Origin of the sequence: Pseudomonas sp. UFMG81 (assembly GCF_015354575.1) — a bacterium.
In the GTDB taxonomy this organism is placed as follows: Bacteria; Pseudomonadota; Gammaproteobacteria; order Pseudomonadales; family Pseudomonadaceae; genus Aquipseudomonas.
In genome coordinates, this window is sequence record NZ_JACAFQ010000034.1 from 57,672 (window position 1) to 115,342 (window position 57,671).

The 57,671-nt window shown below is 61.4% G+C and carries 46 protein-coding genes (2 of these 46 cut by a window edge); 22 read left to right on the forward strand and 24 right to left on the reverse strand.

What is annotated here, in order from left to right:
- Window positions 1-197, reverse strand: the 5' portion of a protein-coding gene (locus IX761_RS21210; protein WP_194791471.1) for a DUF1302 domain-containing protein. It extends 1,717 nt beyond the left edge of the window; only the first 197 of its 1,914 coding nucleotides appear in the window; its start codon is at window positions 195-197; the stop codon falls past the left edge of the window.
- A 268-nt stretch (window positions 198-465) separates the two neighbouring features.
- On the opposite strand from IX761_RS21210, the gene IX761_RS21215 reads away from it, so the two are divergent.
- Together IX761_RS21215 and IX761_RS21220 are read left to right on the forward strand one after the other, a co-directional pair.
- Window positions 466-2,445, forward strand: a complete 1,980-nt coding sequence (locus IX761_RS21215) for an alkyl/aryl-sulfatase (protein WP_194791472.1) — start codon at window positions 466-468, stop codon at window positions 2,443-2,445.
- A gap of 204 nt (window positions 2,446-2,649) precedes the next feature.
- Window positions 2,650-3,993, forward strand: a complete 1,344-nt coding sequence (locus tag IX761_RS21220; RefSeq protein ID WP_194791473.1) for a UDP-glucose dehydrogenase family protein — start codon at window positions 2,650-2,652, stop codon at window positions 3,991-3,993.
- Window positions 3,994-4,025: 32 nt separating this feature from the next.
- Here the strand turns inward: IX761_RS21220 and IX761_RS21225 are convergent, their stop codons facing one another.
- The 3 genes from IX761_RS21225 to IX761_RS21235 form a co-directional block, all read right to left on the reverse strand.
- Window positions 4,026-6,212, reverse strand: a complete 2,187-nt coding sequence (locus tag IX761_RS21225; RefSeq protein WP_194791474.1) for a TonB-dependent receptor — start codon at window positions 6,210-6,212, stop codon at window positions 4,026-4,028.
- A gap of 226 nt (window positions 6,213-6,438) precedes the next feature.
- Complete coding sequence (locus IX761_RS21230; protein ID WP_194791475.1) at window positions 6,439-7,812, reverse strand: hypothetical protein; 1,374 nt, start codon at window positions 7,810-7,812, stop codon at window positions 6,439-6,441.
- A 500-nt stretch (window positions 7,813-8,312) separates the two neighbouring features.
- Entirely contained in the window at window positions 8,313-9,335 is a 1,023-nt protein-coding gene (locus IX761_RS21235; protein ID WP_194791476.1) for a zinc-dependent alcohol dehydrogenase family protein, read from the reverse strand.
- Between the two features lie 207 nt (window positions 9,336-9,542).
- Here IX761_RS21235 and IX761_RS21240 point away from each other — a divergent pair, with 207 nt between their 5' ends.
- Complete coding sequence (locus IX761_RS21240) at window positions 9,543-10,457, forward strand: LysR family transcriptional regulator (RefSeq protein WP_228533810.1); 915 nt, start codon at window positions 9,543-9,545, stop codon at window positions 10,455-10,457.
- Window positions 10,458-10,655: 198 nt separating this feature from the next.
- Here the strand turns inward: IX761_RS21240 and IX761_RS21245 are convergent, their stop codons facing one another.
- The 5 genes from IX761_RS21245 to IX761_RS21265 form a co-directional block, all read right to left on the reverse strand.
- Entirely contained in the window at window positions 10,656-13,820 is a 3,165-nt protein-coding gene (locus tag IX761_RS21245) for a hypothetical protein (protein WP_194791477.1), read from the reverse strand.
- A gap of 944 nt (window positions 13,821-14,764) precedes the next feature.
- A complete protein-coding gene (gene hutH, locus IX761_RS21250; protein ID WP_194791478.1) occupies window positions 14,765-16,288 on the reverse strand; it encodes a histidine ammonia-lyase in 1,524 nt (507 codons plus the stop codon).
- 12 nt (window positions 16,289-16,300) lie between these two features.
- Window positions 16,301-17,134 carry a quaternary amine ABC transporter ATP-binding protein gene (locus IX761_RS21255; protein ID WP_194791479.1) on the reverse strand — a complete coding sequence of 278 codons (834 nt, stop codon included), beginning with the start codon at window positions 17,132-17,134 and terminating at the stop codon, window positions 16,301-16,303.
- Window positions 17,131-17,982: an ABC transporter permease gene (locus tag IX761_RS21260; RefSeq protein WP_194791480.1), complete on the reverse strand. Its 852-nt coding sequence runs from the start codon at window positions 17,980-17,982 to the stop codon at window positions 17,131-17,133. Before IX761_RS21260 ends, IX761_RS21255 begins: the two co-directional genes overlap by 4 nt.
- Window positions 17,983-18,058: 76 nt before the next feature.
- The gene (locus tag IX761_RS21265; protein ID WP_194791481.1) at window positions 18,059-19,027 is read right to left on the reverse strand and encodes an ABC transporter substrate-binding protein; all 969 of its coding nucleotides are present in this window, start codon (window positions 19,025-19,027) and stop codon (window positions 18,059-18,061) included.
- 102 nt (window positions 19,028-19,129) lie between these two features.
- Between IX761_RS21265 and IX761_RS21270 the strand changes: the two genes are divergently transcribed.
- Window positions 19,130-20,044 carry a LysR family transcriptional regulator gene (locus tag IX761_RS21270; protein WP_194791482.1) on the forward strand — a complete coding sequence of 305 codons (915 nt, stop codon included), beginning with the start codon at window positions 19,130-19,132 and terminating at the stop codon, window positions 20,042-20,044.
- A gap of 517 nt (window positions 20,045-20,561) precedes the next feature.
- On the opposite strand, the gene IX761_RS21275 is transcribed toward IX761_RS21270, so the two are convergent.
- Window positions 20,562-21,632 (reverse strand): LacI family DNA-binding transcriptional regulator, encoded by a 1,071-nt coding sequence (locus tag IX761_RS21275; RefSeq protein ID WP_194791483.1) that lies wholly within the window; start codon window positions 21,630-21,632, stop codon window positions 20,562-20,564.
- 106 nt (window positions 21,633-21,738) lie between these two features.
- On the opposite strand from IX761_RS21275, the gene IX761_RS21280 reads away from it, so the two are divergent.
- The 4 genes from IX761_RS21280 (at window position 21,739) to IX761_RS21295 (ending at window position 25,825) form a co-directional block, all read left to right on the forward strand.
- Entirely contained in the window at window positions 21,739-23,136 is a 1,398-nt protein-coding gene (locus IX761_RS21280; RefSeq protein WP_194791484.1) for an APC family permease, read from the forward strand.
- Between the two features lie 65 nt (window positions 23,137-23,201).
- Complete coding sequence (locus IX761_RS21285) at window positions 23,202-24,284, forward strand: arginase family protein (protein WP_194791485.1); 1,083 nt, start codon at window positions 23,202-23,204, stop codon at window positions 24,282-24,284.
- Window positions 24,285-24,876: 592 nt separating this feature from the next.
- Complete coding sequence (locus IX761_RS21290) at window positions 24,877-25,476, forward strand: GNAT family N-acetyltransferase (protein ID WP_228533812.1); 600 nt, start codon at window positions 24,877-24,879, stop codon at window positions 25,474-25,476.
- Window positions 25,466-25,825 (forward strand): cupin domain-containing protein, encoded by a 360-nt coding sequence (locus IX761_RS21295; protein WP_194791487.1) that lies wholly within the window; start codon window positions 25,466-25,468, stop codon window positions 25,823-25,825. Before IX761_RS21290 ends, IX761_RS21295 begins: the two co-directional genes overlap by 11 nt.
- On the opposite strand, the gene cynR is transcribed toward IX761_RS21295, so the two are convergent.
- Complete coding sequence (cynR, locus tag IX761_RS21300) at window positions 25,822-26,718, reverse strand: transcriptional regulator CynR (protein WP_194791488.1); 897 nt, start codon at window positions 26,716-26,718, stop codon at window positions 25,822-25,824. The two genes, IX761_RS21295 and cynR, sit on opposite strands and share 4 nt — an antisense overlap.
- A gap of 112 nt (window positions 26,719-26,830) precedes the next feature.
- On the opposite strand from cynR, the gene IX761_RS21305 reads away from it, so the two are divergent.
- The 4 genes from IX761_RS21305 (at window position 26,831) to IX761_RS21320 (ending at window position 29,482) form a co-directional block, all read left to right on the forward strand.
- Window positions 26,831-27,490, forward strand: a complete 660-nt coding sequence (locus IX761_RS21305; RefSeq protein ID WP_125463601.1) for a carbonic anhydrase — start codon at window positions 26,831-26,833, stop codon at window positions 27,488-27,490.
- 25 nt (window positions 27,491-27,515) lie between these two features.
- Window positions 27,516-27,986, forward strand: coding sequence for a cyanase (gene cynS, locus IX761_RS21310; protein WP_110993677.1), 471 nt, complete (start codon window positions 27,516-27,518; stop codon window positions 27,984-27,986).
- A gap of 66 nt (window positions 27,987-28,052) precedes the next feature.
- Window positions 28,053-28,310 (forward strand): DUF2790 domain-containing protein, encoded by a 258-nt coding sequence (locus IX761_RS21315; RefSeq protein WP_194791489.1) that lies wholly within the window; start codon window positions 28,053-28,055, stop codon window positions 28,308-28,310.
- Window positions 28,311-28,357: 47 nt separating this feature from the next.
- Window positions 28,358-29,482 carry an amidohydrolase family protein gene (locus IX761_RS21320; protein ID WP_228533814.1) on the forward strand — a complete coding sequence of 375 codons (1,125 nt, stop codon included), beginning with the start codon at window positions 28,358-28,360 and terminating at the stop codon, window positions 29,480-29,482.
- 624 nt (window positions 29,483-30,106) lie between these two features.
- Here IX761_RS21320 and IX761_RS27355 read toward each other — a convergent pair.
- From IX761_RS27355 to IX761_RS21375, 11 genes are all read right to left on the reverse strand, one after another.
- Window positions 30,107-30,241, reverse strand: coding sequence for a hypothetical protein (locus IX761_RS27355; protein WP_267241137.1), 135 nt, complete (start codon window positions 30,239-30,241; stop codon window positions 30,107-30,109).
- Between the two features lie 164 nt (window positions 30,242-30,405).
- A complete protein-coding gene (locus tag IX761_RS21330) occupies window positions 30,406-30,540 on the reverse strand; it encodes a hypothetical protein (protein ID WP_267241137.1) in 135 nt (44 codons plus the stop codon).
- A 172-nt stretch (window positions 30,541-30,712) separates the two neighbouring features.
- Entirely contained in the window at window positions 30,713-31,846 is a 1,134-nt protein-coding gene (locus IX761_RS21335) for an aminotransferase class V-fold PLP-dependent enzyme (RefSeq protein ID WP_194791490.1), read from the reverse strand.
- A 162-nt stretch (window positions 31,847-32,008) separates the two neighbouring features.
- Window positions 32,009-33,211 (reverse strand): PucR family transcriptional regulator, encoded by a 1,203-nt coding sequence (locus IX761_RS21340; RefSeq protein WP_228533816.1) that lies wholly within the window; start codon window positions 33,209-33,211, stop codon window positions 32,009-32,011.
- A gap of 170 nt (window positions 33,212-33,381) precedes the next feature.
- A complete protein-coding gene (locus IX761_RS21345) occupies window positions 33,382-34,344 on the reverse strand; it encodes a WD40/YVTN/BNR-like repeat-containing protein (protein WP_194791492.1) in 963 nt (320 codons plus the stop codon).
- Between the two features lie 10 nt (window positions 34,345-34,354).
- Window positions 34,355-36,766, reverse strand: a complete 2,412-nt coding sequence (locus tag IX761_RS21350; protein WP_194791493.1) for an efflux RND transporter permease subunit — start codon at window positions 36,764-36,766, stop codon at window positions 34,355-34,357.
- Window positions 36,767-36,774: 8 nt separating this feature from the next.
- Window positions 36,775-38,421 carry a DUF1302 domain-containing protein gene (locus IX761_RS21355; RefSeq protein WP_323744594.1) on the reverse strand — a complete coding sequence of 549 codons (1,647 nt, stop codon included), beginning with the start codon at window positions 38,419-38,421 and terminating at the stop codon, window positions 36,775-36,777.
- Window positions 38,422-38,445: 24 nt separating this feature from the next.
- A complete protein-coding gene (locus tag IX761_RS21360) occupies window positions 38,446-39,867 on the reverse strand; it encodes a DUF1329 domain-containing protein (protein WP_194791494.1) in 1,422 nt (473 codons plus the stop codon).
- A 465-nt stretch (window positions 39,868-40,332) separates the two neighbouring features.
- Window positions 40,333-40,995: a hypothetical protein gene (locus tag IX761_RS21365; protein ID WP_194791495.1), complete on the reverse strand. Its 663-nt coding sequence runs from the start codon at window positions 40,993-40,995 to the stop codon at window positions 40,333-40,335.
- A gap of 75 nt (window positions 40,996-41,070) precedes the next feature.
- Entirely contained in the window at window positions 41,071-42,438 is a 1,368-nt protein-coding gene (locus tag IX761_RS21370) for an NAD(P)/FAD-dependent oxidoreductase (protein WP_194791496.1), read from the reverse strand.
- A 61-nt stretch (window positions 42,439-42,499) separates the two neighbouring features.
- A complete protein-coding gene (locus tag IX761_RS21375) occupies window positions 42,500-43,387 on the reverse strand; it encodes a phytanoyl-CoA dioxygenase family protein (RefSeq protein ID WP_194791497.1) in 888 nt (295 codons plus the stop codon).
- A 304-nt stretch (window positions 43,388-43,691) separates the two neighbouring features.
- Here IX761_RS21375 and IX761_RS21380 point away from each other — a divergent pair, with 304 nt between their 5' ends.
- From IX761_RS21380 to IX761_RS21425, 10 genes are all read left to right on the forward strand, one after another.
- On the forward strand, window positions 43,692-44,273 hold the full coding sequence (locus IX761_RS21380; protein WP_194791498.1) for a TetR/AcrR family transcriptional regulator: 582 nt from the start codon (window positions 43,692-43,694) through the stop codon (window positions 44,271-44,273).
- Window positions 44,274-44,620: 347 nt separating this feature from the next.
- Window positions 44,621-46,147 (forward strand): flavin-containing monooxygenase, encoded by a 1,527-nt coding sequence (locus IX761_RS21385; RefSeq protein WP_194791499.1) that lies wholly within the window; start codon window positions 44,621-44,623, stop codon window positions 46,145-46,147.
- Entirely contained in the window at window positions 46,144-47,019 is an 876-nt protein-coding gene (locus IX761_RS21390) for an alpha/beta fold hydrolase (RefSeq protein ID WP_194791500.1), read from the forward strand. Before IX761_RS21385 ends, IX761_RS21390 begins: the two co-directional genes overlap by 4 nt.
- Window positions 47,020-47,238: 219 nt before the next feature.
- Entirely contained in the window at window positions 47,239-48,396 is a 1,158-nt protein-coding gene (locus IX761_RS21395) for an iron-containing alcohol dehydrogenase (RefSeq protein ID WP_194791501.1), read from the forward strand.
- A 12-nt stretch (window positions 48,397-48,408) separates the two neighbouring features.
- Window positions 48,409-49,740: an APC family permease gene (locus tag IX761_RS21400; RefSeq protein WP_194791502.1), complete on the forward strand. Its 1,332-nt coding sequence runs from the start codon at window positions 48,409-48,411 to the stop codon at window positions 49,738-49,740.
- 80 nt (window positions 49,741-49,820) lie between these two features.
- Window positions 49,821-51,245, forward strand: coding sequence for a gamma-aminobutyraldehyde dehydrogenase (locus IX761_RS21405; protein ID WP_194791503.1), 1,425 nt, complete (start codon window positions 49,821-49,823; stop codon window positions 51,243-51,245).
- Window positions 51,246-51,282: 37 nt separating this feature from the next.
- A complete protein-coding gene (locus IX761_RS21410; protein WP_194791504.1) occupies window positions 51,283-52,536 on the forward strand; it encodes a diaminobutyrate--2-oxoglutarate transaminase in 1,254 nt (417 codons plus the stop codon).
- A gap of 84 nt (window positions 52,537-52,620) precedes the next feature.
- Window positions 52,621-54,000 (forward strand): aspartate aminotransferase family protein, encoded by a 1,380-nt coding sequence (locus IX761_RS21415; protein WP_194791505.1) that lies wholly within the window; start codon window positions 52,621-52,623, stop codon window positions 53,998-54,000.
- 29 nt (window positions 54,001-54,029) lie between these two features.
- Complete coding sequence (locus IX761_RS21420; RefSeq protein ID WP_194791506.1) at window positions 54,030-54,929, forward strand: NAD(P)-dependent oxidoreductase; 900 nt, start codon at window positions 54,030-54,032, stop codon at window positions 54,927-54,929.
- Between the two features lie 345 nt (window positions 54,930-55,274).
- Window positions 55,275-55,553, forward strand: coding sequence for a hypothetical protein (locus tag IX761_RS21425; protein ID WP_194791507.1), 279 nt, complete (start codon window positions 55,275-55,277; stop codon window positions 55,551-55,553).
- A gap of 10 nt (window positions 55,554-55,563) precedes the next feature.
- Here IX761_RS21425 and IX761_RS21430 read toward each other — a convergent pair whose 3' ends face one another.
- Window positions 55,564-56,613: an AraC family transcriptional regulator gene (locus IX761_RS21430; protein WP_194791508.1), complete on the reverse strand. Its 1,050-nt coding sequence runs from the start codon at window positions 56,611-56,613 to the stop codon at window positions 55,564-55,566.
- Window positions 56,610-57,671: the 3' portion of an AraC family transcriptional regulator gene (locus IX761_RS21435; protein WP_323744595.1), read on the reverse strand. The gene runs 132 nt beyond the window's last position; 1,062 of the gene's 1,194 nt are visible here — the last part of the coding sequence; the start codon falls outside the window, past its right edge — the gene reads right to left on this strand; the stop codon is at window positions 56,610-56,612. Before IX761_RS21435 ends, IX761_RS21430 begins: the two co-directional genes overlap by 4 nt.

A 57,671-nucleotide genomic window follows, 5' to 3' on the forward strand; every position in this document is an offset into this window, starting at 1 on the left:
CCGTTGTGGCCGCCGATGTAGCCCTGGTGCGGGCTTTGCGTCGACCAACTGGCCCCGACGGACAACGAAGAGTCGAACTGCCCTTCGATTTCGCCGATGGAGAAATCCACGGCCTGGGCCTGGCCCACCACGCACAGGGCGATGGTGCTGGCCAGGGCGTTGCGTTGGAAGCGTGCACGTTTTGTTGTTGTAGTCATGCGACCATTCCCTGCTGTTATCAATCGGCATTGCGTTGGCATTGGCGGCCAAAACTAATGACTCGACCTGGCCGAGGTAACAGGCGAAGGAGTGATATTGGAAGTCATCCCAAAGAGTGAAGATTTTCAGGTGGGGCCCGGCAGGCCTGCGACCCTGAGGTGAGGGCAGGAATCATCCCTGCAGTCACTCTTTGTCGGTATTGGATGGCGCGGCACCTGTGCCTAAGGTGCAGGGCAGACCCATCGCGCCCCCATTGACAGGTGACCCATGCTTTCGATTCCTTCGTCCAGAGCCCTTGCCCTGGCTGCCGCCCTTCCCTGGCTCGCCACCGCCGCCGCTGCCGAACCGGTCGCCGCCAAGCCCGCCACCGAGGCCACCCGCCAGGCCAATGCCGCCGTGCTCAAGGCCCTGCCCTTCGCCGACCGCCAGGACTTCGAGGACGCCCAGCGCGGCCTGATCGCACGGCCGGACACCCTCAGCATCCGCGATGCCCAGGGCAACGTGGTGTGGGATCTGGAGTCCTACAAGCGCTACATCGGCCTGGACAAGGAGGCGCCCGACACGGTCAACCCGAGCCTCTGGCGCATGGCCCAGCTGAACGTGCAGTACGGCCTGTTCAAGGTCACCGAGCGGATCTACCAGGTGCGCGGCTATGACCTCTCCAACGTCACCTTCGTCGAGGGCGACAGTGGCTGGATCGTCATCGACCCGTTGCTCTCGGTCGAAACCGCCAAGGCCGCCTTCGACCTGGTGACCGAGCACCTGGGCAAGAAGCCCGTGGTCGCGGTGATCTTCAGCCATTCCCATGCCGACCACTTCGGCGGTGTGCGCGGTATCGTCGACGAAGCCGACGTGAAAGCCGGCAAGGTGCGCGTCATCGCACCGCCGCATTTTGCCGAGCATGCAGTGCGGGAGAACATCATCGCCGGCAACGCCATGTCGCGCCGGGCCGTGTACATGTATGGCGCCATGCTGCCGCGCTCGCCCCAGGGCGGTGTGACCGCAGGCCTGGGGCAGACGGTCTCGCTGGGCCGCATCTCGCTGATCAATGCCACCGAGGAAGTCACCCACACCGGCCAGGAACTGACCGTGGACGGTGTGAAGATGGTGTTCCAGATGACCCCGGGCTCCGAAGCGCCGACCGAGATGAACACCTATTTCCCGCAGTTCAAGGCCCTGTGGATGGCCGAGAACGTCACCCACAACATGCACAACATCTATACCCTGCGCGGCGCCGAGGTGCGTGATGCCCTGCAGTGGTCGAAGTTCATCGACCAGAGCCTGGCACTGTATGGCGGCGAGGCGCAGGTGGAGTTCCAGAGCCATCACTGGCCGACCTGGGGCAACGAGCGCGTCGGCCGCTTCCTGAGCAAGCAGCGCGACCTGTACAAGTACATCCACGACCAGACCGTGCGCCTGATGAACGAAGGCTACACCGCCGCTGAAATCGCCGACACGATCAAGCTGCCGCCGGAGCTGGACCAGGAATGGTTCAACCGTGGCTACTACGGCACCCTCAAGCACAATGCCCGTGCGGTATACCAGCGCTACATGGGCTGGTACGACGCCAACCCGTCCAACCTCGACAACCTGCCACCGGTGGAAGCGGCGCAGAAATACATCGCCTACATGGGGGGCGGTGCCGAAGTGCTGCGCAAGGCCCGCGTCGACTTCGCCAAAGGCGAATACCGCTGGGTGGCCGAGGTGCTCAAGCATGCCGTGTTCGCCGACCCGCAGGACAAGGCGGCCAAGGACCTGCTGGCCGACACCTACGAGCAGCTGGGCTACCAGGCCGAAGCCGGCCCGTGGCGTTCGGTGTACCTGCAAGGTGCCTTCGAACTGCGCAATGGCGTGCCGCAATCGGGCGGCGCCAAGACCGCCAGTGCCGACATGATCCGCGCCATGACGCCCGAGATGCTCTTCGACTACCTGGCCGTGCGCCTGAACGGCCCGGCGGCGGCGGGCAAGAAACTGTCGCTGAACATCGACTTCACCGACCTGGGCAAGCAGTACAACCTGCAGGTGGAGAACGGTGTGCTGCGCTATCAGGACAAGGCCGCCGAACAGGCCGATGCCAGCCTGACCTTGAAGATGAGCACGCTGATCGACATCCAGCTGGGCCAGGGCTCGCTGGAACAGAAGGTCAGCAGCGGCGAGGTGCAGCTCAAGGGCCGGGCGCAGGCTTTCAGCGAGTTCATGGGCCTGCTGGATACCTTCAAGTTCTGGTTCAACATCGTGACGCCCTGAGGCGTACAGCGCACACAACGTGCGGCTCAAGAGCCCCGCCTCCATTGGAGCGCGGGGCTTTTTTGCGGAGGGTGCCGGATGCGGTAACACGCCTTAAACACTGCTGTGACATGTTCCCCCTGCCTGTTCAACAGATGCCCGGGCACCCCTGCCGAGCCTCGGCAAGGGCGATGCCTGTACGGTTTCGTGCCATGGAGCTTGCAGATGAAGGTCACGGTTTTCGGGACGGGGTATGTTGGCCTGGTCCAGGCGGCATGCCTGGCCCAGGTGGGGCACACGGTGCTGTGCATGGATGTCGACGCCGAACGCATCGCCGCCTTGAGCCAGGGGCATTGCCCCTTCTTCGAGCCGGGCTTGATGCCCTTGCTGCAAAGCAACCTGGCCTGTGGGCGCCTGAGCTTCACCACCGACTGTGCCCAGGCGAGCAATTTCGCCCGGTTGCTGTTCATTGCCGTTGGCACCCCGCCCCAGGCCGATGGCAGCGCCGACCTGCGGCACGTATTCGCGGTGGTCGACAACATCCTCGAACACGCCGATGGCCCCAAGGTCATCGTCAACAAATCCACCTCACCGGTTGGGACGGTCGAGCGTATCAAGGCCCGCATCGGCCAGGCCGTGGCCGATGCCGAGCATTACCGCGTGATCAGTAACCCGGAGTTCCTCAAGGAAGGCTCGGCGGTCGACGACTGCATGCGCCCGCAGCGCATCATCATCGGCGGCGCCGGGCCGGCTGAACTTGCGCTGCTGCGCGAGCTGTACCAGCCCTTCAGCCGCAACCGGGAAAAATTCATGGCCATGGATGCGCGCAGCGCCGAACTGACCAAGTACGCCGCCAACTGCATGCTGGCGACCAAGATCTCGTTCATCAACGAAATGGCCAACCTGGCCGAACACCTGGGCGCCGATATCGAGATGGTGCGCCGCGGCATTGGCTCGGACCCGCGCATCGGCTACGACTTCATCTATGCCGGCTGCGGCTTTGGTGGTTCGTGCTTCCCCAAGGACTTGCAGGCCCTGAGCAGATGCGCCGAGGCCGAAGGCTACGAACCGCAGCTGCTGCGCGCGGTCGAGTCGGTGAACCAGCGCCAGAAGCACCGGCTGTTCGGCAAGATCACCCGGCACTACCCCGACGGCCTGCGCGGCAAGGTTTTCGCGCTGTGGGGGCTGTCGTTCAAGCCCAACACCAATGATATTCGCGAGGCTTCCAGCCGGGTTCTGCTCGAAGCCTTGTGGGCCGCCGGTGCCAGGGTGCAGGCCCACGACCCGCAAGCCATGGAGGAAATCCAGCGGCACTACGGCGAACGCCCGGACCTGCGCCTGATGCCGTGCAAGGAAGACGCACTGCAAGGCGCCGATGCGCTGGTGATCGTCACCGAATGGCAGGACTACCGGGTGTTGAACCTGGAGCGAGTGCCGCAGCAACTGGCCGACCGAGTAGTGTTCGACGGCCGCAACCTGTTCGAGCCCGAGCGCATGGCCGGCGCTGGCCTGACCTACTACGCCATCGGGCGTGGCCAGGTGCAGCCGCCAGGCCCGTTGCGAACGTGAGCCGCCGTTGATGCTGCTTGCCGCAACGCGGGTCAGAACCTGAAGTTGGCCGTCAGCTCCGCCGAGCGCCCTGGTGCGACCGTGGCGAACAGGCCGACGTGGGACGCATCGTAGATGGTCTCGTCGGTCAGGTTGAGCAGGTTCAGCTGCAGGTCGAGGTGCTTGTTGACCTTGTAGGCCACCATCGCGTCGTAGCGCCAGTAGTCATCGACGCTGATGGTATTGGCATCGTTCATGTAGCGCTGGTCCATGTAGTTAGCCCCACCGCCGACCGTCCAGCGGTCGGTGAGCGCATAGGATGACCACAGGCTGAAGCTGTTCGGCGCGATGAACTTGGACTGGTTGCCGTCGTTGCTGCCATCGCCGCCCGACTTCACCACTTCGGCATCCAGGTAGGTGTAGCCACCCCAGACCGCCCAGGCGTCGGTGATGCGGCCGGTGACACCCAGCTCGATCCCGGTCACCCGCTGGTCACCGTCCAGGGCCACCAGCCCGGTGATCGGGTCGGTCACCCGAGCGTTGGTCTTCTCGGTGCGGAACACCGCGGCGGTCAGCGACAGCTGTTCGTTGAACACATCCCACTTGGTCCCCAGCTCCAGGCTGCGCGACTTTTCCGGGTCGAGGTTGGCCTTGTTGCCATTGAGGTTGCCCGCCCCGGCACCGTCGGCGCCGCCAGACTGGGTGTTCTCGCCGGACGGGTTGGACGAGGTGCCATAGGACAGGTAGATGCTGCCATTGGGCATTGGCTTGAACACCACGCCTACCTGGTAGTTCCACAATTCGCTCGACGACGAGGCGCCGCCGGCGACGCGGTTCTTGACGTCGTAGTCGTCATAGCGCAGCCCCAGGTTCAAGTCCCACTGCTCATGCAATGCCAGGGTGTCGAAGGCGTACAGCGACTTCACCTCGGTCTGGCACTTGCTGGTGACTTGGCCGGTGCCTGGCAGCAAGGTCCAACCACCGTCGTGCGGGTTGGGGTTGTACAGGTTGCCTGGGCGACCGTTGTTGCCGGCGTGCTTGTCTTTGTCGGTAATGGTCTCGCGGCTCAGCTCAAGGCCTGCGGAATAGCTGTGCTTGATACCGCCGGTGTGGAAGGTGCCGAACAGGTCGGTCTGGTTGAGCAGCGAAGTGTTGACCACATTGCGTGGACGGAAACCCCGCCCTACCAGGCCGTTCTGCTCTTGGGCGACATTGGCGAACACCGGGCGGCTCATCACATAGTTCTGCATGCTGCGCCCACCGCGCAGGGTGTTGCGCAGGGTCAGCTCAGGCGTGAATTCATGCTCGATCTGCAAGGTGGCGAGGTCTGCGGAGGTCTTGCGGAAATCACGGTCCACCAGCCCATAGAAGTTGTCCCGGTCGACATCCGCCGGTTTTTGGGTGATCAACGAAATCGGGTGGCCCTGGTCGGGTATATCGTCGGTTTCCAGGTGGTAGTAGCTGGCCGTCACCCGTGTCGGGCCTTGCAGCCCCCAGGTGATGGTCGGGGCGATACCCCAGCGCTTGACCTCGACATCATCGCGGCCGGGCGTGTCGGCTTCGTGTTTCATGGCGTTCAGGCGAAACGCCAGGTCCTGTTCGGGCAGGTACTGGTTGATGTCCAGGGTGTTGCGCCACAGCTGGTCGGTGCCCATCGTGACGCTGCCGGCGATGAAGTCTTCGGCCTTGGCGGCCTTGCTCACCAGGTTGATCGAGCCACCGGTGGAACCCCTGCCGCTGTACGCCGAGCCCGGCCCTTTGACGATTTCGACCGATTCGACGTTGAACGCTTCGTGGGACATGCGCCCCAGGTCACGCAGGCCGTCGATCTGGATATCAGTGCTGGCTTCGAAGCCTCGAATGAATGGCCGGTCGCCCAGTGGCGTGCCGCCTTCGCCCGCGCCCAGGGTAATGCCGGGGGTGGTGCGCAGCACGTCGGTCAGCGAGGTGGCGCCGCGTTCCTTGATCAAGGCTTCGTTGATGATGGTGATCGACTTGGGCACTTCGCGCAGGGGCGCGGTGAACTTCGGCGACGACATTTCATCCACTTTGAAGGTGTCGGCGTGATGAACACCTTTTACATCGGTTGCATCCAGTTCGAGGATCGAGCCCGACGGGTTGCCGTTGGCGTCGGAGGTTTTCGCCAGGCTCGTTGTCGAGCAGGACGCCAGGGCCAGCCCCAAAGCCGTGTAGAGATGTGGAGATTGCGCGTAGCGGTTTGTTGTTGAAGTGCTTGCCATTTGATTGCCATCACCAGGAAATGATGCGCAATCCTATTTGCGAACAGTTATTGAACAAAGTGCATTTACAAAATTTACGCCAAGTAACATTGTATGTCTTAACTTAAGTTACATATTTTTGGTTACATATATTTAGTAGCACTTACGCGGTATAAAAGAGTATTGGCGGCAAGGCTTCAAACCAGTACCGCCAGGCCACCGCGTCAGCCCGCCACGAACGCCTCGTTCAACACTGGCCGCTACGCTTCTCGACCGCCGTCGCCGGCGCTATGTGCGGCAGCAGCCGCAGCCACTGGTCGCGCCGCGCCAGCCAGTGAACCAGCAGTGCCGCCTGCGGTGGCAGCGTACCGGCATAGAGCGCCCTGAGCTGCGCCATCTCCAGCCCACTCATGTTTACCAGCCAGCGGCTCACCGCCATCGGGCATGGGCGCCCCTGCAAGGCCCGGTGAAGGTACGGCAGCGCCACCCGCATGCGCGGGTGGCAACGTTGCAGGTAGCGCTCGAGGCCGCGCCCCTGTGCCTCGAAAGGGGTATGCAACAGGCACAGCAAATGGTCCTCGTTCACCCCATAGGCATCGGCGATACTGGCCTGCACCCGGGCGTGCTCGCACAGACTGTGCTCGAGGCTGCCCGCACTGTCGCGATAGCCATGCAGGTCGGCACGCCGCGCCCTGAGCTCATGCAGGTGCGCCATCGGCAACGGATCGAACAGCCCCGCCGGGCCCTGGGTTTCGCACGGCAGCGCCGCCTCGCGCCCCAGCATGTCATCGAGCGCCCCACCCTCTTGCAGATGCACAAGGTCCTCGACAGCGATCACCCGCAACGGTGTCACCGCCCGCTGCGCAGGTTCGCCGAGCGGCGCCAGGTGAGCGCCAACCAGCCATTGACGCAGTTGTGCCAGGCCGATCGCCAGGGTGTCAGCGCTCAGCGGCAGAACCGTGGGCGTGGCGTCGCCGTTCAGGCGCAGGCAACGTCGCGCCCACGCCAGCAGACGGCGGCGCTGCCGGGCCGGCGCCACCGTGACCAGGACATCGACTTCGCTTTCCATCACCAATGCCTCGACCAGCCCCGCCGCAAGCTCCAGGTACGCCCGCGCGCCCAGCAAACGTTCGGGCTGCCCGCCGCACAGATGCCCGAACAGCAGCCAGGCCTTGCCTGCCTCGTCCAACGGGCTTTGGGTTACGACCTGGCCGACGGCGAAGGGCTCCAGCCTGCCGCCATCGCCACGCAGCAACTCCACCCTGGGGTCATCGTGCAGGAACAAGGCGCTGAAACAGCGCTCGTGGCTGGCCAGCGTCGCACGGTCAAGCGCAGGCGACCTGGCTACTAGCACACGCAGGCAGAAGGTGTCCTGGTGGCGCTGTGCGAGGCTCAATTGCGTCGCGCGCAGGCATGCCAGCAAATGGGCGCTGCGCCGGTCGCCACCGTGCACCACCAGCAGGCGCAGGCTGCCAATCCGCGTGGGGCCACCGGCGACCACCAGCAGCCGTTGCATCAAGAGTTGTACCGAGGCGCGCTGCGCCTGCCCCATATGTTCCAAGAGGCGCTGCAATACTTGCTGATACACATAGCCCATGGCTTGGTCGTGTGTATTGTTCATAGAGTCACTCCACCTTTCCTGATCGGACCCGATCGAAGGCCCGAGTTTGGCAGATGAATATAGGACCGAACTTGAAGGAAACTTCCGAAAAACCTGACAGACAATGGAGCTGTAACATTCCCTTGCTACGGCAAACCTTGCAGAAACCCAGGTTGCGCTTGCCTTGCGACACTGTTTGCAGGGTGACGTACACCTTTGGCGATACACACCATCACGGTAATGAATGAGCGGACTGACGACCTACTTATTTAACGTTCAATCAAAGGTTTTGAAAGCAAGCAGGAACATGAAAGACATTTACCAAATAATTGTAGGAAACATCTGAAACTCTGAATGCCGGCTAATGCACATCGATGTTCAACAAGAACATCAACGGCAACAGTGCCATCCGTGCAAACGCCCCACCTGACTTCGCGACCTCAGGAAGACGATCACAGGGCTCGGCCTGCGGGTACAAAAAAGCCCGAGGCATTGCTCGGGCTTTTCTGCTGGGTTGGCCATCAGCCCTGCGCCAAGTCCAGCACCACGCGGCCACCGCACGGACACTCGTCCATATGGCGATGCGCCTCGACCACCTGCTCGAACGGGTACACCTTGATGATTTGCGGTGTCAGCAACTGATCGGCCGTGAACTGGTTGATGTCGCGCAGCGCGCGCTGCAAGGCGACCTGGTCCTGGGTGATGCCCAGCTCGGGCTTGCCGGTGAAGTTACCGATGCAGTGCACGTGGAACTGGATGTTCTTCTGGAACGCAGCGCAGGCCGGGAACGGCGTCTGGTTGCCACCCTGCAGGCCGTACAGCACCAGGCTGCCGCGCGGTGCCAACACGTCGCCGAGCAGCGACATCTGCGGCCCGCCCATGCCATCGAGGACCATGTCCACGCCACGTCCATCGGTGTACTTGCCAACCTGCAGCAGCAGGTCCTGCTCTTCGGTGACGATCACCTTGTCGGCACCCAAGCCTTTAAGGTACTCGCGCTGCTCGGGTTCCTTGGTAACGGCGAACACCTTCAACCCCAGGGCCTTGCCCAACTGCACGAAGGCAGGGCCGGCGCAATGACTGGCGTCGGTGACCAGGGCGGTCTGCCCGGCCTTGGCCCGCGCCAGGTCGACATAGGCGAAATAGGCGATCAGCAGCGGCGTGTAGTGCACGCTGGCCTCGATCGGGGTGAGCACGTCGGGGTAACGGGTGATGGCGCTGCGCGGCAGCACGATCACATCGCCATAGACAGGATGATCATTGGGGCTGGTGGCCGGGAAGCTGGCGACCCGGTCGCCCACCGCAATATCGTCCACCCCTTCGCCGACCGCCGTGACCACACCGGCCATCTCATGGCCGATGCCCGCTGGCAGGCGCGCCTGGGACGGGGCCAGGTTTTGCCGCCAGAGCACGTCGTACCAGCTGATGCCGATGGCCTCGACGCGGACCTGTACCTCGCCGGTGGCCGGGGACGGTTCGGCCTGCTCCTCGCAACGGAGCACATCGGCCTGGCCGAACTTGTGGAATCGGATCATGCGGGACATCGCATACCTCGCCTGTGTGAATCTCGTATTACCACGGACTTTATCCGGGCTTTGCACTTTGGACCATCAGTGGCCGTTAATAGTTGACATGCCTGTCATTGATTGGGCCCCTGGCAAATCTGTGCATTGGCCCCCACAAAACGATGCAGGGTAACAGCCTTTGGCCGTAAGATTCACCCCTGCCCCCTTTCAGGCGAGCCGCATCGAATGAATCGTAACGACTTGCGTCGCGTAGACCTCAACCTGCTGATCGTGTTCGAAACCCTCATGCACGAACGCAGCGTGACCCGCGCCGCGGAAAAGCTGTTCCTCGGCCAGCCGGCGATCAGCGCGGCACTGTCGCGCCTGCGCAACCTGTTCGACGACCCGCTGTTCGTGCGCACCGGCCGCAGCATGGAGCCCTCCGCCCGCGCCCACGAGATCTTCGCCCTGCTCTCCCCGGCGCTGGACTCGATCTCCACCGCGGTCAGCCGCGCCGCCGAGTTTGACCCGGCCACCAGCACCGCGGTGTTTCGCATCGGCCTGTCCGACGATGCCGAGTTCGCCCTGCTGCCGCAGCTGCTCAAGCGCATCCGCGCCGAGGCGCCGGGCATCGTCCTGGTGGTGCGCCGGGTCAACTACCTGCTGATGCCGACGCTGCTGGCCTCAGGCGAAATCTCGGTGGGCGTGAGCTACACCAACGAACTGCCGGCCAACGCCAAGCGCAAGGTGCTGCGCCGCAGCATGCCCAGGCTGCTGCGCGCCGACAGCATGCCCGGCAGCATCACCCTGGACGACTTCTGCGCCCGGCCCCATGCGCTGGTGTCGTTTGCTGGCGACTTGTCCGGGTTCATCGACGAAGCGCTGGACGAGATCGGCCGCAAGCGCCATGTGGTGCTGGCGGTGCCGCAGTTCAATGGGCTGGGGAGTTTGCTGGCGGGGACCGATATTGTCGCCACGGTGCCGGATTACACAGCCGATGCATTGACGGCGGCAGGTGGTTTGCGGGCTGAGGAGTTGCCGCTTGAGGTGCGCAGCTTCGAGTTGCACATGGCTTGGCGTGGGGCGCAGGACAATGATCCGGCGGAGCGGTGGTTACGGTCGCGGATACAGATGTTCTTTGGAGATCCGGATAGCCTCTGAGCTGTTCCTGGGAACACTGCAGATAGCACTTTTCCTGGGTTCCATTGCGGTGCGTAGGCAACCACAAGCCCTTCAATGGATATGTCCCTAGCGTGATGAGCCTCACCCGGGGAGGCTTGACCCCATCGCCTTTGGCGTTGGGATCAGGAAGGGGTGTTGGCCGGACGGATACGCCTCGTGCATCGCCACAAGAAAGGTTTATTTGCAGGTCCCAGGTGCTGTGTTGGCGGCCGTCGCCGAAGGTAGGTGAATGGCAGCTGCCAGCTCTTTGGCATCCTCCGGGGGAGCACGGTGTACCAGCCAACGGGGGGTATGCGATTGCTCGGTGGAGGAAGGTAGCTCATCGGACAATTGAGCCAGTTTTGCGACGGGGAAGCTGTAGCCCAGCGCTCCATCCAGACCCATACGAAAGAAGCGTTGCAGGATCGTGAAAGACTGGACCTCGCTGACGACGGTGGAGGCGTTTTTGTCGTCGCTGATTAGCTGGGATAATGCCGCCTCGATGGGCTTGTCAAACCGTGTGATTCTATATGCGTAAGGCTGCTGCCCCAAGGGCGTGGCGAAGACGTTTTGGACGAAAAATTCGAGCGGTTGAACCGGTGCTTTATGGGCGGTATCCAGAGGGCTGATTGCTGCCTCAGCTTTGAACTCCGTTTCGCGAACTGCTGAAACTGCATGCATTTCTGATACTTGATGACTCCACACTTCAAACTGTTGCTGAGTGTGTGGCGCATCGTCTGCGCCTAATCTGATGCACTGCACGTAGGTGTCGGGCTCACCCACCTGGCTGCAAGCGCGCATCAAGGTGAGCAAACTCTTATCGTAGTGGTTATCGCCCAAGACCGAATCCGTCCAGGTGTCCGACGACTTCAATACTCGCAAGCCCTTCATGAGCGCCGGACCGAGTTTTTGGATGGCCTCTTTGATGCTTTCCTCAAGTGCTTGCCGGCCCTCGTCATCGGTCAGGGTCGCAAGGGCTGCCCAGCTGCTGAAACGGTAAAGTAGATCTAAATTAGCGTCCTTTTCCAAGGCAGCACTGATCGAATTTCGTACCGTTGGGTCGATGTAACTAAATACGAACTGGTCCAGTTCGACCAAGTTGCAGCCCATCGGGGTATCCACCAGCGCTGGGTGGAGAAGGACCTTCTGCGAACCGACCTCGGTATTGATGATAGTCACTGCCAGTGCGCGTCCATCTGCGGAGTAACGCAGTGCTGCTTGCACCGCTGCCACCGAGAAATCACCCAGGTCATGCCAGGTCCCATTTACGGTCTGCGCCGAGAGATCGACGCGTCCGTTTCCGGATGCTCGCCATCGCAGGTCGACCACATTAACGACATGGTCATTGGATGGGGTAACCGGTCGACCGATAACGATTCCGCCAACTGCGTGGAACTTATCGAGCTTTTCAAAGCTGTATGACCGAGAGGCTATTTTCTCTACATCCTCGCGGTTCAACGTGACCCAAGGATCAAGCATCCGTACTCTTTGCGTTGAGCGGAGCGTGTTCACTGAGCTGGGAAACAGATCCTCATAGGAGGTTATCGCCGCTGCGAAGGAGTCACTGTAGGGGGGCTTCTTGCCGGTTGACGGCTGTTGTAGTCCGTCACGAGCCTTGTACCAATCTGAGACGACTTTCATGTCAACAGGATCCGGGTTGGCCTGGAAAAGGCTGACGCCGGATGAAGGCTGCAGGGTATTGATGCGCTGACTCTCTGCCAGCAATGCTGAATGCACAGCACTCAACATGGGCCTGGTCATCGTTGCATCGGATGTGTCCGGGTTCGCGACTGCGCTTAGGGCGTCGGAAATGCTTTGGCCTGTAGACAGCCGGTTGAGCATCCGGAGATACGCGGTTTCTATCGATTGCTCCGCTGCCTTCTGGATGCCTTTCTTCAGCGCCTTGGACGCCTGGCTGAGACTAGCGTCGTCGGATTTGGGGATCGTCGAATCTATTATTGGCCCGAGCAGCTCGCCCAGCAACGCAGTGGCTAAGTCTCTGGTCTGTGCCGGCTCGCCGTATTGCTGAACGTGAGTTTTGATGCCCGCAGTGATACGTTCCCAGACTGCTCGTGGCTTCTGTTCAACAGCGGCTTGCAGGCGTTCCGCCGCCCAGTCTTCAATCGCACTGATGGGCTGCGTGATCTGCGTTTGGTGCTGTTCCAGAATGGCGATAACCCGACGCTTCGCCTGGCTAGTGTCACTGCCCCAGCCGCCTTTTATGTGCAATCGATCATTCGACGTCTGTGCTGCTTGTGTTAGGAGGCTTTCACGTACATACCCAGAGCGCAGGTCAAAGGCGTGCTTTGCTGAAACTTGAGCTTGTTGCGGAGTTAGCGATGATAGATACGTATTGACGAATAGCCTCGCCAACTGACGCATCTCGGTGGTTGAGGATTCGCTAGGGCTGGCCGAGTCTCTTTTTCCGAGGGCCTCCCAAGATGCGATAGCGGCTCGGTGATTGGCTTCGATGGTCAGGTCCTTCAACGTGGCGATCGTTTCGTTAAGGTCTTGGACGATGACAGGTGCACTGACACCTACGAGCCCCAGTAACATGAGAGCTGCGGCAGTCCTGGAAATTAATTTAGAGGAGCGCCCTAAATCGCCGGTGAAGCCCTTGCTTGAAATGATCCGGGACACCGACGGCCAGAAGCGGCCAACACCCGTTTGCGGTTCAAGTTCCGTGCTCAGGTTCATGCGCCTCAGGAAGTCCTGCTGTACGTATTGTTCCTTAAGCTTACGAAGTTCAGATTCCGATTCCTTGAGGCCCAGTCGAACGGTTTGCAATGCGCGTGGGTCCTGGCTGCCAAATGCTAACTTGGCTAGTTGTTGGTCAAAGCGCTGTTGCGCCGAATAGAGTGCTCCCTCTATCGCGATCATGGTGCTATCGGGGCACAGTTTCTCCCACTGGCCAGCATCCCGCTCAGCCTCCAGCCGCCTACGTTCATTGTCTATTCGTCGCTGAACGTCATGTCTCGCCGTTCTGCAATTGCTCCAGTACGACAGGCAAGCCAAACCGACCACGGTCAGCCAGAAAGTAGCGGTGCCAAGGTGCTTGCCCAACGCTAAGAGCACGTCGTTCCAGGTTTGTGCGAACTCTATGAGCTGCAGATACTGCGCTGCTGACGGCGTAGCGAAGTGAACCAGTGTGAGGGCGCTGACCATCAGATATAGGGCGCCAAATGTTAGAATGGCGATCTGCAGGGTCGTCCGCAGCGTTTGCAGAACTGCAACCACGCCAGCCCTTCCAAGTTTTGCAGGGGTTGATTCGGCGACCCATAGACGTTCGCTTTCCGGAATAATCAGGAACTGCAGCAACGCATAGGTGGCTATAGCCATAGTCAGGAATGTGGTCAAATTCATATCGACGCTTCTCCTTGACTCTTTGTTCTCGCTGCTGGAAGTAACGGCGCCGACCTGTATTGCGTATAACCCACCAGAGGGTGGTCGAATGTTGAGAAAAGAATGACCACGAATTGGAAGGCTCAGGTACCGAGGTTGAGCGGTTAGCCAATTGAGGTGGCCTTAGCTGGCGACCTGATTGTACTAGTGTCCTGTCTCGGAAATAAGCTGTTTACTTTTTGTGGCGCCTTGGCCGAACACCCAAGCCACTCGCCAAAAGAGAACGTATTTCCGAGACAGGACACTAGAACGTGTTAGCAACGCTAGCGCCAGTGAACCAAGGGCACCTGCTCCTTGAGGAGGTTAGCCGAGCCGGGAGCGAATTTCCCGCCTTTGCTAAGAGATTTTTTTCATAAAACTTATTGCTAGCCTACAGGGCTTACTGATTCCTTCTTGGAGAGAAGGTGTGTTGCCCAGACAGTTACATCGCTGGTGCAGAAATCAAGAAATCACTCAATATGGATCCCTCCACGCTGCATCACTCAGTTTTGGAAGCATTTCAGCTACCTGCCCCTCGAGTGATGCACTTCATATCTACGTGAGTTAGCTTGATTCGGTTACCACGTTTCTAAGCGCGCGTACTCTTTCTCTACCATGCGCTCCTCCACACCATTACCCCAGATAGCGAAAAGTTCCGTCACCGCCTTATTTCCGTGAGCATAGGCATAGGACTTTGCGCTGATTCACCGAGGGCGGGTACGCCATTCATTCACGTCTCTTTCACAGTGGAACACCTAATGCACTAAGTGTTCAGCCCCAGCGCATCATGGTGCATCTCTAACGCCCCATGAGGAGGATGCATTTTGGAAGGATGCACCCATGGCTCAGCCTGCACAACGCCGCGAACCCGAGCCAAGCATCAGACATCGATGCCAAACCATGAGTTCGCCAGCTGCCTGCATCGGTCACAGCAGCTCGGGGAAGGCCGCGCCTAGCACGCCGGGATCCTTGAGAATCGCTGCACTGCTGGCAATATCCGGGGCCAGCCAACGGTCCTGGGCATAGGCCGGGACCCGTTCGCGCAGCAACCGCCAGGCAACGTGGGTGCCTGCGCCAAAGCGCTGCGCCTTGAGGAACTCGAAGGCCTGGGCCGCCAACAGGTATTCGATGGCGAGGATCTGCGTGCAGTTCTCCAGCGCGCGGTGCAGCTTCAACCCGGCATTGGTGCCCATGCTCAGGTGATCCTCCTGCAAACCGGAGGTGACGTAGTTGTCGATGACGGCCGGCTGTGCCAGCTGACGGTTTTCGGCGCACAGTGAAGCGGCCACGTACTGGACAATCATCATCCCCGAGTTCACACCCGGTTGACTGACCAGGAAGGCCGGCAAACCACTGACCAAGGGGTTGATCAGACGATCGAGACGACGCTCGGCAATCGCCCCTATCTCGGCCACCGCGATGGCCAGCAGGTCGGCCGCCATGGCCACGGACTGCCCGTGCGGATTGGCCTGGGAAACCACCCGATACGACTCGGGCGTACCCAGCAGCATCGGGTTGTCGGTGGTGGAGTTGAGCTCGGTTTCGATCTGCCGCGCGGCGTGTTCCAACTGATCGCGTGCGGCGCCATGCACCTGTGGGATCGAGCGGATGCTCAAGGCGTCCTGGGTGCGAATGCCGTGGCTGCTGGCAATGATTTCGCTGCCCTCAAGCAGGCGCCGCAAGTTACTGCCCACGCGCTGCATGCCAGGGTGAGGTTTGAGCGCGATAATCTCTGGGTCGAAGGCATCGAGTTGGCCGCGCAGGGCCTCGAAGCTCATGGCGCCGATCACGTCCGCCCATTGGCTCAGACGCGTGGCGTCGTCCAGGGACAGGCAGCTAAGGCCGGTCATGCAAGGGGTACCGTTGACCAGGCACAGACCATCCTTGGCCCCCAGTTTGATCGGCGCCAGGCCAACCTCGGCCAAGGCTTGCTGCGCCGGCACGATCTGGCCGCGATAGCTGACCTGGCCGACGCCCAGCAAGCTGATGCTGATATGGGCCATGTGGGTCAGGTAGCCCACCGACCCCTGTTTCGGCACCTGCGGGGTGATGTGCTGGTTGAGCAAGGTCAGCAACGCCTCGACCACCTTGCGCTGAAGGCCGGAACGGCCCTGGCAGAAGTTGATGATCGCCGCGCACATGATCGCCCGGGTCTGTTCGTCCGACAGCGCGGTACCCACGCCGCAGGCATGGCTGAGCAAGGTGTTGTGCGACAGCTGGCTGAGTTGTTCGTCCTGCAACGAGACATTGCACAAGGCGCCAAGCCCGGTATTGACGCCATAGGCGCGGTCACCGCTGGAAACGATGCGCTGGACGATCGCCTGGGCGTTCTCGATCCGCGCCCAGGCCGATGGGGCCAGCTCGAGCTTCGCCCCATGCCGGGCTACAGCCACCACGTCCTGCCAGCGAACGGGCGCGTCGGCGATGATGATTTTTTCGGCAAACGACATACACGCGGTTCCTTAAAGCGAAGCTACGCGACGCTGCACGAAACGATCGACGTATTCGTCCGCAGGCTGGTAGAGGATTTCTTTCGGCGTGCCGACCTGGATCAGCCGGCCGTCCTTGAGAATGGCAATGCGGTTGCCGATGCGCACCGCTTCGTCCAAGTCGTGGGTGATGAACACGATGGTCTTGTGCAGGGTCTTCTGCAGTTCCAGCAACTGGTCCTGCATTTCGGCGCGAATCAGCGGGTCGAGCGCACTGAAGGCTTCGTCCATCAGGATGATGTCGGTGTCGGCAGCCAACGCCCGCGCCAGGCCCACGCGCTGGCGCATGCCGCCCGACAGCTGGTGCGGGTAGGATTTTTCGTAACCCTTGAGGCCCACGGTGCTGATCCAGTGCAGGGCACGCTCCGTGCACAGGGCTTTGCTCTCGCCACGCACTTTCAGGCCGTAGGCGACGTTGTCCAGTACGGTGCGGTGTGGCAGCAAGCCAAAGCTCTGGAACACCATGCTGATCTTGCGCCGGCGGAATTCGCGCAGGGCTTGCAGGTCGTATTGCAGAATGTCTTCGCCATCGACCAGGATCTGGCCGCTGGTGGGGTCGATCAGGCGGTTGAAGTGACGCACCAGGGTCGACTTGCCCGAGCCCGACAGCCCCATGATCACGAAGATCTCACCGCTGCCGATGGACAACGAAAGATCGTTGACCCCCACCACGCAGCCGGTTTCGGCCAGCACCTGCTCTTTGCTCTTGTTCTGGCGGATCAGTTTCAGGGCGTCTTCGGCACGCGCACCGAATATCTTGAAGACGTTTTTGACTTCGATCTTGTTCATCGTCTGCTTGGCGCTCATTTGCCCACCCCATGCCGTGGCCGGCCGTAGGCCTGGGTAATGCGGTCGATCACGACCGCCAGAATCACAATGGCCAGGCCCGCTTCGAGGCCGCGGCCCACGTTCAAGGTCTGGATACCCACCAGGACGTCTTCACCCAAGCCACGGGCACCAATCATCGAGGCGATGACCACCATCGACAGGGCCATCATGGTGGTCTGGTTGATACCGGCCATGATGCTCGGCAACGCCAGTGGCAGCTGCACGCCGAACAGTTGTTGCAGGCGATTGGCACCGAACGCGTTGATCGCCTCCATGACCTCGCCATCCACCTGGCGAATACCCAGGTCGGTCAGGCGAATCAGCGGCGGCGCGGCATAGATGACGGTGGCAAAGATCGCCGGCACCTTGCCCAGGCCGAACAGCATCAGTACCGGGATCAGGTATACGAAGCTGGGCATGGTCTGCATGATGTCGAGCAGCGGCATCAACACCGCCCGCAGGCGATCGTTGCGCGCCGACAGGATACCCAGCGGAATGCCGACCAGGACCGAGATCAGCGTGGCCACCAGCATCAGCGCCAGGGTCTGCATCAGCTTGTCCCAGAGCCCTACCGCACCGACCAGGAACAACAAACCGACGATCACCACAGTAGGTACGATTCTGCGGGTGGCGTGCCAGGCAATAGCGCCGACGATGGCCAGCATCAGCCACCAGGGTGTGGCGCGCAGCAAACCTTCGAGGTTGACGATGGCCCACAGCAGGGTGTCGGAAATGTGCCGGAACACGTCACCGTAGTTGGTGACGAGCGCATCGACCCAGCCATTGACCCAGTCGGCAATGGAAAACGTGAAGTTTTTGGGGAACATGGATTTCTCTCGAGCAAGTGCGTGAAGCGGACTACTGTGTGGCATGCCCGGCAGGTGCCGGACCCGCCCACACCCTTCAGAGTGCCGCGTCTACCTTTTTGGCTGCGTCTTCGCTGACCCAGCTGTGCCAGACTTCGGGGTGCTCCTTGAGGAACAACTTGGCCAGCTCCGGCGACTCGATACGTTCCTTGCTCATGCGCCCCAGGTTCTGGTTCAGCAGATCGATCGGCAGGTTGACCTTTTCCAGCACCGCCACCAGTTCCGGCGCCTGCTCGTGGAAGGTCTTCGACACGCCCACCTTGATGGTCACGGATTTGTCCACGCCGGGCTTTTCGTCCAGCTTGACCAGGTCGGCCTGGCCCATCAGCGGGGTTGGCGACCAGTAGTAGAAGAGGATCGGCTCGCCACGCTTGTAGCTCGACAGCACGGCGGCATCCAGTGCCGGGCCGGTGCCCGGGCGGAAGTTGGTGTAGCTGTTCTCCAGGCCGTAGCTTTTGAGCATCTGGCTGTTGTCCAGCTCGCAGGTCCAGCCGGCCGGGCAGTTGTAGAAGCGCCCCTTGTCCGGTTCTTCCGGATCCTTGAAGACCTGGGCGTATTGCCCCAGGTCGGCAATGCTCTTGAGGTTCGGGGCCTTGGCTTCGAGTTTGCGCTTGGCATCGCCTTCGATCACATAACGCGGCACATACCAGCCTTCGACCGCGCCAACCACCGGCGAGCCGACGCCGACCACCTTGCCGGCGGCCTCGGCCTTGTTCCACACCTCGCTGCGCCCTACCCACTCTTCGGCGAACACCTGGATGTCGTTGCTGCTCAGGGCGTTTTCCATGGAGATGGAGTTACCTGGCAGGCTATCGGTGTCACAACCATAGCCATTTTTCAGCACGAACTGCATCAGGTCCGTGAGCAGCATCCCGCTTTCCCAGTTCAAACCGGCGAATTTCACCGGCTTGCCAGACTCGCACCAACCGGCCGCCTGGCTGGCGCCTGCGGAGGCCAGCAGCCCTAAGGAAAGTGTCGTGGTCAGCAGAGCTTTTGTAATTGTCATTGTGACGCTCCCAAACAAGATGATCACTGCGCAGGAGAAATATTTCACAACAATAAAAAAGGATAAAATAATAAGTCCTGATGCATCACCACGGAAAAAGCTATGAAGTTCACACTGCGTCAGCTTCGCTACGCGCTCGCAGCGGCCAAGCACGGAAACCTGACCACGGCCGCCATGGAGCTTCATGTTTCACAACCTTCCATCTCGGCGGCCATCACCGAACTGGAGGAGGTGCTGGGGCAAGCCATCTTCATACGCCAGCGTGGCCTCGGGATATCGCTGACCCCCTTCGGTCGTACCGTCATGGTCCAGGCGCGGCGCGTGCTGGCAGAGGCCCAGACCTTTGCCGAAATCAATGCCAATGCAGGCGAGTGTGTCGGGGAGCTGGTGGTGGGCTGTTTTGAAGACCTGGCGCCCTACTGCCTGCCCCAGATCGTGCGACGGATGCAGGAGTCCTGCCCAAGGGTCACGGTCGATATGCGCGATGGCAGCTTCGATTATGTGGGCAAGCGGCTCAGTGAGGGCGCGATAGAACTGGCCATCACCTATGACCTGGGTTTACCGCCGAACACCCATTGCACCCAACTGTGTCAACTGACCGCCCAGGTGCTGCTGTCGGCCGATCACCCGTTGGCCAAGTCGCCGCGCGTCAGCCTCAAAGCGCTGGCCGAATACACCCTGGTCGTCACCGATCAGGTCCACAGTTGGCAGCATGTGTTGGACCTGTTCAGCTTCTACGGCCTGTCACCCGCCGTTGTGCACCGCGTGCGCACCTTCGAGTTGCAGCGCAGCCTGGTCGCCAATGGCTTTGGCGTGGCGCTGATCTATACCCGGCCCTTTGGTGACCGTAGTTATGATGGGCAAGCGCTGGTGTGTCGGCCGACTCAGGAGAAGTTGCCAACCCATAGCATCGTACTGGCGCATGATCAGCGCTACCCGCTGACGCCTTCGGCCGAGGCGTTCAAGGAGCTGGCGGTGGCATGGTTTGCGGAGCGACCGTCGTTTGCATCTGAATGAATAACGGGTGGGGTTAAGTCACATGACGGTGGTTGATGGGTAGATGAGACGTCTGGCGTGCTTAGGGTTTGTACGAAAAGTATGGTCATCCATCGTTGTGGGAGCGGCGGTGCGCCGATGCGATTTGCCCCGCGATCTGCCGCAACGCCGCAGCAAAGCACTATTTGATGTCGGGTACAGGAGCGCTTCGCACTCCATCGCGGAGGCAAGCCCGCTCCCACAAAACTTTTCGTACAGAGCCTAATCGACTGGCCATGGAAGCGTTCACTCAGTGGTGATCTGCTCAATGAAACTGCAGATACCCATCTGGAAGTGAGCCCCCGTCTGGCCGTGGGGGGGAGCCATATGACTGTCTGGCAGCACCAGATCAACAGCGAACCACGCTCGACAAGTGCGCTCGACTGCCACCCAAGGAATGTCCGCAGTGGGTCGAGAGCGGCCAACCTGGACGTCCGCTTTCGACCCATTGCCGTTCACCAATGGCTGAAGAAAGCCAGACGCATGAAGTCAATTTTGCCTAAGGGGCTAGGGGCAATTCCGACCTAACTAGCCCTGTTTTCGCTTCCCTGTCTTCACACTCCGTTGATTGTCGCACCACAAGTTTAGACGAAATGAAAACATGGGGCTCCTGCACCTGGCCACGTATCAAATCTGCCAATAACTCGACCACTCGTACTCCGGCCTCTTTTGGTCGTAAGTCAAGTGCCGTCAAGGGTGGATTCGCATGCCTGGCGATTTCACTGTCCGTACCTGCCGACACCAGTAGTTTTCCGGGCACTTGAATGCCCCGAATCGAGGCCGATAGCAAAACTCCTTTGGCGTAGCGATCAACCGCACAGTGAATCCCATCGGGCGGTGTTGCGCTTTGAAACAGGCGCTCGGCCGCCTCATACCCCGCGCTCTCGTTGAAACCGGTCGCCGTCGCCTCAATCAGCTCAGGTAATCCACGCTGCTCAACCCATTGCTGGTAGGCAGTGATGATGTCCTGGCTGTACGAATACAGTGGTGGCGGAGACAGCAAGGCAATGCGCCGCGCGCCCGCCGAGTACAAGTGATCGAGCACAGCCTGCGTGTCGCGCACGAGGTCGTTGTCTACCCAAAAATTGGGTGCTGACGAGGCGAGCGGATCGCGGCCGATCGTCACCACGGGGAGCTTTTTACGCGCAAAATACATGAGCAACGGATCTTCACTTACGGGGTCTACCAGGATCATGCCCTCTAGTGGCAGACGCTCTAGTGCCGCTACTGACGCAGAAGTCAGCACTAGGCTGTAGCCCATGTTTAGCGCCGTCTGCGAGGCGCTGCTGAACAGCCCGACAAAGTGGTCCAGATCAGTCAGCGACACTGACAATTCCGACGACGCATAGGCAATTCCGATCAGCCCCGAACGCCCGCCGCGCAGGTTGCTGGCCGCAGGATTGGCCCGGTAGCCCAGACTCTGCGCCACTTCCCGTACGCGCTCCATGGTATTCGGGTCGATCCGCCCCTTGCCGTTGAGCGCATGCGACACGGTGGTGACCGACACCCCCGCAGCCTTTGCCACATCATTGATTCCTACCCGGCCGGGTCTGGTTTTCTTCACATCCATTTGCTGGTCTGCCGTTGTGCAATTCAGGCCACATTGGATCATTGACAAAACGTTTTGGCAATGTTTGGATATTGCAAAAACGTTTTGTCAAAACGAGAACAACAAAATGACCTACCACACCGCCAACAGTGCGAGCACTACTCCGGCTCTGCGTCGGGACTTCACCCTGGCTTCGACGTTTTCCCTGGCCTTCGCTTTCGTATCGCCGATCGTGGCGCTTTACGGGATTTTCGGTATTGGCGTCAGTACCCTGGGTGCCGCGTTCTGGTGGGGCTTCCCGCTGGCCCTGGCGGGCCAGATGCTGGTCGCCTTGGCACTTGGGCAACTGGCCGCGCGCTGGCCGCTCCAGGGCGGTATCTACCAGTGGTCGCGGAAACTGATGGGCCACCGTTATGGCTGGTTCGCCGGCTGGTTCTACCTCTGGACACTCACCATCGCGATGGCGGCGGTGTCCTATGCCGGGGCAATTTTCCTCGCGGAATTGCTGGGTATCGAAGCCAGTGCCGGGAACTGCATTACCTTGGCCTGCGGCCTGCTCGCGGTCACCACGCTTGGGAATATCCGCGGTCGCCGAGTGGTCAAGTGGATGGTGGCGCTGTGCATTTGGGCCGAGATCATCGGTTCGGTGGGCATCGGCGTGATCCTACTGCTGTTCTACCGGATCAACAGTTTGGACATCCTTTTCACCGCGGCGGCCACAGTAACTCCCACAGGAGGCTTCTTCACTTCGTCGCTGGTTGTGGCTACGGCGCTGGCAGGATGGACATTCCTCGGCTTCGAATCGGCCAGTTCCATTTCTGAAGAAGTCCAGAACCCTCAGCGTGCGGTGCCATTGGCCATGTTGCTGTCGCTGTTCTTCGTCGCCTTCATTGTGATGTTCTCCAGCCTTGCCATTCTGTTGGCAATGCCAGTACAGGCCGTGGACAGCAGCGACCCGGTGCTGGCCACCTTAGCGATGGCGTTCCCACCCATCATTGTGAAAGGCGTACTGGCGCTGTTCGTCATCGCTTTCCTGGCCAGCGTTCTAAGCATCCAGGCAGCCGTATCGCGCAATGTTTGGGCGTTTGCACGGGAAGGTGAGCTGCCGTTTGCACGGGCGCTAGGCCTGCTGAGCGCTAGGGAAGCGGTCCCGGCCAATGCAATCAGGCTGACAGCGTGCATTGCGATGCTTGTCCTGTTCATTAGCAGTACCAATCTCTACACCTGGTTAGTGAATTTCACGGCGGCCGGCTTCTTCATTTCATTTCTGTTTCCTACGTTGGCTTTGGTCATCGCCCGCTGCTGCGGAACTGCCCAACGCCCAGGTTCGCTGCTGGCGCAGCTGATTCCGTTCATCGCCCTAGCTTGGTTGCTCTTCGAAATACTCAACCTGCTCTGGCCCAGAGCCAGCACCGGCAGCCTGCTCGACTGGATGACAGTGTTCATTTTTGTCGGCGTCGGCCTGCTGGGTCTGATCACGCGCCTGACCTTGCCCCTGCCTCACCGAAACGCCATTGGTGGGTGAATACCTGGCGCCTGCATTACCGCTTCATTCAATCAATCCCCTACCGATCTAGACGGAAAATAAAAATGACTACCATGACCCAGGAACGCCGCGAGAAGTTGAAAGCGCTGGCCCAGCGTAGCGATGGCTTCACCCATAACGGGGACCGCGCGATTGCGGATTTCTTTGCCCGGGCACAAGATGAAGGCTCTACGTTGTTTGGTGATTCCTTTGGCGGGGGAACAGGATCGTTCTTTCATGCGCCCACGACCCAGGCGCTGAAGGACATCGATATCGCGTGCGTTGGTCTGCCGTTCGAAACCAGTGCGCCGGTGCGACCTGGCACCCGCTTTGCAGCAAATGCAGTGCGTGAGTGGTCGGGCTTCCGTGGCCCAGTCCATGACGTGTGGAAGACCATTCCGTTCGAACTGTGCAGCGTTGCGGATTTCGGCGATGTGCCCTTGCGTAGTCCGCATGATGTAGACGCGACCGTTCGCCAGGTGACTGAGGTTTACACCCAGTTTCGTGAAAACGGAATCTACCCACTGACCATCGGTGGCGTGCACACAATGACCCATCCCATCCTTCGTGGTCTGACGGGTGGCGAGCCGGTGTGCCTAGTGCATATTGATGCGCATGCTGATACCGCCCGTGGTGACTTCCAAGGCAGCGAGTTGAACGACTGCTCGGTGTTCTTGAATGCTGCGTTGGACGGCGCAATCGATCCCGAGCGAACTATTCAGATCGGTATTCGCAACGGGCTCTCGGCGTTCTGGGATTTCTCCCATGAGTCGGGTATGCGGGTTATCCCGATGCATGAATTCTTCGAGATCGGGGTAGCTGGGGTGCTCAAGGAGATTCGCGAACGAATCGGTGATCGTCCGTTCTATCTTTCGATTGATACGGATGGGTTGGACTCGACCTACCTCCCGGGTACCCAATTGCCAGAGCCGTTCGGGCTTACGTCGCGGGAGTTGCTGTTGATCATTCGTGGGCTCAAGGACATGAACATCATCGGAGCGGATATTGCTGAACTATGCCCGCCGTATGATCCCCACGGGATTTCCGCGAATCTATGTTCTGCCTTTGCGTTTGAAATTCTCTGCCTGCTATCCGAGTCCCATGCGCGCAATTTCAGTAAGGCACGCAAGACACACTGGAAAGGTTAAATCACTGCGCAAGCAGCGTTGATGTCGCATGCTGCCGGGCGCCAGAAGCTTCTGGCGCCTAGAATTCTGCAAGCGTAGGGCGAGATTGTTATTCACCTCTGGAGGCATCGTGATTTTGGAATGAGCCGCATGCAGGCATTTTAGCGATACCCACTCCCAGCCCGATACAAGTGGTGTCACAAGCAGCAGTTAGTACATTCCAAAAAGCGCAATATTGGCCGTAATTTATCTCCTGTGAACGGCTGCTTTTGGCCGAGTCATAACTTCGATGAAGGGCCGCTATGGGTCGGTAGCTGCCTTTCGTGAAATACCATTCCCGACGCAGGCATCCCTGCTTTGATTCCGGCCATTCCACAGCGCAAGTACAGGTCGCTGCGCTTCTCGTCTCACGTCCTCCGGCAGCTGCACGATCGACTCCCCAGGCCTGAGCCATTGGACGGCCACGTGCCTTTGAGCATGGGCCAGCGTCGCACGCCGTGCTGACGGTGTTCGCCCAGAGCATGATGGGAACCGTTCAACCTGCCTACCCTGCCACCATGCCAAGGGCGTAATCCTTGAAAGCTAACCACCCGATCCCATGGGAGCACTGTTCATGCCTATCGACTTCAGACCTGCTCAAGCCTCGGACGCGCATGATATTGCGCGCTTCTTTCAACTGACATCGGAGGGCATGGCCGATTACATATGGAGCAAGCTTGCCGCACCTGGAGAAGCGTTGCTGAGTGTCGGTGCGTCTCGCTATGCCAGGGAACAGGGCGACTTTTCCTATAAGAACTGCCTGATGGCCACTTTCGAAGGGCGCGTCATCGGCATGATGCATAGCTATGCCTTGCGCGAGGCCCCTGACAGGCCTGTCGAGACAGACCCGGTCCTTGCGCCTTACTCCGACATGGAAATACCCGACACCTTGTACATCTCCAGCCTGGCCCTGGATGAGGTCTGGCGCAGCCAGGGGCTGGGTGCCCAGTTTCTTCGCCACGCCCAGCAGCGCGCTGAGGACTCTGGCCTAAAGGGGCTATGCCTGATCGATTATGCAGAAAACCACGGTGCACGCCGCTTCTACGAACGTCACGGTTTTCAAATTGTTAAAGCCTGCCAGATCGTTGCGCACCCGATGCTGGGCGTAACCGGTGAAGCCTATTTGATGTATCGCCCTACCCACAACGTGCTCGAGAAAAACCATGAACAATAAACTGACCGTGTTCCGCGAACTGGATATCCAACCGGTACGCGACCTCCCCTTTTTTGAAGAGGTCTTGCAAGGCACCCCTCATACGCTGACGTCCAAGTACTATCACGATGAACAGCAAGGTCGCATTTCCGGAGAATGGCAAGCCAGCAGCGGAGCGTGGCGCATCGACTACAAAGTCTGGGAGTTCTGCCATGTCCTGAGTGGATGCTGCGTCATCGAGCTTGAGGGTTGCGCCCCCATCACACTGGCCGCTGGCGACACGTTCATTATCGAACCGGGCGCCAAGGGCAAATGGACCGTGCTGGAAGACATGAAAAAGAATTTTGTGATCCTCTTGCCTGCGAATTAGTGTCCTGGCTCCTCAAGTTGCTTGGCCACTTTCATCGCCAGTTCGACGAAGGCCTTCGCTGCAGCCGTTTGGTAAACCCCTTTTCGTTGCATCAGAACAGCAGTGCGTTGCAAGCGCTGCTGGTCCAACTCGATAGCGACCAACTGCTCGTGAGCCAGGGCGATGTTGGCCGGCAACAAGGTCGCGAGCGTGGTCCTGCTGACCACCTCGATAAGCGCACTGATGGTATTGGCTTCCACGTGTACGTGAGGGCGAATGTTGTGTTGGCGGCAGTAGCTGTCGATCTGCTCACGCGTGGCGAATTCGGCGCTCAAGAGTATCAACGATTCTGCGTTCAACGCCTCCAGGCCAATACTGCCCGTCGTGGCGAGAGGATGATGCTTGCCGACCACCAGCGCGAGGGTTTCGACCAGTAGCGCTTGGGCCTCAAGGTCCAGATGATGGCCGTTGTCGAACGCAATGCCCACATCAACCTCGTCGGCCAACAACAGTTCTTCCAGCGCCTCTTGAGCGATCTCTCGCAGCACCAGCGTGATGTTCGGGTAGCGGCTATGGAACGCCTCAACCAGCGGACCAACCAGGTAGCTGGTGAATGTCGGTGTTACCCCCACCCGAAGTGATCCGCGGCTCAGATCGCCGAGGTCATCAATGGCTCGTTTTGCCTCCTGCAGTTCCTGCGCGGCTCGCTTGGCATAGCGCAGGTACACCTCGCCGGCATCCGTCAATCGCGTGATCCGGCCGGAACGATCGAACAACGCAATGCCGAGACTCTCTTCCAGCTGGCGGACCTGCTGCGACAACGCCGGTTGCGACACATGCAAGGCCGCTGCGGCGCGGGTGAAACTGAGGTGGTTTGCCACTGCGATGAAGTACTGGATGTGCCGGGCAAGCATGGGTGCGCCTATAAGATTATCTGATCTACCTGATCATAAATCAGACTTTTACCTTATTGAAAGGGCTGCGTAACCTTTGCTTCAACACATCGCGTCACTCAAGGAGTCAGCCATGAAAGACATCATCGACGGGTTTCTGAAGTTCCAGAAAGACGCCTATCCCGAGCGCGTCAAACTGTTCAAGGATCTCGCCAGCCAGCAGAGCCCACGCGCCCTGTTCATCTCATGCTCCGACAGCCGCCTGGTGCCGGAGCTGGTCACCCAGCGCGAACCCGGGGACCTGTTCGTCATTCGCAATGCAGGCAACATCGTGCCGTCCTACGGGCCCGAGCCTGGAGGCGTATCGGCCTCGGTCGAATATGCCGTGGCGGCCTTGCAGGTTTCCGACATCGTCATCTGCGGCCACTCCGATTGCGGCGCCATGACGGCCATCGCCACCTGCAAATGCCTGGACCACATGCCCGCAGTGGCCGGCTGGCTGCGCTACGCCGATTCCGCCCGAGTGGTCAACGAAGCCCGCAACCATTTCGGCCCGCAGGCCAAGGTCGAAGCCATGGTGCGCGAAAACGTGATCGCCCAGCTTGCCAACATCCAGACCCACCCCTCGGTGCGCCTGGCCCTTGAAGAAGGCCGTGTGACATTGCATGGCTGGATCTACGACATCGAAAGCGGGCTGATCGAGGCCTTCGATGGCAGTACCGGCACATTCGTATCCCTCGCCCACAACCCCGAAGTGCACGCCGTTTCCCATCAACCCAAGCGCGTTGCCTGAACCTCTTCAACCAAGGAGAAACACCATGATCCAATCGCAAATCAGCCAGAACGCTCGCCTTGCCCTGAGCGAAGTCATCCTTCTGGCCAAAGCCCGCAAAGACCTCTCGTTCTCCCAGATCACCGAAGGCACCGGCTTGTCCGAAGCGTTCGTCACCGCAGCACTGCTGGGCCAGCACCCGCTGCCGGCGAGCGCCGCCCAGGTGGTGGGTGACAAGCTCGGCCTCGACGCCGACGGCATCGCACTGCTGCAGACCGTGCCACTGCGCGGCAGCATTCAAAATGGTATCCCGACCGACCCGACCATCTACCGCTTTTACGAGATGTTGCAGGTGTACGGCACCACCCTGAAGGCGCTGGTTCATGAAAAGTTCGGCGACGGCATCATCAGTGCCATCAATTTCAAGCTGGACATCAAGAAAGTCGAAGACCCCGAGGGCGGCTCGCGCGCAGTGATCACCCTGGATGGCAAATACCTGCCCACCAAGCCGTTCTGATCTAACTGCAACACATGGGCTGGGCCGCAACTTCGCGGCCCAGCCACAACCTGAAGGTGATCCAAATTGAAAGCGATGTTCGCATTGATACTCGGCGCGCTGTGCAACGCGGCGATGGCTGCTGACGTTGAGCAACAGGTCGAGCAGGCACCGGTTGAACAGTACAGCTACTCCCAGCACCTCGATATTGCCCGTGTCATTTCCATGAGCGAAGTCCCCAATGTCTGTCAGGTAGTGCCCGCTCGCATGACGTACGAAGACTCCCAAGGCAATGAGCATGTGCTTGAGTACCGCGTGATGGGCAATGGTTGCTCGAATAACTGAGCCCGGCCTTCGCAGCGCTACAGCACTCATCATGAGGACTGAAGTTGATGGACCTAATCTTTCGAAATGTACGCATTGACGACGCCCAGCCACGGGTAGATGTGGCTGTGCAAGCAGGCAAGGTCGCCGAGATCGCGCAACACATCGCCACCACGGCGGAGCACGAAATCCAAGGCGACGGCAATGTGCTTGTTGCTGGGTTTGTCGAAGGCCACCTGCACCTGGAAAAAGCCAACGTCATGCAGCGCATGGCCAATCGTTCCGGCACCTTGAAGGAAGCGATCGCCGTCACTGCCGAACTCAAGCCCACACTGACCCGTGAGGATATCCGCGAACGTTCGATCCAGGTGCTGCGCGCATTGGTACAAGCCGGTACCACGCATGTGCGCGCCCATGCCGAGTTCGACCCCGTCCAAGGCTTCACCGGGCTCGAAGTGGTACTGGAGCTGCGCGAGCAGTTTCGCGAGGTGATCGACATCCAGGTCGTGGCCTTTCCGCAAGAAGGCATTCTCAAGCTGCCTGGCATGCAGGCCATGATGGTCCAGGCAATGGAGATGGGGGCCGATGTGGTGGGCGGCATTCCCTACAACGACGTGTCGCCGCAGGAGCACATCGATTTCGTCTTTGACTTGGCCAAGCGGTACGGCAAAGACATCGACTTGCACCAGGACTTCGCCGATGACGCCGAGCACATGACCATCGAGTACGTGGCGCGTAGAACCATTGCCGAAGGCTACCAAGGGCGGGTCTGCGTTGGGCACCTGACCAGCCTGGCCGCCGTCTCGCCAGCGCGGCAGGCACAGGTCATCGCGTTGCTACGTGAGGCCGACATCAGCGTGATGTGCCTGCCCGCCACCGACCTGCACCTGGGCGCTCGGGGTGACAGTCACAATGTAAGACGCACCCTGACACCTGTGCGTGCGCTGCGCGACGGCGGTGTCACGGTTTGCCTGGCCACCAACAACATTCGGAACGCATTCACACCCTATGGCACTGGCGACCTGTTGCACATTGCACAACTGGCCATTCCTGCGTGCCACTTGGGCGGCGCGGATGATCAGGCCACCGTGTTGTCGATGCTCACGACAAACCCTGCCAAAGCCTTGGGGTTGAAGTGCTGGTCGATTGCCGTGCCGTGGCCGATGTCATCCTCGACCTGCCGACACGGTTGATGGTGCTCAAGCGCGGCAAGGTGGTTGCAACGGCTGAACATCGTAGGTCAGTCGCGTTTTGAGGCTGTCTTGAAGATTTCGTAATCAAGCAAGCCCCTTTGCGTGAAGGTCGCTCGTGGGAAGGCTACTCGAACCAAACCTTCGAATTCCGTCCTGTTCACCTAAGGCACATCCCTTTTAAGGTCCTGACGGCTATCGCATGAGGGCGACGATGCGCTTGTCGAAAACTTTGCGGCGCTCTTTAGATCGAGCGCCGCCCGCGCGGCGCATCGCGGCACAAGGCCGCTCCTACATCTGTTTCGGGCCAATTATGCCTGCGCCGCCGCGCCCGTACGCCTTGTTTGTACGACGCGGTTTCTGTGTGGACGCTACCGTCGCCACACATGACTCAAGGCATGCACCAAGGCGGGCAGCGGTACCCTCACAGACATAACTGGCCCGAAACAGATGTAGGAGCGGCCTTGTGCCGCGATGCGCCGCGCGGGCGGCGCTCGATCTTGAGAGCGCTGCAAAACCATCGGCAAGCCCTTGGTGGCCCTCATGCGATAGTGGTCAGAACCTTGAAAGGCATGGCTCTAACGGCCAGAGGCAATCGCCTGTCAAACCAATGGGCGTTCGCCAGGCCTAGTCTTCCGGCATCTCGATATTCGACTCGATCTTTTTCCCCATGCTGATGCGTGGTTCTGTCGAGTAGCCCAGCGACTCGTAGAAGGTTTTGACGCTTTCGTTTGTACTGACGATTTGCAGGTTGATTTTCATGCAACCGCGTACAGTCAACGCTGNGCGGCGCTCGATCTTGAGAGCGCTGCAAAACCATCGGCAAGCCCTTGGTGGCCCTCATGCGATAGTGGTCAGAACCTTGAAAGGCATGGCTCTAACGGCCAGAGGCAATCGCCTGTCAAACCAATGGGCGTTCGCCAGGCCTAGTCTTCCGGCATCTCGATATTCGACTCGATCTTTTTCCCCATGCTGATGCGTGGTTCTGTCGAGTAGCCCAGCGACTCGTAGAAGGTTTTGACGCTTTCGTTTGTACTGACGATTTGCAGGTTGATTTTCATGCAACCGCGTACAGTCAACGCTGCCTCAGCGTGGTGCACAAAGGTAATTAGCAATAACATCCATGGCAAAGCCCCCCGAGTTCAATGGGCGACGCTATCGCCCTTTGAAGGTGGTTGTCCACAGTCTGCTTTGAGCGGGCTGCCGCCGCTGCGCGGCAGCCCAGAGAAAGCCTTAGTTCACCATCACTTCGTCCAGTGCCTGTTCGAGGGTGCTGACCGTGCGCTCGATATTATGCAGCTTTTCGAGCCCGAACAGACCGATGCGAAAGGTCTGGAAGTCGGCCGGTTCGTCACATTGCAACGGCACTCCGGCAGCGATCTGCAGGCCGTGTTCGGCAAATTTCCTGCCGTTCTTGATGTCGGCATCATCGGTGTAGCTCACCACCACGCCCGGGGCCTGAAACCCGGCTGCGGCCACGCTCTTGATGCCTTTGCCGGCCAACATGGCGCGCACCCGATCGCCCAGAGCCCACTGTTCTTCGCGCAGCTTGTCGAAGCCGCTGGCTTGCATCTCGTTCATCACGTCGTTGAATCGTGCGAGAGAATCGCTGGGCATGGTCGCATGGTAGGCATGTCCGCCCTGTTCGTAGGCCTGCATGATCTGCAGCCACTTTTTCAGGTCGCAGGCAAAGCTGCTGCTCTGCGTCTGCTCGATGCGCTCGAGGGCCAAGGCACTGAGCATCACCAGCGCGCAGCAAGGCGAAGCGCTCCAGCCTTTCTGCGGTGCGCTGATCAGCAGGTCGACGGCGCACGTGTGCATATCAACCCACAGCGTGCCTGAGGCAATGCAGTCCAGCACGAATAGGCCGCCCACTGCATGCACCGCGTCGCCGACGGCCCGCAGGTAATCGTCGGGCAAGATAATCCCGGATGAAGTTTCAACGTGAGGGGCGAAGACGATCTGCGGCTTGTGCGCCTCGATGGCCGTCAGCACTTCGTCCAGAGGCGGCGGTGCGTAGGCTGCCTGGCGACCGGTGTCGACCGGTCTGGCCTTGAGCACCGTGGTGGCCGCTGGGATGTTGCCCATCTCGAGGATCTGGCTCCAGCGGTAACTGAACCAGCCGTTGCGGATCACCAGGCATTGCTGGCCGGTGGCAAACTGTCGCGCTACCGATTCCATGCCGAATGTACCGCTGCCCGGCACGACCGCAACAGCCTGGGCGTTATAGACCTGTTTCAGTGTCTTGGAGATGTTCTTCATCACCCCTTGAAAGGTCTGCGACATGTGATTGAGCGAGCGGTCGGTGTAGACCACCGAGTACTCGACCAGCCCCTCAGGGTCAATACTGGGATAGAGCTTCGACATGCGGTGACTCCTTTGGCAGAGATGTCATTGGTATGGACCCTGCCCCAGGCCCTGGCAAATGACAAGTTTGATCGGGACTGCGGCCTATGACCGCTGCCGTGCGCACTGGACCTTCAAGTTAGCAGATCCAGATCGCCCTGCAGCATGCGACTCCGATCAGCCTCAGCTGGGCTTGCCATCATCGAACGGGGTACTCCAGATCACCAGTTCAAGCGCTGCGGCAATTTGTATGCGGTGGTCGGCAAACGGCACAGGCAACAGGTCCTGCGCCCGCTCCAGCCTGCGCAGCAGGGTATTGCGATGGGTGCCCAGCACCTCGGCGGTCTGGGTGATATTGCAGCCATTGGCCAGGAAGGCGTGCAACGAGTGCTGAAGCACCTTCGACTCCGTCGCCAGACGCCCCAAGGTGCTCAAAACGAATTGCCTGGCCGCACGCGCATCCTGGGTCATCAGCGACACCATCCTGACCTGGTCGATCGTGGCCACGGCCGGCGACCCGGCCAGGCGTCCCATGAGCCTCTGGGTGGTCAACGCCTCCAGGTGCGAGCGCCGAAAGCCATTCAGCCCCGCCGCCGGCGAGCCGATAGCGCCGCGAATGCCCGGGTACTGAGCGCCCATACCGTGCAGGCTGTTCAGGTCGAACGGCTTTGCCGCACTACACCACACCCACAAGGTAGCGGGACCTGCGAATACGATCAGGGGCGCCGCCGCGCCACTTAGCTGGGCCAGGCCGCGTGCCATGCCCTCCAGCAAGCGGATCTCCACGTCTGGGGTTTCGCTCCACACCACGAACGCCTGATGCTTCTGAACCAGGTTGTAGTTCAACCGCCTGCCGAGCTGCTCGCTGTCCACCTCCCTGCCGTCGAGCAGTCGACTGACCAGGCTGCGTTTGTCGATGTGCTCGTCGTGGGCGGCCGCCTCCTTTTCCTGCAGGATGATCTGGGTGATCACCCGCATGTTGCCGTCGATGAATTCCGATATCGAACGCGACGAGACGGCCAGGAACTCCTCGAGCACCACGGGATCCTGGGTCAGGCTGAACGCCATCTTCATCCATAGCTCCCAGGCCGTGTTCTGGGTCGACCTGGCGAGATTCACCAGCAGCTCCGACAAGCCTCTGCGGGCAAGCTCCCGGGCCGTGTCCACCATGTCGGCGGACACGTAGGGCTCCACCGGCTCGCCAGGACGCTGCAGGTTCGCATTCGCCCAGTGCAGCAACTCCGCCCGGTTGGCGCGCCGGCAAGCCGCCAGGATCACCGGGTCCTCCAGCAGCCGTGCATCTTCCGGGGAAGCGAACAGCGATTGATTCAGGCGCTCGATCCATTCCGGTGGCAGCGCCTGAGCCCGCTCGGCGCCTTTGCGCATGAGCTCGCGAACGGTTTCCGATGGGCGTGGCCAGAGGGGCACAGGGCTGGTCATAAGGCGTGCGAACTACTCAAAAAACGAATCCGTTAATGGAGCGGTTTGTCACTAAACCAGGCTTCGCTCGGCGACACCGGTTAGAGGACAAATTGCGTGTGGAGCTTCTCAGCATTCTAGTCCGGGTCGAGCACCACCCCACGTCGTGAAAACAGCACGGGCGCCCCGTCGGCATCGAGCAGCGCCGCAGTCAGCGACAGCCCATCGGCTGCCTGGTTTTCCTGGAAGCTTTGCCCGCCATCGTTGCTGAGCACCCTCATCCCATCCAGCCCGACCACCAGCACCCGCGCGCCCGAAACCGCCACGTTGGTAACAGAGCCTTTGCTTTGGGTGGGTACTCGGCGAAAGTCCTTGCCGGCCGCAGAACCGTGCAACAGCGTACCGCGCTGGCCACCCACCAGCAGGCTCCCATCGGCCAGCACCGCGCCGGCCCAGAGCGTGCCTTCGTAGCCGGTATCCAGGTAGCGCCAGCTTTTGCCCTGGTCCTCCGTGCGCAGCACCTGCCCGTGCTCGGCCGTGGCGTAGAGCGCGCCCTGCCTGTCGGCAAACAGCCCCATCAGGTTGAGGTCGGCCTTCTTGGCGCCTGGCGGTGCCTGCAGGGGCTGCTCTGTCCAGGTCTGGCCACCATTCTCGGTGGTCAGCAGCAATGACCAGAGCCCCACCGCAACGCCCTGCCGGGCATTGAAGAAGTGCACGGCAAACAACGGCCGATCTTCTTCGCTGGACAAGCGCTGGACCTGCCATGACTCACCGCCATCGGTGGTGGCCAGGATCGCCCCCCAATGGCCGACCGCCCAGCCATGCTTGGCATCCACGAAAGACACCCCCGTCAGCTGTGTGGACAGCGGCACCGAGCGCGCCTGGCGAAAGTGCTTGCCGTGATCGTCGGACAGCAACACCACACCGTGGTCGCCGACAGCCACCAGCCGCTCTGCTGCCCAAACGGCATCCAGCATGGTGGCTTGCGTGGCATTGCCTGCCTGGGCCGCCGGCACGGCCTGCAAGGGCTCGGCGTGAACGGGCAGCAGCGGCAATGCAGCGGCGAACAGGGTCGCCATCAATGAATACTTCAGTCCCATGGTTCTCTCCTCAGTGCAGCAACGCGCCGATCAAGCGCACCGGGCGCTTGCGCGGGAACACCCGCTCCAGCCAGACCGCGAAGGCCGGCAGCACGGTCATGGCCATGACCATGTTGACGATGAACATGAACGCCAGCAGCTTGCCCATGTCGGCCTGGAACTTGAGGTCCGAGAACGCCCAGGTGGCCACGCCCACGGCCAGGGTGATGGCGGTGAAGATCGTCGCAACGCCCACCTCGAGCAACGCGTGCTCGACCGCCTTGGTGATCGGCTGGCCGTGGGCCAGGTGCAATTGCAGGCGGTTGTAGATGTAGAAGGCGTAGTCGACCCCAATGCCCACGGCCAGCACCATCACCGGCAAGGTGGCAATGGTCAGGCCGATCTGCAGCTCCTTCATGAACCAGTAGCCGATGAAGGTGCCGATGGTCAGCGGCAGGCAACACACCAGCACCGCCCGCAGGTCGCGGTAGACGGCGAACACCAGCAGCGCGATCGCGGCATAGACGTAGAGCAGCATGGGGGTTTCGCTCTTCTCCACTTCCTCGTTGATGGCGGCCAGCACACCGGCGTTACCCGAGGCGAGGCGGATCGTAATGCCAGACAGCGGATACTCGTTGCGGAACGCCTTGGCGGCCTCCACCACCCTGTTGATGGTCGTGGCCTTGTGGTCGGCCAGGTACAGGTGCACGGCAGACATGCTGCAGTCGGTGCGCACCAGCCCTGGCGTGCGCGCCACCTCGGTGGCCAGCGCGGCATAGTTCATCGGGTCGATGGGCACCGCGGCCATCTTGGGATTGCCTTCGTTGTAGCCCTCGTTGAACTGACGCATGTTGCTGGAGAACGAGGCCACCGACAGCACCCCGGGCACGCCCTGCATGGCCCAGACGAAGCGATCCTGGTATTGACCCGCCGCCACATCCTCGCAGGCCGCCCCGCCTTCGCCAGAGCCCCCCTGGCTGGCTTCGAAAACCACGCTGAGCCAGTCCAGGCCGATGTCATAGTTGCTGGCGATGGAGACGGCATCACGATTGAAGCGCGAGTCCTCGCGCAACTCCGGGGCCCCCGCCTGCAACGAGCCGACGACCCGGTCGTGGCTTTGCCAGATCGCCACCAGGAAGACCACCAGGGCCACGCCAAGCACCCACTGTGCGTTGCGCCACTCGGCGAGCCGGGACAGACCGCGCAGCCAGCGGGTACGGCGTTGCCGGGACACTTCCTGGGCCGCCGCATAGCGGTCGTCGACCCGCAGCATGGACGCCAGCAACGGCAACATCAGCAGGTTGGTGATGATCTTGTACGCCACGCCCAGCGAGGCCGTGATGGCCAGCTCCCGCACCATCGGGATAGGGATCAGCAGCAGCGTCACGAAGGACACCAACGCGGTCACCAGCGCCAGTGTTCCCGGGATCAGCAAACCGGTGAAACTCGAACGCGCCGCCGCTTCGGCGCTCTTGCCGAGCGCGATCTCGCGGACGATGAAGTTGATCTGCTGCACACCATGGGACACCCCGATGGCGAATACCAGGAAGGGCACCAGCACCGCCAGCGGATCAAGGCCGTAGCCCAGCAAGCGCAAGCTGCCGAACTGCCAGACCAGCGAGGCCAGCGAACACACCAGCGCCAGCAGGGTGAAACGCAGCGAGTGGCAATACCAATACACCGCAGCGGCGGTCAGCAACAGTGCCAGCAAACAGAACTCCATTACCGCTGATGCACCGTCGGCGATATCGCCGATCTGCTTGGCGAAGCCGATGATCTGGATTTCGAAGTCACCATCCTCGAACTGCTGACGGATCTCTTGTTCCAGCCGATGGTTGAACGCGACATAGTCCAGGTGAGTACCGTCGGCTTCGTATTCGTTGAGCTCCGCGGTGATCATTGCGCTGCGCTGGTCACGGGACACCAGCGTGCCGATGAAGCCGCCCTGCGCGGTGGAGCTGGCGATCTTCGCGATGACCGCATCGTTCAAGTGCTCGGGAGACACCGTTCCCGGCACCAGCGGATCGGCGCGAAAGCCTTCTTCGGTGATCTCGTTGACGAAGGCATTGGGCGTCCACAACGAACGCACGCTGCTGCGGGAAACCCCGGGCAGGAAGCTGACCGCCTGAGTCACGTCATACAGCCGTTTCAGGCCTGGTGCGCTCCAGATATCGCCTGTGCGCGACCTGACCACGAGGGTCAGGCGGTTGGCGCCCATCAAGTCATTGCGGTAGGTCTGGAATGTGTCGATGTATTCATGGCCGACCGGCAGCTGCTTTTCGAAGCCGGCATCCATGCGCAGCTGCACGGCGAACCACGCCATGACCAGGGTGAACACGGCCAGGCTCGCCAGCACCAGCCGACGATGCCCGAACAGGACACGCTCGACGCGTGGCAGCACGCCACGCGCCTGGATTTCAGTGAGTTTCACGGAACCGTTCACGGCAGGCCTCACAAGGTGCGGGAGATCGCGACGCCGACATAATCGCGGTCACGGTACAGCTGGTCGTAAGGCGTATCGCCGCCCATGAACTTGGCGTAGTTGAGGGAAATCTGCCAACTGGCCGGATTGCGCACGAAGTTCAGGTACAGGTTCATGCTGCTCGCATCTTCGGTGAAGGTGGCCGTGAGGTTGGGCGTGCGCCCACCCAGCGAGCGTGCGTAGAAAATGCCCGGGGTGACCTGCCAGCCCGGCAACAAGGTGCCGTCGTAGGTCATGCTCAAGTCCAGGTTGATCCCCGATGAGGTCTTGTCGCCACGGGACTTCGGCGCGGTTGCAGGGTCCAGCTGCCAGGTATTGAGCCCCGCAGCCAGTGGCTCGCCATTCACTTCGTCATGCAACCCCGGGTACTTGATGACCACCAGTTCGGTCAGCAAGGTGCCCGAGCTGGCCCCGGTAAAATCGAGCAGCGTCGGCGAGTTGGACGGTGTGAAGCTGTACAGGCCGGTCAGGTGCCACTGGAACCTCTTTTCGTCCTTCCAGCATTTGCCGCCATTGCTCGCACACAGGTCGACGACCGGGTTGAGCATCACCGAATCCTTCGGCCGGTACGAAAGCTCCGTCCCCACCGCCCAGTCGCCGATCGGCATGTTGGCGCTGATGCCGTACATCATCCGGTCTTCCTGGTAGCGCCAGGTCGGCGCTGCGGCGAAGGTATCCGGGTCAAGAATGTCCACCCGCAGCGACGGCAACTTGTCGTGATAGCGCATCACGTAGAAGCCATAGTTGACGTCGCTGTCCTCCGGTTGCCAACGCAGCGAAAGGCCCCACTGGCCGCTGTCCTTGGCCTTGTTCTCAGAGTACCCGTAGTCTCCCCTGCCCTTGCCGAGACCGTTGGTGGTAGACCAGTAGCTGCCCACCGGCGGCAGCTCGCTCTTGTTCCAGCGGAACTGGTAGTAAGCCTCGACATTGACGCCAGCGCCCAGGCCCGAGGCAACACTGAGCATCGGTGCCGGCAGCACGGCCTCCTTGAGCTGCACCCCGGGGCGCGCCAGGGCCTGATAGTCGTAGGCGTTGGTGTTGTTGATACCGCCTGCCACGAACAGGCTCTCGCCCCAGTTGATCACCTGGTTGCCCAAGCGCGCGCGCACCCGCTGCCCGCCCACATCGAAGCCCTTGCTCACCCACAGGTCCAGCAGCCGCGCCTTGAAAGCGAGGTCGTCACGGGCGTCGTCGCTGAGCCCGTTGCTGCCGACACTCTCGGGGGTGTTGAACGACAGCGTGCCGGTGGTATCGGTGGCGGCGAAGTCGCGGATCCAGGTGCCACGCGCCATGAAGGTGACGTCCTCGGGCATCTTCAGCAACAGCTCATGGGTGCCCTTGAGGTAGTTGGTGAACATATCGCCGCGGTCGTAGTTCAGGTCGCCCTGGTCCGCCACGCCCGAGCTCTGCGCCAGGCAGCCGGAAGGCACGTTGTGCCCGGTCGGCCCCTGGTTGATCAGGTTGCAGCCGCGCGACTCGGTACGCAGGCCCATGCCTGCGGTGATGGTGGAGTCGAACGAGCCGTGAAGGGTTTCGGTTTCGAAGGTGAACCCCATTGCCAGTGGGGTCATGCACGCAATAGCAAGGCCTGAAGCTTTTGTGATTGTTGTTTTCATATCGGCGCTCGGAAAGGTGATGGATCAACGTTCGCTGATGGCTCGCAGGTTGTCGGAGGTGAAGAAATCGCGTTTGAGGCGTGGGCTGCTACCTTCCTCGGTGAGCCAGCGAATATCGTTCTTGCCCGCGCCGATCGAGGTCATGTCGAACAGGTAACGGCCATCGATCAGGTTGTACTGGACCTGCGCCTGCACATCACAGGCACCGGTCTCGTACACCGGGATCGAGAAGCCTTCACGCACCTTCCAGATCTGCCCTTGCTTGTCGTAGTCGACGGCCAGCAGCGGGTTCCAGCTGTCCTCGTCGATGTAGAACATGCGCTTGGGGGCCTGGTGGCGCATGCCCTGGCGCACGTTCGCCTCGACCACCCAGACGCGGTGCAGTTCGTAGCGGCGCGACTGCGGCGCGATCGAATCGTTGCCGGCGAACGCCTCCACCTTGGCGGCGGTGTCGTAGGCGCCGAAGGCGTTGTACGGCACCAGCAACTCCTGCTTGCCGACCAGCTTCCAGTCGAAGCGGTCCATGGTGCCGAAGAACACGTTCGCCTCATCGACGGTGTACTGGTTGTCCAACCCGATCTGCGGCGCGTCGTAGGAGTACGACGGCATGCGCCGTACGCGTCGCTGGCCGGGGAAGTAGTAGAAGGTCGTGGCCTGCTCACCGGCCACGGCCGTCTGCACCGCCGACTGGCCGGCCAGCGCGGCGGGCTCCAGGTAATTGAAGAAGGTGGCGTTTTCCAGGCGGCCGACGGACGAGAACAGCGCGCTGCCTTTCTTGCCCCAAGGCGTATAGAAGAAGGTGTCGGTGGATTGGCGCAACCACTCCCCGCCCTTGCGCGGCGAAATGCCCGAGATGGTTTTCGGGATTTCGACGCCGACGCCGCGGTAACGCATCTTCATGTTCCACATCACCTCTGCACCGCTAGTGGGCAGGGGGAACGGGATGCCCGGCACATGGGCTTCCTCGAGGGCAACGCCGCTGGCATCGAGCTTGGCGAAGCCCACGTTCTGCCGGGTGTTCTCAGCCACGAAGCTCGGCGCATCACAGGTACGGCGGGTCGGGAAGACGTCCATGCGATAGCCCGGAATCTTCTTGAACAGCTCCAGCTGGGCCGGCGAAAGCTTGCTCGCGTGTTGCGCCACATTGCTCGAGTCGATGCTGTACAGGGGCTTGTCGCCCTTGAACTTCCAATACTCCCCGCGCACCTGGCCGTAGCTCCAGCCCGCCCCCTGCGGCCCTGGGGCGGCCCAGGCCGGAATGTCCCCGCTTGAACTGGCGGCGCTCTCACCCCCCAGCGGCGTCAACTTCGAACCCAGCGCCTCGGCCCCCTGGGGCGCAGCCTGTACCGAACAGATCGCGGTCGAGGCCGCGAGGGTAACCAGCAGCTGCCTGAAAATACGGCGGGCGGATACGACACCTTCCGACCGTGCAGTGACTTCTTTCATTGGAGGATCCTCATACAAAGGGCTTGGACCGGCTGCTCGACCCTTCAATGGAAAGATCGGCGCCTGCTACATCTTGATCATGCGACATGATCACTTGACCATGTCGTATGATCAACACGCAAGCCACATGCCAGAATGCCTGTTACGCGGATTACATTAGATAAATCAGCTGGTTGGAATTATTTATCGCTTAGTACGCGTCTGGCGCCTGCACTTTACTGGGAAGTAAGGAAACATGTGTTACCAAAAGATGCTTTTTAATAGTGCGCCACATGAACGACTCGCCACGTATCGCGCCGAGCCACCTATATATTTCGCTTACCCAAGCCCATTATCAACGCGAATGATTCACCCATAAAAAAACCGCCCCTAAGGGCGGTAAAAAAAGCAGGCTGTCGCCCGCCATGGAGTAATAACAGCTACTCAATAAATCATCCAACCAGAACTTGAGCCCTACCCCACAACTTAGCTGGGATTGAGCACGGCATGCGAGGACACTTTCCGTGAACGCTGAAGTGCCCCATAGGCATAGAACAACTGCACAATCGAATAGGACCAGGTCAGGAAGGCACAGGTCATGAAGATCATCTTCGTGTCATCCCCGGGGATCGGGTAGAAGTCATACCGCAGCGCGATCGTCAGCCCCGCCGCCCCTCCCAGCAGGGTGGCCAGCGCGTGCAGAGACTCGCCGGCACGTAGCAGTCGCCCGATAAAGTAGACCAGGAACAACGTGTAGAACGACCACATCAATACATAGAAATAAGGCAGTAACTCTTTAAAGCCCGGCCACAGGTAGTAAATGGCCGTCGCGGCAAAAGCAGCCACAAACAATATCACGTCCTTCGCCCGCGACGGCTTGTAATTGTGCGTCACGGCCATCAACCCGAGCGTTGCAATAATCGGCACGCCGACCCCGCGGGAAAACGCATCCAGAAAAAGGGCGACGCTATAATTGGCTTGCCACCCCGTGGCGATGAACGTCGTAAAATTTGTTGCGGAAATACCGACAATCAAAAACTCCACGCCCAGCAGATAATTCTTGCGCCGGATAAATGCAACACCATACCCCAAGCCACTCAGCACCAGCAGCACGCATGCGATCAACGCAAATAAATCTATGAGTTCCACGATAACAGCCTCTGTCAAAAGGATCGCGCCGTAGTTCTACAATTACGGGGCATAGAGCAAGTACATCAAATACAATCAGCCCTTTCTGGCCTTGTCTTTACGCACTTTTCTATCGGTCCAGTCATCCAGCACCTTGGCCGCCGCAAAGGCAGCGTGAACGGCGCACCAGTGCAAGGGTTCAGGCAGCATGGAGGGGGTCTTGTGTTGCAGTGCCGCCAGCAGTTCAGGCGCCTGGCCGTTGATTTGCTCGGCAAACAGCTTGCCGATCAACGACTGGGTGCCCAGCCCGTGGCCCGAGCAGCCGGTGGTGTAGTAAATGTTCTGTTTCGCGCCCATGGCACCGATCACCGGCAGGAAGTCGTAGGCGCCACTGACGTAGCCACTCCAGCAGTGCTTGAGGCCCAGGCCCTGCAATGCCGGATAGCGCTCGCGCAGCATCTGTGCCAATGCCGTGTAGGCGCCATGGTCCGGGATATTGGGCGTCTTCGAACCGTAGGCATACCCTAGTTTCTTGACGGTCAACACCATCGTGCCGTGCGCCGTCAGGCGGTGGCTCTCCATGGTGTAGTGCGGCGTGATGATCCCTTCCCGCCCTTGCCAGCCGAGGGTAGCCAACTGCTGCGGCGACAACGGTTGGGTTTCGATTGCCGACACGCGAATGGCCGCAACCTTGTTGCGCAACACCCCCAGCTGCGGGGTATAGGCGTTGGTGGCCAGCACCATCACCGGGGCGGTTGCACTGCCATGCGCGGTCTTGCAGGTAATGACCGGCCCTTCGCTGAACGACAGCAACGGCGTGCGCTCGTAGAGTTTCACCCCCGCCTCGATGGCCGCGCGCCGCAGGCCGCCGATGTACTTACCGGGGTTCAGGGTGCCGCCACACTGCTCGGCGGCGAACAGAAAGGCTTCGGGGATGCCCCGCGCACGCATCTCGGCACCGTCCACGAAGCGGCTGGCCGCCCCCAGTTTCTGACCCAGCGCCATGTTTTCCCGCAAGCGCTTCTCCTGGCTGGGATGAACACCGGCCCGGAGCACGCCCGAAGGGTTGTAGTCACAGTCGATGCCCAAGGTCTTGAATCGACCTTCCACGTAGGGCACCGCCTCGTCATAGAACCTGACGAACTGCGTGGCCTGCTCCACGCCCACGCGTTTGACGAACATATCGTATTCGATGCCCATGCTGCCCAGCAGGTAGCCCGCATTTCGCCCGCTGGCACCGAAGCCGGCGAAATCCTGCTCCAGCAGGATCACATCCGCCCCGCGCGCCCTCAGCTCCAGCGCGGTCGACAGGCCGGCAAAACCGGCGCCGACCACGATGACATCGGCCTGCACGTTTGCTTCGAGCGTTGGCTGCAAATCGCCCGGCCGCTCCACCCATCCACCCAGACTGCGAAACTTCAACGGCGCTGCATCACCACGGGCTGCATTGTTCAACGCGTTCATTTACATGGCTCCCGAAAACTGTGGCTTGCACCCTGGGCCGCCCCCTGGCGGCCCAGGCGCGTCAGAACCCTTTGCCCGGCTCGACGAAGTCCGCCATGCCCAACAGCTCTTGCGGGTCGCGCATCTGGCCATCGATTTCTACCCAGCCCAGCAATGTGGAGCTGGCACTCCAGCCCAGCAGGCGTTGCATTTCTGCTGGGAGCTGGCGAACGCGTTCGACGGGAATGGACAGGAAGTGATTCTCTTCAAGGCGCAGGAAGGCCAGGTCATAGGCCATGGTCAGGCCGGTGCGTGGCGCGTCGGACCTGTTGGCACCGCCGCCGTGATACACCGACCCCATCCACAGCAACGCCGAGCCTGCCTTCATTTGCGCGGCGACGGTTTCTTCCTGGGTCGGCATGCGCTCGTCATCCCATAGATGACTACCGGGGATGACCCGCGTCGCGCCGTTCTCATCGGTGAAATCCGAGATGGCCAGCATCATCTGCAGACGGGCCTCACGCCCGTACTGGGGGTGGCGCCACAGCGACGTGGCATCGTCGCGGTGCAGGGGCTGGAGGCCCTGGCCCGGCCCGATCTGGATGGCCTGGGTAATGCTCAATTGAATATCGGGCGTGACCTCGATGCGGTCGCTCCCGACCCAGACATGGGTAGGTGTTTGCAGGATCTGCCTGGCCGTATCGATGAACAGCGGGCTCAGCGCCACCTCCACCGCCGTGCCGCTGCGCCCGATGATACGGGCGACACGCCGGGTCTGCGTGCCTGCGAAGTAAGGGTCGACGCCGCAAGGCGTGGCCTTCAAGTAGGTGTCCAGCTCTTCGGTGAGGGCCTTCAGCGTGGCGGGCGAGACGAAGTCACTAATGATGACCCCACCGTCACGCCGGATGATCTCCACCACTTGCTCGACCGAGGCATCGCTGCCGACCGTCGAGAGTTCTCGTGTATCCATCTGCGTTCTACCTATCTGGTTTTGTCGTTGTTCTATCCAGTGAGCCTCGGCAATCCGGCTCAGCCCACCCGGTGCCAACCACAGTGTTCGCGACCGTCGTCCAGCGATGACACGGTGGAGAACTCATCATTACCGAACATGGTCAACTGATCAAGTCGTTTGATTAAACTAATTTTCGTGCTGTGCTATCTGCAGGGCATGGGATTGCATCGACTCATGGATCCAGGCATGACCTTGCGATAGCATTCGTCACCGCCGACGCCCGACCAGAGGGCTGGCGGCACTACCGAATAGGGAGAACTCAATGGCTCGGATTGGCGCTGATGAGCGCAGGCAGGACTTCATCGAGGCCACCGTGAAGGTGATCGCGGAACATGGCGTGGCCAACGCCACCACCCGGCGTATCGCCGCGGCGGCAGACTCGCCCCTGGCGTCGTTGCACTACGTCTTCCACACCAAGGACGAGTTGTTCTATGCGGTCTACGAGTCCTTGATCAACATGCCGCAACAATCGTTGCAACACGTGCCGACAGGCGCCACGGCAGCGGAATCGGTGGGGGAAATGTTGCGCCAGCTGGTCAACTGGTTCACCGCCCACCCGGAAATGGCCACCACCCAGTTCGAACTGTTTTGCTGGAACCTGCGCAACAACCCGGAGATGGCGACCAAGATCTATGCCGTCTCCCTCGACGCGGCCCAGCAGGCCATCGTGAAAGTCACCGACGGCGCGCTGGACCAGGCCGCACTGACCACCATCAGCCGCCTGCTGATCAACCTGTTCGACGGCTTGATGCTCGCCTGGTCCGCCCACGGCGACCGCGCGCGCCTGGAGGCCGAGACCGACACGGCCTGCCAGGCGGTCAAGCTGCTGGTGGCCAGTTACTGAGGCACCCTGCGGATGCGCTGTGCTGCGTTTAAGCGCAGCGCATCCGCCCCCTTGTAGGAGCGGCCTTGTGCCGCGAAAGGGCTACGAAGCGGCCCCAGGTTCTCGGCAACGGCACAAATCGCTGGGGCTGCTATGCAGCCCTTTCGCGGCGCAAGGCCGCTCCTACAGAAGAGCTGCGCAAGACATCGCGAAAATCAGCGTTGCGCCACCCACCCATGTGCAAATCATCCTAAAACGGTAGCGACCTGGTGCATTTTGCACCTTGTCCCGCACCGTTGGCCGCCCTATTCTGGTCACATGATCAAGTCAATAGATCAGTCTCTATAACACAATAATCAGGAGGCGAGATGTCCTCTCACACTGCTCTTCCGGTTGAGCCGCTCGATATTTTGATCATTGGCGCCGGTGTGTCTGGCATCGGCGCGGCGGCCTACCTGCGACGCAATCAACCGCACAAGACCTTTGCCATCCTCGAGTCCCGCGAGCGCATGGGGGGTACCTGGGACCTGTTCCGTTACCCCGGCATCCGCTCCGACTCGGACCTGTACACCTTCGGTTTCGACTTCAAGCCCTGGACCAAGGCCAAGTCCCTGGCGGACGCCGCGGATATTCTCGAGTACCTGGGCGAAGCCATCGACGAGCACCAGCTGGCCCCCTTCATCCAGTACCAGCAGAAAGTCATCTCGGCCAACTGGCAAAGCGAAAAGGGCCTGTGGGCGGTGCGCATCGAGGATGGCCAGACGGCGCAGGTCCGCACCCTCGAATGCCGCTGGCTGTTCAGCGCAGGTGGCTACTACCGCTACGACCAGGGTTTCACCCCTCGCTTCGAAGGCACCGAGCAGTTCAAGGGCCAGATCATCCATCCGCAACACTGGCCGGAAAACCTCGACTACAGCGGCAAACGCGTCGTGGTCATCGGCAGTGGCGCAACCGCGGTAACCCTGATTCCAGCCATGGCCGACAAGGTCGCCAGCATCACCATGCTGCAGCGCACGCCCTCCTACATCATCAACCAACCGGCCAATGATGGGGTGGCAGCGTTCCTGCGCAAGGTCCTGCCCGCGCAAACCGCCTATTCCCTGACGCGCTACAAGAACGCCAAGATCACTCTGGCCTTCTGGGGCTTCTGCCAGCGCTTCCCGAAGCTTTCGAAAAAACTGCTGCTGTGGCTGACCCGCAAGGAGCTGCCCAAAGACTACCCGGTCGACGAGCATTTCAACCCGCCCTACAACCCTTGGGACCAGCGCCTGTGCTCGGTGCCCGAAGGCGATCTGTTCAAAGCCATCAGCGCGGGCAAAGCCGACATCGTCACCGACCATATCGAGCGCTTCACCGAGTTCGGTGTATTGCTCAAGTCAGGCAAGATGCTCAAGGCCGACATCATCGTCACCGCCACGGGGCTGAACGTGCAGCTGTTCGGTGGCATCAGCCTGTACAAGGACGGCAAGCCGGTGGTGTTGAGCCAGACCCTGGCCTACAAAGGCATGATGCTCTCCGGTGTGCCCAACTTCGCCTTCGCGGTGGGCTACACCAACTCGTCCTGGACCTTGAAAGTCTGCCTGCTGTGCGACCACTTCTGCCGCTTGCTGGGCTTGATGGAACGCGAAGGCTACAACGTCTGCGAGCCCAAGGCGCCGGATGGCATCGAAACCCGCCCCTTGCTCGACTTCGGTGCCGGCTACGTGCAGCGCGCGTTGGACAGCATGCCCCGCCAGGGCCCGTGCGAACCCTGGGTGATGTCGATGGATTACTTCCGCGACGTCAAGCTGCTGCGCCGCGGCACGGTGGCCGACAAGAGCCTGAAGTTCACCGCAGTACCCCAGGCGCCCTTGCACGCCGGTGTGCAGTTGCAGCAGCAAGGTAGCCGCCGATGAGCACTGATCGTTTCTGCGAGCTGGCGGGCGAGCGCAAGCTCTGCTATCGCAGCCATGGCGACGAAGCCGATCCGACGGTCCTGCTCATCGTCGGCCTCGGCCTGCAATTGACCTACTGGCCGCAGGCGCTCATCGACGGGCTGGTCGCGCAAGGCTTGCGGGTCATCACCCTGGACAACCGTGACGCGGGCCGTTCGTTCTTCACCGATGTGACGCCCCCCACGACCCTGCAGCAGTTCCTGCGCAAGCGCACGCCCGGCTATGACCTGGGCGACATGGCCAACGATGTGGTCGGGCTCATGGATAGCTTGAAGCTGGAAACGGCGCACGTGGTGGGGATGTCGATGGGCGGCATGATCGCCCAGACCCTCGCCGCGCGTTACCCCGAACGTGTCAGCACCCTGACCTCGATCTTCTCCACCACAGGGTCGCTGCGGGTCGGCCAGCCGGCGCTCAAAGCCCTGTTCCAACTGTTGCGCCGGCCACCGCGCAACCAGCACGAAAGCGTGCGCGACTACGTGGACATCATGGGAGTGATCGGTTCGAGGCTGGAGTGGAACGAGCCGGCCTTGCGTGACTACGCCACGCAGGCCTGGCCGCGAGGTGGCGGTGAGGCCAGCAACCTCGGCACCGCCAGGCAGATCGGCGCGATCATCAACTCTGGTGACCGTACCCAGGAGTTGCAGCAGATTCGTTGCCCGACGCTGGTCATTCATGGCGACAAAGACCTCATGGTCGCCACCAATGGCGGGTTCGCCACGGCGTCGGCGATTCGCGGCGCCAACCTGGTGCTGCTGCCTGGCATGGGGCATGACTTTCCGACGTGCCTGTCGGGCACGCTGCTGTCCCTGCTGTCGGGGCACATGCGCTAACACCGATTTTCTTTTAGGGGCGCGTCGCTTGGTCGCCCCTCTTTTTATTCCGCTGGAAGCTTTTCGCAACACGCTTGAGCAAGGCCCAAAAACAACAAGATTCCGGCCTGTGCGTACCCGCCAGGCCCACAGCACACGCCTGAGCCGTTGACCACGGCCAGGCGCGGGTGCTCCTCCACTGCCCTTTCGACAATGACAACAATTGAGCAAGAGGTACGTATGGAATTCAAGTTCTTACTCCCCAGCAAAATCGTGATGGAACCCGACCTGCGCGCACGCACCGGTGAACACCTGCGCGAACTCGGCCTGGCTCGCGTGCTGATCGTGACCGATGCCGGGGTCAAGGCCGCAGGCCTGCTGGACAGCGTCTACGCAAGCCTCGACAAGGCCGGCATCGCCTACGAGGAAGTGGCGGACATCAAGGCCAACCCGCGCAGCGAAGACATCAACCACACCGCCCAGCGCTTTCGGGGCACGGGTATCGATGGCCTGCTGGCAGTAGGCGGCGGCAGCGCGATGGATGCGGCCAAGGCCATCAGCCTGCTGCTCACCCACGACGGCCGTATCGAGGACTACGAAGGGTCATTCACCCTCAAGCACGCCATCCCACCTATCGTCGCCATCCCGACCACGGCCGGCACCGGCAGCGAAGTGACCTGCTTCTCGGTGATCACCGACACCGCCCGCCACTTCAAGATGAACGTGCTGGACTACCGCATCGGCCCGGTACTGGCACTGCTCGACTCCCATATCACCGACACGCTGCCATCGTCGATTGCCGCCGCGACCGGCATGGATGCCCTGACCCATGCCATCGAAGCCTACACCTGCCGCGTGGCGAACCCGATCAGCGACGGCCTGGCGCTGCATGCCATCCGCCTGATCAGCCAGCACCTCAAGGCGGCCGTGCAGGAGCCCGACAACCGGGCGGCCCGGGAGCAGATGCTGGTGGCCAGCCTGATCGCCGGCATGGCCTTCGGCAACGCCGACGTCGGCAGTGTGCACTGCATTTCCGAAGCCATCGGTGGCCTGTACGACACGCCCCACGGCGTGGGCAACGCGATCTTCCTGCCCTTCGTGTTCGGCCACAACCGTGATGCCGATATCGTCCGCCATGCCCAGGTCGCCTACGCGCTGGGGATCGACCCGACATTGTCGCCGGTCGACGCCGCCGAGGCCGCTGTGGGCCACCTGTTCCAGATGAGCAAGGACCTGGGCATCCCTCGTTTCGCCGAGGTCAAGGGCGTGCGCGAGGACGACTTCCTGACCATTGCCGAAAAGTCCAAGCAGAACTTCTCGGACGCCAGCAATGCCAAGGCGATGTCCGTAGAGGCCTACCACGACATCATCACCACCGCTTACCACTTCGTCGCGTAAGAGGGCACCGTCATGAGTCAGTCAACCTCAGGCGCCTCGTTGAGGCGCACCCTGGGCCCGTTTTCCGTGCTGCTGTTCGGCCTGGCCTTCCTGGCCCCGCTGATCGTCTTCGGCACCTATGGCGTGATCACCCAGGCCAGCGGCAACACCACGGCCACGGCCTACCTGATCGCTGCCACCGGCGTGGTGTTCACGGCCTTGAGCTACGGCCGACTGGTCAGGGTGTTCCCGGTGGCAGGTTCGGCCTACACCTACACCCGCAAGATGCTCAACGCCAACCTCGGCTTCATGGTGGGCTGGGCCGCCCTGCTCGACTATTTCTTCATCCCGATGCTGATCTGGTTGCTCGGCGCCAGCTACCTCAACATGGCGTTCCCCGAGGTGCCCCAGTGGGTGTGGATCACCGGCTTCATCGTCTGCACCTCGCTGCTCAATGTGCTCGGCATCCAGGTGGCCAACCGCTTCAACGTGCTGTTGATGGTGGTGCAACTGGTCATCATCGTCGTGTTCATCGGCCTGTGCGTGCACTACATCGTGGCAGCCAACGGCCCGGGCGGGCTGCTGTCGGCCAAGCCGTTCTTCAACCAGGACGTGCCGTTCGCCACCAGCATGGCCGGCGCCGCCATTGCCGCATACTCGTTCCTGGGCTTTGACGCGCTGTCCACGCTGAGCGAGGAAACCCGCGACCCTGGCCGCACGCTGCCGCGCGCCATCCTGTTGGTCGCCTTGATCGGCGGCTCGGTCTACGTTGGCTCGTCGTACTTCATGTACCTGGCGCACCCCTCCCCCACATTCGAACTTGTGGATGGGGCCGCATTCGAGATTGCCCGGATGATCGGCGGCGACCTGTTCTTCGCCGTGGTCCTGGCCGGCATCATCGTCGCCCACTTCGCGGCGGGGATGTCGTTCCAGGCCAGCGTGGGCCGGCTGCTCTACGCCCTTGGCCGGGACAACCAACTGCCCCGCCGGCTGTTCGGCGCGCTGCACCCTCGCTACAAGACCCCGGCCTTCAACATCCTGCTGTGCGGTGTGTTCGGCACCGCCGGGTTTTTCTTGACCATCGCCACCGCGACCTCCCTGGTCAACTTCGGCGCCTTCCTCGCCTTCACCGCCGTCAACCTGTGCGCCTTGCGCCTCACCTTTGATGCACGCGTCAAGGACGGCGCCGGGCTGCTGCGCGGGGTGCTCTTCCCGCTCATCGGCCTGGTCACGGCCGGCTGGATGCTGGTCAGCCTGGATAAAGACGCGCTGATCATGGGCAGTTGCTGGCTCGGCCTGGGGCTGGTCTACCTCGCCTGCCGGACCAGCCTGTTCCGCAACCCGGTGCCCGACGCCCTGGCGTAGCGCCCCTGTTTCCCCTCGAACGCTCTGACGACAATCCCAAGGCAGGCCACAGGCCTTGCCGTGCAAAGACGAGAATCGACATGCAAACAAAGCTCCTGATCAATGGCGCCCTGGTGGCCGGCGAAGGCGACGACCTGGCCGTGTACAACCCGTCCCTGGGTAGCGTCCTGGTACACACCAACGAGGCCAGCCACGCCCAGGTGCATGCCGCGGTGCAAAGCGCGGATGCAGCCTTCGAAACCTGGTCGCAAACACCGCCCAAGGACCGTGCGGCACTGCTGCTCGCCCTCGCCGACCGTATCGACGCCCTGGCCCCTGAGTTCGCACGCCTGGAGGCGGACAACTGCGGCAAGCCGTTCACCGCCGTGCTGCAGGATGAACTGCCCGCCGTGTCGGATGTGTTCCGCTTCTTCGCCGGCGCCGTTCGCTGCCTGCAAGGCTCGGCGGCGGGCGAGTACATCCCGGGGCACACCTCGATGATCCGCCGCGACGCGGTCGGTGTGGTCGCCTCCATCGCACCGTGGAACTACCCCTTGCTGATGGCGGCGTGGAAGCTCGGCCCGGCCTTGGCCGGCGGCAACACCGTGGTCCTCAAGCCCTCCGAACACACCCCGATGAGCACTTTGAAACTGGGCGAGTTGCTCGCCGAGATCTTCCCCGCCGGGGTGGTCAACATCGTTCATGGGCGCGGCGCCACGGTGGGTGAACCGCTGACCAGCCACGCCCAGGTGCGCATGGTGTCGCTGACCGGTTCCGTGCGTACCGGCAGCCGGATCATCGAAGGCACCGCCGACAGCGTGAAGCGCATGCACATGGAGCTGGGTGGCAAGGCGCCGGTGCTGATTTTCGACGATGCCGACATCGACGCCGCCGTCGAGGGTATCCGCGCCTTTGGCTTCTACAACGCCGGCCAGGACTGTACCGCCGCCTGCCGCCTCTATGTGCAGAAAGCGGTCTACGCAGAATTCGTTCGCAAGCTCGGCGAAGCCGTGTCCAGCATCCAGTGCGGGTTGCAGGACGACCCCGCAACCGAAATGGGCCCGCTGATCACCCAGGAGCACCTGGCGCGTGTCGAGGGCTTCGTCAACCGTGCCCGGGAGCTGCCCCATATCGAGGTGGTCACCGGCGGCAAGCGCGCCGCTGGTGCCGGGTTCTTCTTCGAGCCCACGGTGCTGGCCGGAACCCGCCAAGAGGATGAGGTGGTGTGCCGGGAAATCTTCGGCCCGGTGGTCACCGTCTCACCCTTCGAGGACGAAGCCCAGGTACTGGCATGGGCCAATGAATCGGATTACGGCCTGGCTTCCTCGGTGTGGACCGCCGACGTGGGGCGCGCCCATCGCCTGGCCGCCCGCCTGCAGTACGGCTGCACCTGGGTCAACACCCACTTCATGCTGGTGAGCGAGATGCCCCATGGCGGCGTGAAGCTGTCGGGGTATGGCAAGGACCTGTCCATGTACGGCCTGGAAGACTACACCGTGGTCCGCCACGTGATGTTCAAGCACTGACCGCCCCACGACACCCCATCATTGCAAGAGGTTATGCATGAGCAACATCGAGACGTTCGAAAGGCTTGAGTCCAACGTGCGGATGTACTGCCGCGACCTGCCGCTGGTGTTCGATACCGCCCAGGGCAGCAAGATCCGCGGCGAGGATGGCCGCGAGTACCTGGACTTCTTCGCCGGTGCCGGCGCCCTCAACTACGGCCACAACGACCCGCGCATGCGCGATGCGTTGATCGCCTACCTGTCGGCCAACGGCGTGACCCATGCCCTGGACCTGCACACCACCACCAAGCGCCAGTTCCTCGAGGCGATCGAGCGTGACCTGTTCCAGCCACGCGGCTGGGACTACAAGGTGCAGTTCACCGGCCCGACCGGTGCCGACGCCGTTGAGGCGGCATTGAAGCTGGCGCGCAAGGCAACCGGGCGCACCAAGGTCGTATCGTTCCATGGTGCGTACCACGGTATGACTGCCGGCGCGCTGGCCGTCACCGGCAACCGCACCCGCCGGGGCCCCGGGCTGTCCACAGACGTGGTGTTCGTACCGTACGAAGACAGCCCTTACGGTGAGTTCGACAGCATTGGCTTCCTCGAGCGCCTGGCCAACGACCAGGGCAGCGGATCGGAACTGCCGGCCGCGGTGATCGTCGAGTCAGTGCAGATCCAGGCCGGTGTCTACCCGGCCTCCAACCTGTGGTTGCAGCGCTTGCGCCAATGGACCCGCGATCACGGGGTGGTGCTCATCTGTGACGAGATCCAGGCCGGCTGCGGCCGCACGGGCGATTTCTTTGGTTTCGAGCGCTCCGGGATCGTGCCGGACCTGATCACCTGCGCGAAATCCATCGGCGGCTTTGGCCTGCCGATGGCGATCGTGTTGATCCGTGCCGGGCTGGATGTGTGGGAGCCGGGCGATCACATCGGCACTTTCCGCGGCAACCAGCTGGCGTTCCTGACCGCACAGATCGCGCTCGGCTATTGGCGCGACGCGCAGTTCCTCAAGCTGCTGGCCGACAACAGCGCGGCCATGACCCGTGCGGTTGCCGGTTTCGCCGAGATCCCGGGCGTCGCCTCCGCGCGCTCGCGCGGCATGATCGCCGGCATCGATTTCGGCCGCGGCAACGTGGCCTTGGCCAAAGATGCCCAGCAACGCGTGCTGCAAGCGGGCGTGCTGGTCGACCGCTGCGGCCCGAACGGCGAAATCATCAAGCTGATGCCACCGGTGAACACCCCGACCGACCAGCTCGAAGCAGGCCTGAACGCTTTCGGCGAGGCGGTCGCGGCAGCGCTTCGCCAGTAACTGCAGGGCCCAGGCGTGCGCCCCGGGCGCACGCCACCTGCTCACCTGCGGGCAACCCTCGCCCTGCGACAGGAACATGAGCCAATGAGCACCCACGCTTCAACCGTTCAGAACGATCTGGCTGCACTCATTCACCCCAACACCAACCTGGCCCTGCACCGAGAGGTCGGGCCACTGGTGATCACCCGCGGCGACGGCGTACAGGTCTTCGATGACCAGGGCAATGCCTATATCGAAGCCATGTCGGGCTTGTGGAGCGTTGCCCTGGGCTTCAGTGAACAGCGCCTGATAGACGCCGCTGTCGAGCAGTTCAAGCAACTGCCCTACTACCACAGCTTCAGCCACAAGACCAACGCACCGGCGGCGGCACTCGCCGCCAAGCTGGCCGCGCTTGCACCTGGTGATCTGAACCATGTGTTCTTCACCAATTCGGGTTCCGAGGCCAACGACTCGGTGGTGAAGATGGTCTGGTACGTGAACAACGCACTGGGCAGGCCCGCCAGGAAGAAATTCATTTCCCGCCAGCAGGCCTATCACGGCGCCACCGTCGCCGCCGCCAGCCTCACCGGCATCCCGTCGATGCACCGTGACTTCGACCTGCCATCCCTCCCGGTTCATCACCTGACCTGCCCAAACTTCTACCGATTTGCCCGGCCAGGGGAAACCGAAGAAGCCTTTTCGGCGCGCCTGGCGAGTGAGCTTGAGCGCTACATCCTGGCCGAGGGGCCGGAAACCATCGCAGCGTTCATCGGCGAGCCGGTGATCGCGGCAGGCGGCGTGATCCCCCCTCCCCAAGGCTACTGGGCGGCGATCCAGGCGGTGTGCAAACGCTACGGCGTCCTCGTGGTGATCGACGAAATCATCACCGGCTTCGGCCGGCTTGGCACGATGTTCGGTTCGCAGTTGTACGGTATCCAGCCCGATATCATGGTGGTCTCCAAGCAACTGACCTCGTCCTACCAACCCCTGGCGGCCGTGCTGGTGTCCGATGCCATCCATGACGTCCTGGTCAGCCAGAGCCAGCGCCTGGGGGCATTCGCCCATGGCCTGACCTGCACGGGCCATCCGGTCGCCACCGCGGTGGCCCTGGAAAACATCCGGATCATCGAAGAGCGCGACCTTATCGGCCATGTCCAGCGCCTGGCCCCGGTGTTCCAGCGCCGGCTGCGCGACTTCGAAGACCATCCATTGGTGGGCAATGTGCGCGGCGTCGGGCTGCTGGGCGGTATCGAACTGGTCGTCGACAAGGCCACCCGCCAACCGTTCGCCTCACCCGGGATCTTGGGCGGCTACGTGTTCAAACAGGCCCACAAGCACGGGCTGATCATCCGCGCTATCTACGACACGATCGCCTTCTGCCCACCGCTGATCACGACAGAAGACGAGGTGGAGGCCATTTTCAGCGCATTCGCCAAGACCTTGGACGACGCAACCGGCTGGGCCCGGTCGCAGAGCATTCTGTGAATAGAACAAGAAACCAGGAGTGTTGAATCATGCAAAACCCAGTTGATGCCTGTTCAGGCTTTGACGTATCCGTTGTGGGGCTTGGGGCCATGGGCACGATCATGGCGCAAGCGTTGCTCAAGCAAGGCAAGCGGGTAGCGGTATGGAATCGGTCGCCCGCCAAGGCACAGGCGCTCGTGGCTGCCGGCGCCCACCTCTGCGACAGTGCGCACGCCGCGCTCGCGGCGAGCCCGGTCACCATCCTGGTGCTGCTGGACAATGCGGCGGTACTGGAGGTTCTGGGATCTGCCAGCGTGACCCCAGCACTGGCCAACCGCACGGTCGTCAATTACACCACCGAATCCCAGGAAGAGAGCATGGCGCTCCAGGCGCTCGTCAACCGTGCGGGCGGTCACTACGTCAAGGGCATGATCGTGGCCTACCCGCGCAACGTCGGCCACCCCGAAAGCTACTGCATCCATACCGGCGAGCGGCAAGCCTTCGAGCAGCATCGCGCACTGCTGCAAGTGCTGGCCGGCCATACCCTGTTCCTGCCCTGGGAGGAAACCTACGCGTTCGCCGCCCTGCTGCATGCCCATTCGTTTGCCGCGATGGTGGCGTTCTACGAAGCCGTGGGCGCCAGCCAGGCGTTTGGCATGCCGGTTGCCAAGATGGCCCGGCTGATCCTCGACACTTCGCGGTTTTTCGTCGCCGATGCACTTGAAGACGCCGTGCAGCGCTTGGAACAGCAAGATTTCGCCGGTGACCAGGCAAGGCTCGACGTGCACGCCGGTGCCTTCGCAGAGATTGGCCAGGCCATGCAGGCAAGCGGTGCCTGGACGCCGGTGTTCGACGCCGTGTGCCAGGTGGGTCATCGGGCAATGTCGATGGGTTATGGCGATCGGGACATCGTGGCCGCCACTCAGCTGTTCGCGCCTGAGATCGCATGAGGGCCACCAGGTGCATGCCGACAGGTTTGCAGCGCCCATGAGATCGAGCGCCGCCCGCGCGGCGCATCGCTGGCAAGCCAGCTCCCACATCTGTTTCGGGCCAATTATATCTGTGAGGTCTTCACTGTCCGCCTTGGTGCATGCCTGAGTATGGTGGGGCGGCATCAGCGCCAACGCTAAAACCGCGTCGTACAGACAAGGCGGACAGTGGAGATGGACCAGGAGTAACTGGCCCGNAACANATGTGGGAGCTGGCTTGCCAGCGATGCGCCGCGCGGGCGGCGCTCGATCTCANGAGCGCTGCAANACTCCCGCCGAACACTTGGCGGCCCTCACGCGAACACCTTGAAAGGGATGGCCTTTAAAAGCCGCACGAAAGGGTTGTTTTGTGGCGCACTTTATCAAGCTTTTGCCGGCGCCACGGACCAGACTCGACAGCAACAACTACAACAAAAAACGCTGGAGGCTCCTATGCGCCGCTTTGGTTTTATCCTGGCTACCCTGACGCTGGCCATGTTCCTGACCGCCGTCTACGCCCCCAAACCCGCAGTCGCCAATCGCGCAGCGGCAGCGCAGATGGGGCATCCGGTCGCGAGCATTGGTGAGATCTTCAGGGGTTATTAGGCCTCAAGCTCTACAGTCGCCTGCGCCCTCTTCCCAGCAGCCGTGGCTGCCGCTGTATGCCCTGGGCCTTCTGCCAGTTCAGCGGGCTCATGTTGTGCCAGCGCTGAAAGGCCCGGCAAAAGCCACTGGTGTCGGAATAGCCGAGCAGCCTGGCCAGCTCGCCGATATCGACCGAAGGCTTGGCCAAATACGCGTGAGCCATACCCTGGCGGACGTCCTCAAGCAGTTGCTGGAACGACAAGCCCTCACGCGCCATGGCCTGGCGCAGTTGGTTCGGGGTCAACGCCATGATGCTGGCCACCTTCTGCGCCGTGGCCCGGCCGCTGGGTAGCAAGTGCTGCAGCAACTGCTTGATCTGGCTGGCCAGTTCATCGCTGCTCAACGGCTCCAGGCGCTGCATGCTCCTCACCACCAGTTGCTGCAACGCTTCATCGCAGGTGGCGCACGGCTGCGCCAGCACCGACGACTCGAACACCAGGGCCAGGCCAGGTGCGTCGAAGGTCACCGGCATGCCCAAGGCCTGCGCATACAGCGCGGTATCGGCACTGGCCGAATGGCGCAGCCATATGGCAGTGGGATGCCAGTGGGGGCCCAGCAGTGCGCGCATCAACTGAATACCGGCCGCACAGGCCAGTTCTTCTGCCTGGCGCACGCCAGGTGCATCGGTCTGATGCACCTGGTAGCTGAGGATCACCTGCCCGTTTTCACTGTCCAGCCCTACCTCGGCGGCGGCATTGTACAGCGCGTAATGGTTGCGCAATTCCAGCAGCGCGTCGCCCACCGTACGGGCATTGCGCAGCACGTGAAGCAGGTCGCCGAACACGCTCGAGGCCTGGAACAAGCCATAGTGCAAACCGAACAACGGGTTCCCCGACTGTTGGCTGCAGGCCTCCAGCAAAGCGCAATATTGCTGGTAGGGGAACAGGCTGTCCTCGTCTTGCAGGCTTTGCAGCGGCAAGCCGATCTGCTTGAGCATCCGTGCCGGATCAAGCCCTTGCCGGGTGGCGAAATCGTGGAACCCTACAAGGCTGAGCGCGCGAACCAAAGGCACTGTGGTCATGTTGGCCAGGCCCTCGCCGGTGGCGGCGTGGCATCCCTGGCATGCTGATCGTCCTGCCCACGTTGCAACTGGCGCCTGCATTGTTGCGCACTGATGCCATGCCAGCGGCTGAACGCCCGGGAAAACGCGCTCAACTGGGTGTAGCCCAGCAGCTCTGCCACCTGAGTCAGGTTGATCGAGGCATCACGCAGCAAGCGCATGGCCATTGCCTGGCGCGTCTTGTCCAGCAGTTCCTGATAGCTCGTGTCCGCCATTAGTAGATAGCGCTGCAGGCTGCGCGGGCTCACATTCAAATCCGCAGCAACCTGTTCGATCGTGACCCGCCCATGGGGCATCCGGCTGCGAATCAGCTTTTGAACGTGCCACGGCAGGTCCTGCAAAGTGATATCCGCCAGCTCCTCTTGCAGCTGTCGCATCAGTTGCGCGAGCCGCTCATCCTTTTCGCCAAGCCCCACGTCCAGCAGTGACGCATCGAACACCCAGGCGTTTTCCCGGTTGCCGAAACGCGGCGTGATACCCAACAAGCCGCGGTACGCACCAGCCGCCACATCAGCGGCCGTGTGGCTCAGCAGCATGCCGAGAGGGTGCCACTGGCCCTTGAGCAGGCTCTGCATCAGTTGCGCGGTCATCCCCATCGCCAACTCCACGGTCTGCCGTATGCACGCAAGATCGGCATCGGTGACCTGATACAACAACCGTGCATGACCGGCCTGGCGTTCGAGGCGAAACTCCGCTGCGCTGCTGTGCACGTGGGAATAGCGGCTCAATGCGCTCAGCACATCGCCCACGCTGCCCTCGTTCTGAATGACATGCAGCAGGCTGCCGATACCGCGCATACCGTGTTGCAGGCCGAACTGGAGCCCGAACAACGGGTTGCCGGCGCGTTGCGCGCACGCCTCCAGCAGGGCGCTGAATTGCCGGGCAGCGAGGGTTGCATCAGGATCGACAGGGCCAAGCGCGCACTCTGCCAGCAGGGCATGTGCATCCAGCCCTTGCGCCGTGGCGAACTCGTCGAAACCCAGTAACGCGGTACCGCGGATATAGGACGTCATCGTTGA

What these genes read in the sequence shown, in the direction of transcription:
- IX761_RS21215 (WP_194791472.1), top strand. Translation starts at nt 466, where the DNA reads ATGCTTTCGATTCCTTCGTCCAGAGCCCTTGCCCTGGCTGCCGCCCTT.
- IX761_RS21220 (WP_194791473.1), top strand. Translation starts at nt 2,650, where the DNA reads ATGAAGGTCACGGTTTTCGGGACGGGGTATGTTGGCCTGGTCCAGGCG.
- IX761_RS21225 (WP_194791474.1), bottom strand. Translation starts at nt 6,212, where the DNA reads ATGGCAAGCACTTCAACAACAAACCGCTACGCGCAATCTCCACATCTC.
- IX761_RS21230 (WP_194791475.1), bottom strand. Translation starts at nt 7,812, where the DNA reads ATGAACAATACACACGACCAAGCCATGGGCTATGTGTATCAGCAAGTA.
- IX761_RS21235 (WP_194791476.1), bottom strand. Translation starts at nt 9,335, where the DNA reads ATGTCCCGCATGATCCGATTCCACAAGTTCGGCCAGGCCGATGTGCTC.
- IX761_RS21240 (WP_228533810.1), top strand. Translation starts at nt 9,543, where the DNA reads ATGAATCGTAACGACTTGCGTCGCGTAGACCTCAACCTGCTGATCGTG.
- IX761_RS21245 (WP_194791477.1), bottom strand. Translation starts at nt 13,820, where the DNA reads ATGAATTTGACCACATTCCTGACTATGGCTATAGCCACCTATGCGTTG.
- hutH (WP_194791478.1), bottom strand. Translation starts at nt 16,288, where the DNA reads ATGTCGTTTGCCGAAAAAATCATCATCGCCGACGCGCCCGTTCGCTGG.
- IX761_RS21255 (WP_194791479.1), bottom strand. Translation starts at nt 17,134, where the DNA reads ATGAGCGCCAAGCAGACGATGAACAAGATCGAAGTCAAAAACGTCTTC.
- IX761_RS21260 (WP_194791480.1), bottom strand. Translation starts at nt 17,982, where the DNA reads ATGTTCCCCAAAAACTTCACGTTTTCCATTGCCGACTGGGTCAATGGC.
- IX761_RS21265 (WP_194791481.1), bottom strand. Translation starts at nt 19,027, where the DNA reads ATGACAATTACAAAAGCTCTGCTGACCACGACACTTTCCTTAGGGCTG.
- IX761_RS21270 (WP_194791482.1), top strand. Translation starts at nt 19,130, where the DNA reads ATGAAGTTCACACTGCGTCAGCTTCGCTACGCGCTCGCAGCGGCCAAG.
- IX761_RS21275 (WP_194791483.1), bottom strand. Translation starts at nt 21,632, where the DNA reads ATGGATGTGAAGAAAACCAGACCCGGCCGGGTAGGAATCAATGATGTG.
- IX761_RS21280 (WP_194791484.1), top strand. Translation starts at nt 21,739, where the DNA reads ATGACCTACCACACCGCCAACAGTGCGAGCACTACTCCGGCTCTGCGT.
- IX761_RS21285 (WP_194791485.1), top strand. Translation starts at nt 23,202, where the DNA reads ATGACTACCATGACCCAGGAACGCCGCGAGAAGTTGAAAGCGCTGGCC.
- IX761_RS21290 (WP_228533812.1), top strand. Translation starts at nt 24,877, where the DNA reads ATGCCTATCGACTTCAGACCTGCTCAAGCCTCGGACGCGCATGATATT.
- IX761_RS21295 (WP_194791487.1), top strand. Translation starts at nt 25,466, where the DNA reads ATGAACAATAAACTGACCGTGTTCCGCGAACTGGATATCCAACCGGTA.
- cynR (WP_194791488.1), bottom strand. Translation starts at nt 26,718, where the DNA reads ATGCTTGCCCGGCACATCCAGTACTTCATCGCAGTGGCAAACCACCTC.
- IX761_RS21305 (WP_125463601.1), top strand. Translation starts at nt 26,831, where the DNA reads ATGAAAGACATCATCGACGGGTTTCTGAAGTTCCAGAAAGACGCCTAT.
- cynS (WP_110993677.1), top strand. Translation starts at nt 27,516, where the DNA reads ATGATCCAATCGCAAATCAGCCAGAACGCTCGCCTTGCCCTGAGCGAA.
- IX761_RS21320 (WP_228533814.1), top strand. Translation starts at nt 28,358, where the DNA reads ATGGACCTAATCTTTCGAAATGTACGCATTGACGACGCCCAGCCACGG.
- IX761_RS27355 (WP_267241137.1), bottom strand. Translation starts at nt 30,241, where the DNA reads ATGAAAATCAACCTGCAAATCGTCAGTACAAACGAAAGCGTCAAAACC.
- IX761_RS21330 (WP_267241137.1), bottom strand. Translation starts at nt 30,540, where the DNA reads ATGAAAATCAACCTGCAAATCGTCAGTACAAACGAAAGCGTCAAAACC.
- IX761_RS21335 (WP_194791490.1), bottom strand. Translation starts at nt 31,846, where the DNA reads ATGTCGAAGCTCTATCCCAGTATTGACCCTGAGGGGCTGGTCGAGTAC.
- IX761_RS21340 (WP_228533816.1), bottom strand. Translation starts at nt 33,211, where the DNA reads ATGCGCAAAGGCGCCGAGCGGGCTCAGGCGCTGCCACCGGAATGGATC.
- IX761_RS21345 (WP_194791492.1), bottom strand. Translation starts at nt 34,344, where the DNA reads ATGGGACTGAAGTATTCATTGATGGCGACCCTGTTCGCCGCTGCATTG.
- IX761_RS21355 (WP_323744594.1), bottom strand. Translation starts at nt 38,421, where the DNA reads ATGAAAACAACAATCACAAAAGCTTCAGGCCTTGCTATTGCGTGCATG.
- IX761_RS21360 (WP_194791494.1), bottom strand. Translation starts at nt 39,867, where the DNA reads ATGAAAGAAGTCACTGCACGGTCGGAAGGTGTCGTATCCGCCCGCCGT.
- IX761_RS21370 (WP_194791496.1), bottom strand. Translation starts at nt 42,438, where the DNA reads ATGAACGCGTTGAACAATGCAGCCCGTGGTGATGCAGCGCCGTTGAAG.
- IX761_RS21375 (WP_194791497.1), bottom strand. Translation starts at nt 43,387, where the DNA reads ATGGATACACGAGAACTCTCGACGGTCGGCAGCGATGCCTCGGTCGAG.
- IX761_RS21380 (WP_194791498.1), top strand. Translation starts at nt 43,692, where the DNA reads ATGGCTCGGATTGGCGCTGATGAGCGCAGGCAGGACTTCATCGAGGCC.
- IX761_RS21385 (WP_194791499.1), top strand. Translation starts at nt 44,621, where the DNA reads ATGTCCTCTCACACTGCTCTTCCGGTTGAGCCGCTCGATATTTTGATC.
- IX761_RS21390 (WP_194791500.1), top strand. Translation starts at nt 46,144, where the DNA reads ATGAGCACTGATCGTTTCTGCGAGCTGGCGGGCGAGCGCAAGCTCTGC.
- IX761_RS21395 (WP_194791501.1), top strand. Translation starts at nt 47,239, where the DNA reads ATGGAATTCAAGTTCTTACTCCCCAGCAAAATCGTGATGGAACCCGAC.
- IX761_RS21400 (WP_194791502.1), top strand. Translation starts at nt 48,409, where the DNA reads ATGAGTCAGTCAACCTCAGGCGCCTCGTTGAGGCGCACCCTGGGCCCG.
- IX761_RS21405 (WP_194791503.1), top strand. Translation starts at nt 49,821, where the DNA reads ATGCAAACAAAGCTCCTGATCAATGGCGCCCTGGTGGCCGGCGAAGGC.
- IX761_RS21410 (WP_194791504.1), top strand. Translation starts at nt 51,283, where the DNA reads ATGAGCAACATCGAGACGTTCGAAAGGCTTGAGTCCAACGTGCGGATG.
- IX761_RS21415 (WP_194791505.1), top strand. Translation starts at nt 52,621, where the DNA reads ATGAGCACCCACGCTTCAACCGTTCAGAACGATCTGGCTGCACTCATT.
- IX761_RS21420 (WP_194791506.1), top strand. Translation starts at nt 54,030, where the DNA reads ATGCAAAACCCAGTTGATGCCTGTTCAGGCTTTGACGTATCCGTTGTG.
- IX761_RS21430 (WP_194791508.1), bottom strand. Translation starts at nt 56,613, where the DNA reads ATGACCACAGTGCCTTTGGTTCGCGCGCTCAGCCTTGTAGGGTTCCAC.